This is a genomic window from Pseudomonas sp. GW101-3H06, from assembly GCF_059424605.1.
This window is the reverse complement of sequence record NZ_JBWKZO010000001.1, coordinates 5854402-5910380: the sequence shown is the minus strand read 5'-3', so window position 1 is coordinate 5910380 and position 55979 is coordinate 5854402. Positions and strand designations below refer to the sequence as shown.

The following is a 55979-nucleotide window of genomic DNA, read 5'->3' as shown; positions in this document are numbered from 1 at the left end:
GAGCCTGCTCGCGAACGGGAGGACGCAATTTCCGCTTTGAGCACAGACCTCAGCCTTCAAGATCCATCACCCGCCGATAAAACAACCATTCCTGCTCCAGCGCATGGGCCTGGTTGCCGGCCTTGCGAAAGCCGTGGCGTTCGTCCGCGTAGTAATGAGCCTCGACCAGAATGCCGTTGTTTTGCAACGCCTCGACCATGTCGCGGGTTTGCTGTGGCACGACCACGGCATCCAGTTCCCCCTGAAAGAAGATCATCGGTACGCGGATGTTGCCCGCATGCAACAACGGCGTTCTTGCGGCGTAGCGCTCGGCGTCCTGCACGGGATCGCCGATCAGCCAATCCAGGTAGTCGCCCTCGAACTTGTGTGTCGCCCGACCCAAAGCGACGGGATCGCTGACCCCATAAAGACTGGCGCCGGCCCGGAACACGTCGTGGAAGGCCAGCGCGCAAAGTGTGGTGTAACCACCGGCGCTGCCGCCGCGAATGAACGCCTTGGCACCATCAATCAATCCGCGTTCGGCGAGATGTCTGACCACCGCGCAGGCGTCTTCAACATCGACGTCACCCCAACTCAAATGCAGGGCCTGGCGGTAGGCCCGACCATAGCCGCTGCTGCCACGGTAGTTGAGGTCGGCCACGGCGAAACCGCGCTGGGCCCAGTACTGAATGCGCGGATCGAGCATCGGGTAGCACGCGGATGTCGGTCCGCCGTGGATGAACACCACCAGTGGCGGTTTTGCTTCGCCATTCATCGCCGGGTAGAAGAAACCGTGGGCCTCGCCCGATCCGCTTGGATAGCGCAAGGTTTGCGGGTGGCTGATCTGCTCGGCGGGCAAAGGTGCGATGCCGCCGGCCAGCACCTTGACCTGGCGGGTCTGGCGCTCGATGGCAATCACCGCCGAGGAGCTGACCGGCGAGGCCGCGATGCAATAAATGAATTGCTCATCCAGGGCGAGACTGCGAAAGCGGCTGTAGTCGCCCGTGAACGCTTCACAGCTGACCCCGCAAACGCCCAATCGACCAAAACCGCCTTCGGTCCAACTCGCCAGATAATGGTCCTTGCCCAGCGGTAACCAAGTGCAGCCGCCAAGTTGCCAAGGGGCAGGGCCATGATCGGCCGCAGCGCTCGGCAATGGGATCAGACCGTTTGCCGACTCGCCCCAAGGCTGCCAGTAACCGCCACGATCCGTCAGGCACAGCAATCGGCCGCTGCTATCAAACCGAGGTTGTTGCAGGGATTCTTCAGCTTCATCACCGGCCACGCAGCGGGCCGGTCCAAATTCACCATCGCCCTGGCGTTCGGCAACCATCAAACGGGTCGCGGTCCAGGGCTGATCCGGGCGACTCCACTCGATCCACGCCAGACGCCGCGCATCAGGACTGAGGGTCGGGGCGGCGTAGAAGTCGGCGCCTTCGGCCAGCAAATGGCGCTGGCGGTCGACCAGATCGATTGCCACCAGGCGGTGTCGGTCGCGGTTTTCTTCAACTGCCAGCACCTGACCCTTGGCGTACTGCAAGTCGCCGTAGCGGCAGATGCCGGATGTCAGCACCTCGGGTGCCTCGCCCTTTAGCGATTGGTGATACAGCTGCTGGTCGGCCTCGTTGACGAAAACCACCCCATCGTCCGTCAGACAAAACGCACCACCACCGTATTCGTACACCCGACTGCGCACGCTGAAACCCGGTGGCGTCAGGCAGTTCGCTGCGCCATTGCGCCAATGCCAGATGCGGCAGGCGGCGTCCTCCGGGCGGTATTCGTTCCAGAACAAGCCCTGTTGACCGACCAGCAATTCGGCAAAATCGATGCCCGCTGCAACGGCTTTGGCGGCGCTGAAGGGTTCAGCTTTTGGCGATGAGGCGTGAGTTTCGTTCATTGCGAAAGGCCAGTTGTTCAATGGTCTGGGTCGCGTGCTCAGCCTCTTCGCGGGCCCTGAGGATCACGCCGTGATGATGCGATTTGCTGCACACCGGGTCGGCATTGCTCGCGTCACCCGTGAGCATGAACGCCTGGCAGCGACAGCCACCGAAGTCTTTTTCCTTCTCGTCGCAGGAGCGGCACGGCTCGGGCATCCAGTCGTAACCGCGAAAACGGTTGAAGCCGAACGAGTCGTACCAGATGTGCTGCATGCTGTGGTCGCGCACGTTGGGAAATTGCACCGGCATCTGTCGGGCACCGTGACACGGCAGCGCCGTTCCGTCCGGCGTGACGGTCAGGAAAATACTGCCCCAGCCATTCATGCAGGCTTTGGGGCGTTCTTCATAATAGTCCGGCGTGACAAAAATCAGCTTGCACGGATGCCCTTCGGCTTCCAGTCTGGCGCGGTATTGATTGGTGATGCGTTCGGCACGGACCAGTTGTTCCCGGGTCGGCAACAGCCCCACGCGATTGAGCTGCGCCCAACCGTAGAACTGGCAGGTCGCAAGTTCGACGAAGTCCGCCTCCAAGGCAATGCACAGCTCGATGATGCGGTCGATTTTGTCGATGTTGTGCCGATGGGTAACGAAATTCAGCACCATCGGATAGCCGTGGGCCTTTACCGCGCGGGCCATTTCCAGCTTCTGCGCGAAGGCCTTTTTCGAACCGGCGAGCAGGTTGTTCACTTGCTCGTCGCTGGCCTGGAAACTGATCTGGATGTGATCGAGGCCTGCCTTCTTGAAGTCGCTGATTTTCTGCTCGGTCAGGCCGATGCCGGAGGTGATCAGGTTGGTATAGAACCCCAGCTTGCGTGCCTCGGCGATCAGCTCGTCGAGGTCCTGGCGCACCAGCGGTTCCCCCCCGGAAAAGCCCAACTGCGCCGCACCCATTTCCCTCGCTTCGCGGAACACTTTGATCCACTGTTCAGTGGTCAGCTCTTTGCCTTGTTCGGCGAAATCCAGCGGGTTGGAACAGTATGGGCATTGCAGCGGGCAGCGGTAGGTCAGCTCGGCCAGCAGCCATAGCGGCAGGCCGATTTCCGGTTTGGGCGGTAACTTGTCTGACGCGTTATCAGGCAAGTTCGATCCAGTGCTGAGCACGGGCGACCTCCATGAATTGCTCGATATCGTCACCGAGCTCGGGCACGCCGGGGAACTGTTTGTCGAGTTCGGCGATGATCGCTGCAACGTCCCGCTCGCCATCAATCAGGCCACCGATCAACGCGGCGCTTTCATTGAGTTTAATCATGCCTTCCGGGTACAGCAGCACATGGCCTTTTTGCGCCGGTTCGTACTGGAAGCGGTAGCCGGGACGCCAGGTTGGAGTCTTGCTGCGATCGAAACTCATAAGGTGATTCCTTTGTGCCAGACCCGTTGCCCGGTCACGCTGTGATAGGGCGGGCGATTGAGTTCGTAGGCCATGCTCATGGCATCGAGCATGCTCCAAAGAATGTCCAGTTTGAACTGGAGAATTTCCAGCATGCGCTCCTGGCCTTCCCGCGTTGTGTAGTGCTGCAAAGTGATCGCCAGGCCGTGTTCGACATCACGGCGCGCCTGGCCCAGGCGCGTGCGGAAATACTCGTAGCCGGCCGGGTCGATCCACGGGTAATGCTGCGGCCAGCTGTCCAGACGCGACTGGTGGATCTGCGGTGCGAACAGTTCGGTCAGCGAGCTGCTGGCCGCTTCCTGCCAGCTGGCGCGGCGGGCGAAGTTGACGTAGGCGTCAACAGCGAAACGCACGCCGGGTAGCACCAGTTCCTGGGAGCGCAGCTGATCGGGGTCGAGGCCGACTGCCTGGCCCAGACGCAGCCAGGCTTCGATGCCGCCGTCTTCGCCGGGGGCGCCGTCGTGGTCGAGCAGACGCTGAATCCACTCGCGGCGGATCTCGCGGTCCGGGCAGTTGGCCAGGATCGCGGCATCTTTGAGCGGGATGTTCACCTGATAGTAAAAGCGGTTGGCGACCCAGCCCTGGATCTGCTCGCGGGTTGCCCGGCCTTCGTACATCGCCACGTGGTAGGGGTGGTGAATGTGGTAATAGGCGCCTTTGGCGCGCAGGGCGGCTTCGAATTCGGCGGGGGACAATGGGGTGTCGGTCATTGCGGGTCTCCGGGGAACAACCGTGAAAATCTTTGGTGTCTGGACTGGCCTCTTCGCGAGCAGTCTCGCTCCCACAGTTGATCGCATTCTCCTGTGGGAGCGAGCCTGCTCGCGAATGACCGCGCAGCGGTCTTAATTCCTACAGCACAAGACTCATGCCGTCATACGCCACTTCAACATTGCGTCGATCCAGCTCCGCGCGTTCCGGCGAATCCTCATCAAGAATCGGGTTGGTGTTGTTGATGTGGATGAGCACCTTGCGCTGATCGGGCAGTTGCTCCAGCACTTCGAGCATGCCGCCCGGGCCGTTCTGCGCCAGGTGGCCCATTTCCCGACCGGTGCGGGTGCCGACGCCGCGTCGCTGCATTTCGTCGTCGTCCCACAGCGTACCGTCCACCAGCAGGCAATCGCTGCCGGCCATGATCTCCAGCAACGACGCATCGACCTTGCCCAAGCCTGGCGCGTAGAACAGTTTACCGCCGGTGTTCAGGTCTTCGACGATCAGGCCGATGTTGTCGCCCGGATGGGGGTCGAAGCGGTGCGGCGAGTAGGGTGGTGCGGCACTACGCAGTGGCAGCGGAGTGAAAAGCAGGTTAGGGCAGGCCGGGATGTTGAAGCTCTGGTCCAGTTCGATGCGGTTCCAGCTCAGACCGCCGTTCCAGTGAGTCAGCATATTGAACAGCGGGAACCCGGTGCTCAGGTCTTCGTGGACCATGTCGGTGCACCAGACCTGATGCGGGCAACCTTCACGCAGCATGAGCAGGCCGGTAGTGTGGTCGATCTGGCTGTCCATCAGGATGATTGCGCCGATGCCGGTGTCGCGCAGCGCGCGGCCCGGTTGCATCGGGGCGAAGCTCTGGAGTTGGGCGCGGATGTCCGGTGAGGTATTGCACAGCACCCAATTCACGCCGTCATCGGAGATCGCGATAGACGACTGGGTTCGCGCCTTGGCCTGCAGGCTGCCGTTGCGAAAACCGGCGCAGTTCACGCAGTTGCAGTTCCACTGGGGGAAACCGCCGCCGGCGGCGGAACCTAGAATCTGGACAAGCATGGATGCTCCATCATTGCAACGCGGAAATTAAAAGTAACGCTGAAAATAAAACGCCTCGGCATAACCGAGGCGTCGTGCTGCATGTCTGCCAAGGCAGAGATTAGCGGCTGGCGAAGTACATGGTGACTTCAAAGCCGATACGCAGGTCGGTGTAAGCAGGTTTTGTCCAAGACATGGTGGCGTTCCTTCAAGTGATGGGACTGGTGGCATTCATACATATAGACCACCTCCGGCAAGAGGGGGCAGATAGTTAGGCAGCTATGTTACTTAAAATTTCAAAAGAATTGGCTGCAAATGTTCGAGAAAGTTAATTGCAGCCTCGGTAATGATCATTTTGCCACTTGCCAAGGCGAGTCAGGGCACGGCCCGCTGGACAAGCAGCGCCAACCGCCTTCGGCTTGAATCAGGCGTCGTGTGGCGGCGATCAGCGCAGGTTGATCCAACAGCCGAATCGCTTCGGTCAGTTGCACCAAATATTCCGACGAACGGTTGGCCACCTTGCCCTGCCAGAGCAGTTCGGCGGCTTGGGCATTGGGTAATGCGTCAGCGCAGAATTGATCGATCAGCGCTTGGCGCAGCGTGACGAAACGAGCGTCATCGATGCCGTGAATCATTTCTGGCAATTCATTCAGGAACTGCTCGATGTGTTGCAACAGATCCGACGGTGCGATGCTGGGTGACTGCACGCCGAACAGCAGTCCGGTTTGTCCGTGCATCTGGCGCAGTGCACTGAACACCGCGTAGCCGAGCTGCAACTCCACGCGCAGGCGCTGGTAAAAGGGCGTCTGAGTGAGGTGAGCAAGCAAGCGCCAGGCTGCGTCGTCGGCGATGTCCGTGGATGCGGTCGGGCAAAACAGCAATAACGCGTGTTCGCTGGAGCCGGTGTCGATCTGGCTCCAGAGGTATTGCGAGCGAATCGTTGGCGGTGGTGTCAGCCGATTGTCCGGTGTGCCGGGTATTCGGCTCAGTGGCAGGCCCATTGCCGCTTGGGCCTGGGCGCCGAAGCCCATCGCCAGACCGTCCCAACGGGCACTCGACCAGAGTTGCTGCATGTCATTCGATTGCGCGGTGGGCTCAAGGCAGTGAGCGGGCAACGCCTTGAGCAGTTGTCGAATCGGCATCAACGCAACGGTCGCCGGTTCGTCCTGTGGGAAAACCTCATCAGGGTTTGCCAGCGTTTTCAGTACATGTTCCAGGACAGTGGGCATCGGCTCCTGAAGTCCGATCATCTTCAGCAGCCATTCATTGCCCGATGCGCTGAACGAAAAGTCCACACCCGCCTGCCGGGCTTCTTCGCGTAACGGTTGCAGATTATTTTCCAGGCGGGACTGGAGACTGCTGCAAGGTGCCGCGTCCAGGCGCCAACGCAGATACAGCGCACCTTCAGCACTGTTATCCGGCAACGCCTGGCTGAATTGCATCGGCGAACGTTCGCGGCGGCTGCGTGAGCGATCCTGGGCAAACGTGCGCAGGCCACGGTGGGCGCTGGTCTGGCCGCGAATCAACCCGGCGTTGGGCGTTGGCGTTTCGGAGCGCAAAAACGGGTTGGGCGCCGGCAGTTGCCATTGGCCGGTGAAGTTATCCACAGCACCGATTTGTCGGAGGATTTCCTTGAGCGCCGTCACGCCGTTTTCGGATAACCCGGCTTCACGCTGTTCGCTGTCCAGTCGCGCCAGTTGCAAGGCGCCGCTGACTTGCTGCTGGCGCAGGAGCAGAACGGAGTATTCGTTGCGCAACTCACTCCAGTCTTGCCGGGCGAAAAAGCCCAGCCAATCCAATAGCTGTTCGCGGATCGCTGTTGGCTGCGCATTGCTGTTTAGCGTGAGTTCGATGTGCAGCAGGGCTTGCCCGGCGAATTGATACAGCGGAGCTGCTTTCAACTGTTGGGCCAGCCCGCGTATTTGCAGTTCAGCCAGCAGCCCACCGGGTTTCGCTACGTTCAGCCAATGACACAGGAACGCCAGGGCTTCAGGGGATGACGCGGGCAGCGCTTCGAACGTGAACAGCAGGTCCAGGCGCCGTTCGTTCATCTGTTGATAACTTCTGTTCGTAGCATTCATCAGCGGTGCAGGTGCGTGTTGCGGCGCTCTTTTGCCCTCGGGAATGGCATCGGCGAACCCTTGGGCCAGCGCCTTCAGTTCTTCGAGTGGTTGAGGGCCCGCCAGGCTCAACGTCATCTGCCCGGTCTGATAAAACCGTTGATAAAAATCCTTCAGCGCTTGTTGAAACTCAGGTTGCTCAACCGGCAGGCTGTCGCGATTGCCAGCGTGAAACCCCCGCAGAGGATGAATGTCAGAAAGCCCATCGAACAGCGAAAACTGCTGTTGGGCCGTCGCATCCTGGGACCAGGCAACATACTCCGCCTGCAGAACTTCCCGTTCCCGTTGCTGATCATCCGTATTCATACGTGGATGGGCGAGCATGTCTGACAGACGCTCCAGCCCGCCGCTGAAAGCCTGAGGCGGTAATTCGAAAAAGTAATCGGTGGTGCGCTCGCAGGTGCGTGCATTCACCTGCCCGCCATGACCCTGGACGTAGGCCATCAGCCCTTGGCCTGCAGGAAAACGTTGGGTCCCCAAAAACAGCAGATGCTCCAGAAAGTGCGCCAGGCCAGGCCACGCCAACGGAACATCATGACTGCCGACGGCGACCCGCAACGCAGCAGCGGCGCGCTTCAGATCAGGCACATGACGCAGCGTTACCCGCAGACCGTTGGCCAGGGTTTCAGTGTGGGGGCGAGGGGGATTCAGCGCAGGCATGGGCACTTCCAGAACAGTGAAGTGCCAATGCTAGCGGATTAGCGCTTGTTGAGCGCGCCGTAAAGCTCGGGACGGCGATCAATGAGGTAGCGATTGGCGGCGCGGGAGTCGACCATCAACTGACGATCCAGCTCGCCGACAATCAAGGCTTCATCAAGGCCGGCCTGGGCGATGCGACTGCCATCCGGCGCGGCGATGCTGCTCTGGCCGCAATAGTGGATATCGCCTTCTTGTCCGCAGTAGTTGGCGTAGGCCACGTAGCACTGGTTTTCGAAGGCGCGGGAGCGGACGGTGACGTCAGCTACGAAATCAAAGGGAATCATGTTGGCCGTCGGTGCCAGAATCAGCTCGGCGCCCTCGAGGGCCAGGCGTCGGGCATTCTCCGGAAACTCCAGGTCGTAGCAGATCAGGAAGCCGAGTTTCCAGCCGTTGAGTTCAACCACCGGGAACTCGTCGGTGCCGGGGCTGAACATCGAACGGTCAAGATCACCGAACAGGTGGGTCTTGCGGTAGTTGCAGACGCGTTCGCCCTGGGCGTCAATCAACTGCACGGCGTTGTAGATTTGGCCGTCCTCGGTGCGTTCGGGATAGCCATACAAAATGGCGATCCCGGCGGATCGGGCGATGCGCGCAACCTGCTGTGCCGACTCACCGTTGTGCACCTCCGCCAGCACACTGACGGCATCGACGCCGATGTTGTAACCGGTCAGGAACATCTCCGGCAGCACGAGCAAATCGGCGCCTTTGGCTTCCTGTGCCAGCTGCTGCAGACGTTGCAGGTTGCCGGCGACATCCAGAGGCAGCGGTGGACATTGGTAAAGGGCTACACGCATCGGGGGTTCCTCTTACTCGGGAAGGGCGATAGGGCCTATCTCTTTGAACACATCACCCGGGCCCGGGTTCTCTTTATGTGTGGCACCACCGAAATGTTTCATGATGCCCCACACCGCGTTGAGCGACGTTTGCACCGCACCCTCGACCCAGGCGGGTGTCCACGAAACGTCGTCGCCGGCAATGAAAATCCCGCGTTGTTCCGCTGGCATCTCGTCCTGCATGAAGTGCGCGTACATGCGCTGGTTGTAGCGATAGTGGCCGGGCAGGGCACCTTTGAAGGCACCGAGGAAATGCGGGTCGGCTTCCCATGAAACGGTGATCGGATCGCCGATGATCCGCGCAGCGATGTCGACTTTCGGGTAGATCTTCTTCAGCGCATCCAGCGCCAGTTTCACGCGTTTCTCCACCGGGTGCGGGAGCATCTTCAACGCATCGCTCATCCAGGAGTAAGACAGGCAGATCACCCCAGGCTTGTCGTCGCCGTTATCGAACAGGTAAGTGCCACGGGTCAGGCGATCGGTGAGGGTCATGCTCATCAGGTCACGGCCGGTTTCCGGATCCTTGTCCTTCCAGAACGGACGGTCGACCATCACGAAAGTTTTCGACGACTGCATGTAGCGGGTGCGGTCCAGGGCCATCCACATCTTTTGCGAGAACAGGGTTTCTTCACATTCGATCTGCGTGGTCAGCAGCCAGCTCTGGCAAGTGGTCAGCACCGCAGCGTATTCGCGGGTATCACCGTTGTTGTCGGTGACCGCAAAGCGGCCACCCGGTGCGTGGGCGATTTTTTTCACGCCGGAGCGTGGAGCGCCGCTGTGTAACGACTTGAGGCTGGTGCCTTGTGGCCAATGTACGCAACGTTCCGGTGCATGGCGCCAGATGCCTTGCGGGACTTGTTCCACGCCACCGACCACCAGGTGCTGGTGATCGTCGCAGTTGGTCATCACCACGCGGAAAATTTCCAGCATCGAATTGGGGAAGTCGGAGTCCCAGCCACCGGTGCCGAAACCGACCTGGCCGAACACTTCGCGGTGATGGAACGACAATTTGGCGAAGGCTTTGGAGGTGGCGACGAAGTCGTAGAAGGTGCGGTCGTCCCACAGTGGCACGAGGGTGTTCCACAATTCCTTGAGGCGCGGTACGTCGCGGTCCCGGATCGCTTGCTGGATATCGGAGAACTGCGAGCCGGCTTCCAGGGCGTCGGCCCAGGCGTCAGCCACTTCCTGGAACAATGCAGGAAGATCCGCCAGTTTCTGCGCGTAATGGGTTTTACCTTCCAGATCGATGACGGTGCTGCCGGAGGCTGGCGTCAGCGGGTTGGGGAAGGGCTTGGTCTCAAGACCCAGCTTGTCGACGTAGTGATAGAACGCGGTGGAGGACACCGGAAAACGCATGCCGCCCAACTCGGCGACGATGCCATCGGTGCCGTTGAACGCCTGGGAGCGAAGACGACCGCCCAGCTTCGAAGCTTCATAGACCACCGGCTTGAGGCCGAGCTTCATCAGTTCGTATGCGGCCACCAGCCCAGCGATACCGGCGCCGACAATCGCCACTTCGGCACCGTGATTGTGCTCGGGAATGCTGCCCAGGCCGGCCGGGTGCTCGATCCAGTCGTCGAAGGCGAAAGGAAAGTCCGGACCAAAAATGGTGATTGGTTTTTTACCGTCTGCGGGATGGCGATTGTTCTTGTTCATGGCTGACCTTGCTGGCGACCCGACGGGGAGTGCGCGTCTGAGTATAGGAAAAGATGGCAGCCATTCTAGAGAGCGTGGAACACGTTAATAAGACGCAAAGTGTCGTCGTTTTGCTAATTGTTTAATCAATATGACGAGGTAAAGATGCACAATGCTCAAATGTGGGAGCGAGCAAGCCCGCTCCCACACTGACCACGTCTAAACCGGCTGCCCCCGATCAATCTTGCTACTCAAAATGATCGACGTCGTCGTCTTCTCCACCCCATCCACACTGCCTATCTGATCCAGCAACTGATCCAGCTGTTCCGGCGAGTCCGTGCGCAACCACGCCACATAATCAAATTCGCCACTCACAGCACATAACTGCTGCACCTGGGCCATGGCACTGAGTCGGCGCAACACCTCCTTGCCGGAGCGTGGCTGCACCGTGATCCCGACGTATGCCTGTAATCCACCATCCACCACTCGCTGGCCAAGTCGAACGCCATAGCCGGTGATCACTTTGGCTTTCTCCAACCGCGCCAAGCGCGATGTCACCGTGGTGCGGGCGATGCCCAGTTGCCGGGCGAGCATGGCCACGCTTTCGCGGGCATTGATCTGCAGGGCGGCAATCAACTGGCGGTCGATTTCGTCAAGAACGGGCGGGCGAGTGTCAGGCAATGGAGCATCTCCAGCGGTATGGATCGGTGGATGAGCATGTTACAGGCTCATCCCGCGCAACGGATGCGTGATCTGGTTTCACGACCGTTCGTGCCATTTTTGCCTGCGACAAATTGCCATAAGTAACTAGGTAGTACATTATTCCGCCCCTTGTCACAAATGGGGAAAAATTCCGACATGAATAATTCTGGGGCTGCCGCCGGCAGCAAATGGTTGCTGGCGGGGCTGGGTGTCCTGATCGCACTGATCGGGCTCGGCCTGGTCGGTGGCGGTGGTTATCTGATCGTGTTGGGCGGCAGCTGGTATTTCCTGCTGATGGGCCTGGCGATGCTGGTTTCCGGGCTGATGATCGCCCGCCGCAAACCACAGGGCGCCTGGCTGTATGGCCTGGCACTGATTCTGACGGCGATCTGGGCGGTATGGGATGCCGGTTTCGAATACTGGCCGCTGGTTTCGCGTGTGCTGACGTTCGCCGTGATCGGTCTGGTCGTCGCATTGATCTACCCGACACTGGTCCGCGCTTCGGGCGCGACGGCGGGCCGTGGCGCCTATGGTCTCGCAGGCATTCTGGGTGTCGGTGTCGTCGCAACGATGGCCTACATGTTCGTGCCAACTCACGTGGTCAAGGCCACCACTGAACCCACGGTAACGCCGGTTGCACCGGGGACCGAGCAAAAAGACTGGGCGCACTGGGGCAACACCACCGCCGGCAATCGCTTTGCCGCGCTGGACCAGATCAACAAGGGCAACATCGACAAATTGCAGGTGGCCTGGACCTTCCGTACTGGCGACATCCCGCAAAGCACCGGTGCCGGTGCCGAAGACCAGAACACCCCGCTGCAAATCGGCGACACGGTCTACACCTGCACCGCCTACGGCAAAGTCTTCGCCCTGGACGCCGACACCGGCGCCCAGCGCTGGAAGTTCGACCCGCAAGGCACCGCGCCTAATTGGCAGCGTTGCCGCGGTCTGGGTTATTCCGAAACCCCGGTTTCTTCGGACAATCAGCCCGCAGCCTGTACGAAACGTCTGTTTCTGCCGACCGGCGATGCGCGTTTGATCGCCATCAATACCGAAACCGGCAAACCGTGTGAAGAGTTCGGCAACAAAGGCACTGTTGATCTGACCACCGACATGGGCGAAGTGAAGCCCGGTTACTACCAGCAAACCTCGACTCCGCTGGTCGCAGGGGATGTGGTGGTCGTCGGTGGCCGCGTGGCCGATAACTACTCCACCGGCGAACCGCCAGGTGTGGTGCGTGCCTACGACGTGCGTAGCGGTGAACTGGTGTGGGCGTGGGATCCGGGCAACCCGAACACCACCAAACGCCCTCCGGCGGGCGAGACGTATACCCGTGGTACGCCGAACGTATGGTCGGCCATGTCCTACGACGCCAAGCTCGGTCTGGTCTACTTGCCGACCGGCAACGCCACACCGGATTTCTTCGGCGGTCAGCGCACCGAGTTCGATGACAAATGGAGTTCGTCCATCGTCGCCCTCGATGTGAAGACCGGTCAGGTGCGCTGGCACTTCCAGACCACTCACCACGACCTGTGGGACTTCGACCTGCCAGCCCAACCGCTGCTGTACGACGTGCCGGACGACAAGGGCGTCATGCAGCCGGCCCTGGCGCAAGTCACCAAGCAAGGCGAGATTTTCCTGCTCAACCGCGAAACCGGCGTGCCCATCGCCCGTGTCGAAGAGCGTCCGGTGCCGCAAGGCCATGTGCCCGGCGAACGCTACGCGCCAACCCAGCCGTTCTCGGTGGACATGCCGTCAATCGGCAATAAAACCCTGACCGAAGCCGACATGTGGGGCGCCACGCCATTCGACCAGTTAATGTGCCGCATCCAGTTCAAGGGCATGCGTCACGAAGGCGTCTACACCCCACCGGGCATGGACCGCGCTCTGCAATTCCCGGGCTCCCTGGGGGGCATGAACTGGGGCAGCGTCTCGGTTGATCCGAACACGAATTACATGTTCGTCAACGACATGCGCCTGGGCCTGGCCAACTACATGATCCCGCGCGACAAGATCGGTGCCGGTGCCAGCGGTATCGAAATGGGCGTGGTGCCGCAGGAAGGCACGCCGTTCGGCGCCATGCGCGAGCGCTTCCTCTCGGCGGTCGGCATTCCGTGCCAGAAACCACCGTTCGGCACCATGTCCGCCATCGACCTCAAGACCCACAAACTGATGTGGCAAGTCCCAGTCGGTACGGTACAGGACACCGGCCCGCTGGGCATCCGCATGCACCTGCCGATCCCGATCGGCATGCCGACCCTCGGCGCCTCCCTGGCCACCCAGTCCGGCCTGCTGTTCTTCGCCGGCACCCAGGACTTCTATCTGCGCGCCTTTGATACCGGCAACGGCAACGAAATCTGGAAGTCGCGTTTGCCGGTGGGAAGCCAGTCCGGGCCGATGACCTACGTATCGCCGGAAACCGGCAAGCAGTACATCCTGCTGACAGTGGGCGGTGCGCGTCAGTCGTCGGATCGCGGGGACTATGTGATTGCCTACGCTTTGCCCAATTAAGGGCTGAGATGCAGGTATGAAAAAGCCGCGCGATTGCGCGGCTTTTTTCTGTGTGAAACTTCAGCGAAGCTACAGTCACGCGTAGTCGAACGGGAGAGCCGACGCGATGGCAATGAAGAAGATGCCGGCAGCAGTGCGCGAACATGCCTTGCAGATCGCCCATCACGAAATGGGCCATTACGTCGTGGCCAGGACGCTTGGATTCGATACGAGCGGCGTGACCCTGACAGTGACCATGGACCTGAGGCACAAGGGCGGCGCCTCCATCAGCCTGGTGCGACCCATTTCGTCAATGGAAGCCATGAGGGAATACCTGCAAGCCCGGATGATGATCCTCTTCGCGGGCGCCATGGCGCAGACATTGCCTTCGGCACATGTGCGCGCGAAACGTGTTGATAAGTCGCAAGCGGTCGCCATCCTCAATGGTGCATTCGGCGCGGAACGGGATGACGCAAAGATCAGGGAATTGCGGCAACTGCTGCGCAACATCACCTATCCCGATACTGATCCGGCGGCGTGCGAGCGCGTTACGGCCGAACTGAAGGCGATCAACGATCGTCTGTGGCTGCGCACCCAAAGTATCGTCGAGTCATTGGCTGAGACGATTGCCGGACTCGGAGAAGCACTGGTCGACCGCATGGTACTCGTGGAGCAGTGGGGCAGGCCCGCGGATACCTATGAGGTCGTGTTAACGCGGGAAATGCTTGAGCGGTTGGCCCCTCTGTAGGAACGAGCTCGCTCGCGAAGGTCGTGAACGAAAACGCGTAAACCAGATTCTAGCGGTGCCCTTGGTTTTTTTTCGCGAGCAAGCTCGCTCCTACAAGTTCTTCACCTGATTGGCCGACGCGTCAGCACCTTCACCACATCATCAACCACCGCTTTGCTCATCGTCGTCAGATAGTGTGCTGCCCACGCGTGCCGGTCGGAGTCTTGGGCGTAGGCGGCATCCACGGTCAGGGATTTGGCGAGGAACAGCAGGTCAGAGGCTTGGGCCAGGGCATCGGCGATGGGGACGTCGCGGCAGACGTGGAACAAAGGTTGGTCAGAGAGATACAGGAAGGGTGTGAAGCCGACGGTCTTGAGTTCTGAAATTGCGGATGTATCTATTTTAGTCATGGTGGCACTCCAAGGTTCGAGGAGCTGCCACGTTCGTTTCCAAGCGAATAGGTGGCAGCTGTACGCAGGTTGGAAAACCGGGAACCGAGGAACCGGCACGCCCTAAGGCGTCCCACGCACAGCTGCCATGACACAAGATTGCAGTTGCGTTACGGTTCGACGGGTTTCCAAGCCCGTTCGCTGAATGGTCAGCGACGTCCGGAGACTATCCCGTCGAAGAAAAGCGCAACAAGGCGGCAAAGTGCCCAAAAGCAAGATTCGGAATTTGCCTACAAGACCCTACGGCGTCATCCGATATTGCGACACCTAAAGTAAACAATGTTTAAGCGGAAAACACGCAAAAAGCTTGTGATTGACGCTTCCTGACAACATTTCAAACGCCTCAATGATCTCCCATGAACCATCAATCAAGTGGGGGCCAAGGCTCAACGATCAGGTGCTGGAAACGGTCATTAACAATTTTGGGAAGTACCAAGCGTGGTCGGGTAGCCGCTCAAGCTCATAAAGTTATTCCCTTGAGATCATATTCCTTGGGTGGCATATTGTATGGGCTGGGATATTGAGTACACCGACCAGTTTGGAGTCTGGTGGGAGGGGCTGGATGCGCAAGAACAGGCCTCGGTTTCGGCCAGCGTCGATTTGCTGGAGTTCTTCGGGCCAGGGCTACGTTTTCCCCACAGCAGTGACATCAAATGCTCTCGATTTGGCAATCTCCGAGAGCTTAGGGTCCAGCATGCGGGGCGACCTTATCGTGTGCTGTATGCATTTGATCCACGTCGATGCGCTCTACTTTTGATCGGAGGGAACAAAACCGGTCAGGGCCGTTGGTATGACGAGCATGTCCCGCTGGCGGACAAGTTGTATGGCGAACATTTGGAAACACTGCGTAAAGAGGGCCGCAACGATGGCTAAGAAATTTTCTGAACTTCAAGCTCGCATGACGCCGGAATCTCGAGCTAACGCAGAGCGGCTATTCCAACAGCACCTGAAAGAAATGCCCTTGCATGAGTTGCGTAAGGCGCAGGAACTGAGTCAGGCCACGCTGGCCAAGACATTGCATGTAAACCAGGCGGCAATCTCCAAGATGGAGCGGCGTACCGACATGTACATCAGCACGTTGCGCAATTACATCCGTGCCATGGGCGGCGAACTGGAAATCATCGCGACCTTTCCCGAGGGACAGGTAAAGATCGAGAATTTTGCCAACTGAGCAGTCAGACACGAAAAAGCCGCGCATTGCGCGGCTTTCTTGTTTGGTGGGCCCACACGGACTTGAACCGTGGACCAAAGGATTATGAGCCCAAAAAAGCAACGCGTGTTTACAGGGTGTTGCTAGCATCAAGGCAGCTTTCTAAGTATATGTTCCCATATTTCCTAAGTGTTCTCAGTGACGGTGGACACTTTTTGGACACTTTTCAGCGCATCTATGAGGCCTCGCTTGAGCATTGGCCTTTGCTGCCGCTCCATCATTCTGATTGTTTTCTCTGTCCGCCTATCTACTGCTTTTTCCTCTCCGAGCGATAGGAGCAACAGTGGGTGCCTACCACGGCCGCGCTGAATCATCAGCCGCCCAAGGAAAGCTGCCGCCCTCAAATTATCCTTAAATCCGTGTCTGAGGCAGCGCCTTAATCCCGCGGATAGAAGGTCAGCCAACTGAATTCCGAAGTCGTCTTTTGAGTCAACAAACTGAATATCGTCCCTTATCAGTTTCTGGATATTAAGCGAGCTGTCCAAGTCGACGTCGATGCCGTATTCCTCTTTGAGGTAGGTGGGTCTATCGTCAGCTGCAAACTCGTACTTGGCCATATAGCTATAGTCAACGCCCATGATCTTCGGCATGGGGTCCTTCAAAGACAGGGTCTGCAAGTAACCCGGGCTGAGGCTTTCAAAAACCTTTTCGTATTCCGTTTTCCTCGCTGGGTCTTTCTGATCCACCCGCCAAACAAATGAGGACAGGGTCTCTGGGGTACGTTGCGCGTAGTAGTTGATCGCCTGCCAAACAACAAAGTGCATGAGCCTTATCTGGCAAATGAACTGAACATGAAGCTGGTCTGGCAGCTTTTGCACCAGATCGGCGGCGTTCTGAACGCTCTCCCGCCCGGATTGATGAACCATCTTGTCGATGTGCTGGAGAAGCATCTGAGCGCTAGTATTTTTGTGGGCGTTGACTGCCTCGGGGGTGTTCAGATATGCATCGGACGCAAGGCCGAATAGCGTGCAGTTCAACCTCTCCAAACGATTAAGTAGCCGGAAGAAGCTCATCTCATCCGTGCCTTTTCCAAGCTTCAATTCGTCTGTTGGAGCGCGCCCGTTCTCTTGTTTGAAAATATGCAGGGCTTCCTCGGCAGCCCCGATCGCATCATCTGGGATGGCAATGGCGCAGATTGAGCTCCACGAATCGGGGTCTGGCGTGTAGGTAAAGGTTCCGGATTCATCGATGAAAATGTACATGTGTTCGCCTTCGTGTGTCGGAAGCTGTGTCAATTTTTGAGAAAACGGCCCCTGAAAACACTGGTTGGAGGTTCTTAAATTTTTGACGTGGGGGGAAGTGATCAGAAACCGAAAACCCACAAAAATACGAACTTTTCTTCCAGAACCCCTTGTGAATCGCGGACTTCGGCATCCGGACACTTGGGTGGTGTCTTTTGAGAGTAGCGTAGGGTTTCTTCATTTCATTACAAAATCTAGCAATTTATGAAATTGCTCGTGCACCCTGGTGGCCCGCTATGGGCAAGGGCTGTAGCACCGATTGCACCACCCGTATGTTTTGCACAAAAAATTACACAGAGCCCGTCGGCGGGAGGGGGAAAAGTGCGTTCCGTTGGGGCGTTTTGTTATTTGGGGGATTTTCTGGTGCGCGAGTAGGTTGCGGGGCTGTGCTGTGGTGGTCCAACATGTCTCCAGCAGAGCTTTTGATAAAAATAGGTTCATCTACGGCGTGGTGCCCCAAGGCATACGAAAAGGATTTTCTCATGCCCTACGTCCTATCCTTCGAAGTGAACAGGCGCTACGAAATTCGCGTTGATTCGGTCAGTGAGGCCATTGCTCGCTACGACGAAACCTATCTGTTGATCGGCGCCTGGCTAGAAAGAACGGGTGCCAGCGGAGAGTTTGCAGTTGTACAGAGGCTCCGCGCTATTGACGCTGCACGTGAGCTGGGGGAGATTTTTCGATGGAAATCTGATGGTAATGCGTAGGTTCGATCTTTGATTACTTCACATCTTGGAAATTGCCCATAACTTGTGCTTGTAAATAGACAGTGAAGTGGAGCTGTCCTGGAATCTGCATTGCGCATGGAATCCAGATAAGACTGAGTGACCTCTCGATATGAAAGGTCACACAGAAGATATTGCTTGGCTTCGCTATCAATGGAATTCTGGCCAACAGAGTTACATTGATAGCGACATAGGCAAGCCTGCGCTTATCTGTGCAGGCGAATCAAGTGTTGACGCTACGAGGCTGCAATAGCCTTCAGGATCACTTTGATTCCGATCAGCATTGGCGTGCTTTGATTCGCATCAGGCTCGTCAATGATCTTAAACCCAAGCTCCTCATAAAATGAGACGGCATTGGGGGCAGCATCCAAGTAGATCCCCTTGATCGGGATTTCCTGGTGAACCCGAGCCGCTTGCTTGAACGCTTCCATCAGGAGTTTTTGGCCTATGCCCCAACCCTGATACATCCCGTCAACCCCGATCATCACCAACCGTATAACGGGGATACGCAAAGGCAAATTGGTGTCATCAATGCCGTTCTGGGCCAGTGCCCTTTCGATATCAGACACGGTCAGTGTGCAGAACCCTACGACTTCCAAGGCAGGGTTGATGGCACCAATGGCACTGACGTTCTCGTGTTTCAGAGCACGCTTGAGGCTGCTCTTATAGTACGAATCGATTACGCTAACCCCGCAACTAAATGTTTTGAGGTACTTGTATTTATCGCAATTGACAAGCAGGTTGCGGTCAATTTCACATGTTGGCGTCTCTTCGGTTTTCATGTTTTCCTCTCATTAGTCTAAGCAGCGCTTCTGAAGGCGCAGCGGTTTCATCCTCTAGGAGGATCTTTTGTATACGAGCAAATGCTCGTTCTGAAGCTTCAATTCTTTTGTGGCTTTCTATAACTGCTTCTGCTTTTTCAAAAGCTGATGCAATTATAAAAGACGTCATGTCTAATCCTTGAAGTGTTGCGGCTCTTTTTATAAGTTCCTTGGCGAAGTCAGTTGTTTTAATTTCAAGTCGTGCGCTTTTCGTAGATTTAAGTGTTTCTTCTAAAGTAGTCATTTGGTTAGCACCGTTGGTTTTCTTGCAGGTTTATTTCCTTTTAAGTTTAGTTGATCTCACTTTCTATTTATGGCCCGGTTGGGCCTTTTAATCGCCATGCATACCCCTCTCATTGATGTGGAATCTAATTCTCGTGCTTTCGTTTGATTATATTCTTGCTAGCTGTACGGATGATACCCGTACGCCAAGTGTTTTGTCAAGCTCCGTACGGACATCATCCGTACGGAGCGCGATTCAGATCGCGTCGATCAACCCCCGCCCAACCCACTCCGCCACCTGCGTAACAACGGCGTTTCCGGCAGCGAAAGCCTCCGCAAGGTTGGCCGCATCCAGTCCGAGGCAAAACCCATCATCCTCAGACGCTCGCTGCCGCTCAGCCATCTGATCCCATCCGTGCGGGTGAGCGACGAAAGTGGTACAGCCCATAGTGATTTGGGAGCCGGCTTTGTTTGCCAATAGAGTATTGGCAGCCCAGGCATCCGCGGCGCGTGGCCAGCTGATCGAGCGAGACGCTGGAGGTATTGCGTCCACTGGCGCGGCGTCAGCCAGGAACTCGAAGGGGGGCATTCGTCGATAACCTGCGACCAGGAATACGCGACGACGCTGCTGGGGGACTCCGAAATATTGAGCATTAAGCACTCGCCAAAATCCCACATACCCGCAGTCCGCAAGGGCCCGGATGACTGTTTCAAAGTCACAGCTATCGTTGACAGCGAGCAGGTTAACGACGTTCTCAAGGACCACCCAGCGAGGTTGAATCTCTTTGAGGATTCGTATGACCTCCCAGAAAAGGCCGCTGCGTTCGCCGCGCAGTCCGCGGCTGTCTCGGTTGCTTTCCCGGCAGCCGGCGACGCTGATGTCCTGGCAGGGGAATCCGGCGGTGAGGACATCGACGGGGCTGAGGTTGTGAGCGCCGCACTGGCGCACGTCTTCAAACTGCTGTGCATGGGGAAATCGATCGGCAAGCACAGCCCGGTTGACCGGGTTGAGTTCAACTTGCCAGGCGCTGCGGTGCCCTGGTAGTTGTCGAACAGCTCGGCGGGCAGTTGCAGCGGCTGTTTGCTGCCCCAGAAACTGTCGGCCCAACTGCCGACATACACTTCGCCGTCGCCCTGTTGGTGCCAGATGAAATCGGCAATCCCAAACACTTGGGCCAGGCTGTCCATGGTCTGGATGCCGGCGGCCAGTGAGTAAAAGTAAGGGGTTTTCACTTTGGCGTAAGGGGTATCGGGCAGTCGGCGGCAATCAACAGCTCAGTGACGACTGCTGCATCACGCTCGCTCAGATCGCCCATGTTGTGGGCCATGTTGACCAGGTTTTCCAGATGCGACCGTGCATCCGGGGTTTTGTGAACCAGGTATCCGATCAGTGCGGTACCGATCACGGCAGTGGCCAGCAGTGGTCGAGACGGTTTGAAACCGCTGGTCCCACCCTTCATCAGCAGGGTGATATCCTTGCTGTCGCTGCTGCTGCGGTGTTCTGCTTTCATCAGTTTTGCTCCTTGGTGGTAGTGGGTGTCGGGGAGGTGCGAACTCCTCGACACCGTCTCTTTCAGGCTTGCCGCAATGGGCTTGCCGTGAATACCGGGCGTTGTTCACAACGCACTTCAAACAATCCCAGGTCGTGACCGTCCACGTCGTGCAGGTGCACCACGGTGATGAGTGCCGGGATGTCGTTCGGGTGATCTCGCCAGTGATCGGCCGCGGCCAGCTCGGCGAGGTCTTCTGAGCTGCAACGATCGACGTACTGCGTTGGTAGGCAGAATTCCCCGGGTAAGGTGTTCGCGCAGTAGTAGAGATTCATGGCGCTTCTCCTTGCTGGGGCTTAAGCCTGGCGCACCAGGTGTGCAATGAAAGTGATGGGCAATCTGGCGTTCCTGCCTTGCGCGACCAGATCCTGGACGGCCTTGATTTGGAACTGAGTGCAATCGTCGGCCAGAAAATGAGTTGCCCCGGCCAACACCTGGTCGCTGATCAGGTTGAGGAAGTACGGCGTGGTGAAGCGTTCGCCAATGATGATCGGCACTTCGATCCCTTGGGCTTTCAGCTCCTCTTGGATGGCTTGTAACTGGGTGGTTTTGCCGGTGCATCGGTCGCCTTTGATGACGTTTACTCGCATGGTGAAACTCCTTTTCATTGAGGTTTGATGGTGTGTCGCTGGGTGTTCAGTCGCTCGCGCATGTCTTCGCGAAAGCGGTCGGTTTTCTTCGGGTCGTTGAGCCAATCGACGATTTCTTGTCGGGACCAGCGGTGAAGTAAATGGCGGGCGAGGCAGTCCCGCCGGTGGACTTCCTGGGGTGAAAGTTCGGGCATGGGTTGTCTCGCGTTAGATGTGTTGCGCGTAGGGCTTTCTGTGTCTGGAATTTTTGAACTATTGCTGTATTTGCAGGGCTGAAGTCCTTGTTTTTACGGGGTTTAGCTGGCCGAAAAAGTAGTTCAGTGCTAGTGGAATGCGCTGAACTATTGAGCTGTGGGCATATCGCTGTAGCCCTTGTATTTAAAGGCTTGCAGCGGATTTCGGTTAGAAGGCTGAAAATGGAATGTTGCTGGAATGAAAAATAGTTCAGCGTCTTCCACTGACATTCCAGTGATGAATTTTTATAAGTTGCTGTTTTCACTTATTAATTACCTAATAGTTCAAAAATTACAGATGACTTATGGGGCAACGCGCAAACTCTTAGGTAAAACGCAGGCGACACTCATCCAAGGATCAAACTCGTTGTAAATCAGTTGGATTTCAGACTTTTTTGAAAAGCCAGCAGTTGATGGTTCGACGCTCAATCCGGGAGTAGGCCTTTCGGGTTTCCAGGAACTTGTAAGTGGTGCTTTGGGGAAGGGCGCGTTGCAGTTGTGCCCGAGTGAGAACTTCCTGACTGGCTTTTCGACAGGCCTCCTGAAAGTGCTCGATGTTGATGGCGACTACGCCTCGCTCGGCGCTGTGGTTCAGGGTTTCGTGAATCTCCTCCCGGTCACCCTCGCTGTCACTGATCTTCACCACCCGCTCATTGAGGTAGTGGTAGATCTGCCAGAACGTGGCCGCGTCGGGGTGCTCCGATCGGCAGCGTTGCTGGCGAGCGATTGCCCGCTGCTCCAGATGCTTGGCCAGGTTTTCCATGTCGGCGTCCGTCCAGTCCGGGAACAGCGCCTGAGTGGCGTAGGCGGCTGCCAAGACCTGGGCGTGGCAAGTGACGATGCGTGCCTCAGTAATCGCGGCAACGGCTTGCAGACGCTGTTCAAAACGCGGGAAGGCATCGAAGTAGCGGGTCAGCCACTCCTGTTCGAATGCCAGGCAACGGCGCAGGTAGCCGCCCAGGGCTCTGGCATCCATGCTTTTCAGTCGGTCGGCGAGTGGCTTCAGGGCCGGTGTGTGATGGTCCTTCGTGGCGTGCAGCTCCACGATGCGTGAGAGGGTTGCTTCCGAACTGTCCACGCTGTTGTTTTGCGAAATGCCCAAGGCGCCTCGCCAGAATGTACTGCGTGTTTCGTTACCGGTAGTTTTGGCGCCGGTAACCCTGAGGGTCGCGTGGTAGTCAAAGAGCCTTTTCAGTTCGTCCCAGTTGAACTGCACTGTGACTTTGCGCCCCTGGCTATCGGTGGATTCCTTGTCCGACTCGATCAGGATTACGGGTAGGTTGCTGACATCGGCGAAGGATCGTGACAAGCCGATTGCACTGGCACCCGCACCGCTGGGTTGTATCCCTTCGTAATTTTCACGACCGGTAAGCCGCCACAGGAAACGCAGCAAGGTGGACTTGCCGGCCCCGGGTTTTCCAGTGAACTCCAAAAAGGGAAAGGACGCCTGCTTTGCGCCGATCTGCTGAACAAAATAGGTCGCGGTCCACCAGCTCAGGATGGCCAAACCGTTCAGCCCGTTGACGGCGAGGAAGTCTTTAAACCATTCCGGATCAAAGTCCTGACCGCGTTCCAGCGTGAAGTTGGAAAGGGTGGTTTTGACGCCATTGCCGTTGATTTCAATAAAGCCGTGGCTGTTGACCGGAAGCTCCTTGCCCTGGTGAAAGCCGAAGGTGGGATAGCAGTAGAGGCCACAGCTTTCGTCGTAACCCACAAAGGGCAGGCTGCGCACGGTTCGCACCGCCCGATTTTCGTCGTTGAGCCATTTTGCCTTGAGCATGGCCAGCACCGCTTCACCGCCTTCGAAGTTTCCTCCTGGTGTGTGCTCGAGCAGAGAGCGGGCGAACCCTCGTGGGTCGGTGATGGCATTGGGGGCGAGCGGTGCCTTGCAGCTGCGGCTCTTGTCCGGAAACTTGAAGTCGAAGAAGTAGCGCTGCTCGCTGGTGACGATGTCCTTTTCCAAGTACTCCAGATTGGGAATGCAGTTGGCCACCTGTTTGATTTTTACGTGTTTGCTGAAGGTCTCGCGGTTGCCGTCGAGCTTTTCCTCGCCCAGGTCGGTGGTGAGTTCGCTCTGGTTGACCTTGGCCGAGAACAACCGATTGCGAAACTCCATCAGGAAAAATGCTGCAGGCCGACGCAAGTACATCAGGTAAGCCAATTTGGTGGTGTTTTCAGCCGTGAACAGCCGGCCCTGGTATTCGGCCTCGGCCATGAACACCGGGTCCAATTGACCGTCGCGGTAGACGTCGTCCCAGTCGCGCTCACCGGCGAGGGCGACCCAGCCGATTTCTTTTTGTTCGCGGATCTGGCGCAGGTATTTGGGGATGTATTTGCGGCCGGCCTCATCGTCATCCAGGGCGATGACCCAGGTGATGGACTTGCCTTTGTGGGCCTCCAGTATGCTCCACGGGAAGTTCACGCAGCTGATTGAGGCGATCGCCTTGAAGCCGGCCTGGTGCAGCGCAATAGCGTGAAAGATACCTTCGACGATGTAGATGCGATCATTCCTGTCGATCGTCATGCCGGGCGGAATCCAGCCGTTGCCCTTGTAGCTCATGCCGTACTTGATGCCTGCTTTGTCATCGTCGTTCGCGGCGACTGCCGTGGCGTCGATCAGGCGTTCCCAGTAGCCGTCGCAAAGCGGAAACCGCACGGTGTCGGCCCATTCTTTGTTCTTGAGCTTGCGCCGGCCTTGGGTATACCAGCCCTTCATTTGGCTGATGTCGAATCCACGGTTGCGCTGCAGGTAGGCGTCGGCCGTGGCGTTGGGGTTCTCCGGAGTTTTGGGAAAGCGCTCGCTGAGGTTTTCGAACAGGTGCCGGTAGCGCTCGCGGGTTTTCTCCTCAAATTTGCACTCGTTTTCGCGGTTGCATTTAAGGACGTAGGGCTTGATCACGCTGATGAACAGCCTGCGTTGACCGCAGTTGGGGCATTTGCCTTTTTGCATGGACTTGTCATTGATGCTTTCGAAGCCCAGTTCAGGGTCTGTTTTCAGGGCTTCGACGACTTCGTTCAGGTAGATGTCGTCGAAGACTTTTTGGTCGAGTTTTCTTCGCGCCTGCATTAACGGGCTCCGACTTTCTTTTTGTCGCTGGAACGAATCCGCTCAGCTTGTTCCGCGGCCTCGACGGCGAGGTGGATCATATTTACTAGAACGGCGGACTTTGACCCTTCCGCTTTTGGACGGATCAAGAAGTTGCCCAGCTCTATTTCTCTCCTGATGGCTGAATCGGACTGCCCGGAGCGCCTGACAAGCTCGCTGATGGTCACGTATGGCGTGTCGATGGTGATCTGCATTCTGATAACCTCTCTAGGTATATTGCGGAAGAAAGTACACGTTCGGGTACTATGCTAGGTACCCGTATGGAACCTTGTCAAGGGGATATCGGGTGGAACTTGCGGAAAAATTAAAGGTGATGCGATTCAAGGAGGGAATGACTCAGATGGAGCTGTGCGAATCGACAGGGCTGAGCCTAAGCAGTTACAAAAAATACGAATTGGGATTGCGTACCGAAGTCAGTTTTCTGGCTATGCAAAAAATTGCCAGTCACCCGAACTTCAAGAAGTACGCGCTGTGGCTGCTGATTGATGAGACCGCCCCTGATGCTGGTCAGATCAGCCCGGAGTAGCCATGTCGATCAAGCAAACCGCAGACGGTCGCTACAAGGTGGACTGTCGACCGGAAGGAAGCGATGGCGGTCGGATCCGCAAAATGTTTCGCACCAAGAACGAAGCCTTGGCGTTCGAGCGCCGAATAATGGGTGACGGGGTCAGGGGCGAGTTCGAAAAGAAGGGCAAAGCAGACACTCGCAGGTTGAAAGACCTGGTGGAGCTCTGGCATACGTTGCATGGCCAAACCTTGAAGACCGGAGATCAGCGTAAAGAGCTGCTGCTGAATATGGTCGAGCGGATGGGAAATCCGAAGGCGGTAGCGTTCAATTCTTCCCATTTTGCCCAGTACCGTGCGGAACGTGCCGAAGGGAAACATTCCAGGTACACAAAGGAAGGCAAGCCAGGGCGCCCTGTGAGCGCGAATATGTTGAACCATGAGCTGGCCTATTTGCGTGCGGTGTTCAACGAGCTGGAGAGGTTGAGTGAGTGGAGTTTGCCAAACCCATTGGCCAATGTTCGGGGGTTAAAGTTCGACGAAGCGGAGATGGCTTATCTGCTGGATGAGCAAATCGATGTTCTGTTGACATACCTTGCCTCACTCGACGGCAATGCCTTGCTGATCGCCGAAGTATGTTTAGCAACCGGAGCACGATGGGGGGAGGCGGAAAGTCTGCAACCACGGCAAGTGCGTAACAAGCTGATCCATTACAGCAAGACCAAGTCCAGCAAGAACAGAACGATTCCAATCTCTGAGGAGTTGTACAAGCGCCTACAGAAAGCACTACCGTTTCAACCTTCTTACGAAGTCTTCCGACGGGCAGTTGATGCAATCGATTTAGTGTTGCCGGCGGGGCAATTGACACACGTTCTGCGCCACACATTTGCTAGCCACTACATGATGAACGGCGGCGATATCATCACGCTCCAAAAGGTACTGGGGCATGCGACCTTGGCTATGACCCAAAAGTATGCACATTTTAGCCCGGGGCACATGGCCAATGTGGTGCACTTGAACCCTCTGGTAAGCGTTACAGCTAGGAAAGCAAAAGGAGATGGAACTTGATAGTGCCTTCATATACAAGAGAGCTGACTAGTATTAAAACGGAGTTGTCCCGATACTCCCATTTTTCTGTCTTTAACTGTGGGCTGAACTATCTTGATCAGGGTCGCAGTCTGAACCATATGCCGTGGATTGTGATGTTTCTCTTGAAGCTTTCGCTCCTAGAGAAAGACGGTCCTCTTGAAATGAATAAAGATGATTTTTTAAGGGTTGCGAATAGAATTTATAGCTTGTCAACAAAGTTATTGGATATTTCGCCTGAAGTTTTCATGTTGATGATGCGGGCAATGGTTATACAGCAATTATGGTATCAAGTTCCAGTTATAGATACCTGGCGTCATGTGGTCCTACAGCGCGTGCTACTTGAAAGGTCTTTCGATTTCAATAATAAGCTTTTTGTTGAAAAGGTTGGTATTACGCTCATAGATTACTACAAGGTTGCAAATTATCTTTTAGCGGTAGTCGGTAATAAAGACGCAAATAGTGTAGTTAAGTGGAGTATGTCGACGTTCTATTCACATCTGTCTCCTGCAATAAGTGACCAGGTACTGGTCGGTTTTTTAAAGCTTGTGTCAGTACCCTTTAATCAGCTTCCGGAGTATCTGCAAGAGTATGCGGTCAAAGACTGCAATTCAGCGGAGTTGTATCAGGAAACTCCGTTTAAAAATAAACCGATCATTGTCGAAAATGATGGGCTAGTGATTTTCAATGCTGGTTTATGCGTCTCTGGACTCAGAAGTATAGCCATGGACGTTCTGAAGGGGTGTCCGGAGTTTTATTCGAAATTTGGTCTTGATGTAGAGGCGTACATTGGTGAGCGGTTGAGGGTGACATCTATGGACGTGTATTCAATACCTGAGTTGAATAAAGTCATTCCGATAAAAATAGGGAAGATTGCAGATTACGTAGTTGTTGATAAAGATGATGTGTTTGTCTTTGAGTCGAAAGCTATAACTCCGTCCGTTTTGATGAGGTGCGCTTACGATCCGAGTTTGTTGTCCGAGCTTTTGAAAGAAAGCTTTATTAAAGGTATTGAGCAAGGGCAAGAGACTGCCTTTAAGTTGGCTGCGACAGAAAAGTTTAAGTCTAAGAAGGCGCGTATTGTAGTTGTGACTTTGGATGAATTTCATATATACGGTGGTGAGTACGTCGCTCATTATATAAAGGAAGGCTTTGAGCGAGCGCTTAACGAAAAATATGGGTGCCTTCCAGTACAGCTGCAGGATGTTATTTATATGACATTAAAAGACTTGCTAACACTTACTGAGTGGTTGAAAGGTAAGCCCGCGGGATCTTTGGCTGAACTGTTCAATGAGATTGAAGAGGACAGTAAAAAGACAGGAGGGGGGCGGTTCAGCATTTCCCACCATATCAGCGAAAAAATTGGTCCAGAGGTCATGGGGCCGATTGGAGTAGGAGATGCTTTGAACAGAACTCAAGCAGAGATGCAGCATCTGTTGTCGTCGAACCAGAGCTTTCGGAAAGGGCAGCATCCTGCATCTTTCATAACTGCATTCGAGCGATTTAGGCAACAACTACGGCAGAGTTTCGCATAAGTGGTGGACAGTTTTTGGACACTTTGCCAGCCGCTGGGCTTCGGCTCCATTCGTATTATTATGCTTCAGACAGAGCAAAGCCGCGCAATGCGCGGCTTTGGAGTTGGTGGGCCCACACGGACTTGAACCGTGGACCAAAGGATTATGAGTCCTCTGCTCTAACCAACTGAGCTATAGGCCCCAGTAGGTCGCGGATTATAGCGACGGTTTCGCGGCTGTGCTATCCGAAAAATCCAATACGGCTGTACGAAGAAACGTCGCGGCGAATTCGTCGGGGGGCAAGGGCAGGCTGACGATGTAACCCTGGATCTGCTCACAACCCTCGAAGGCCAGAAATTTTTGCTGTGCCTGGGTTTCGACGCCTTCGGCAATCACGGTGAATTGCATGCTGCGGCCGAGCGCGATGATGGCGCGCACGATGGCGGCGTCGTGGGGATCATCCGGCAATCCGCGAACGAACGATTGGTCGATCTTGAGAATGTCCAAGGGCAGGCGCTTGAGGTAGCTCAAAGACGAATAGCCCGTGCCGAAGTCGTCGATAGCCAGTTGTACACCCAGCTGCTTGAGTTGATGCAACACGGCCAGCGCTTCTTCCGCCTGGCTCATGATGAAGTTTTCAGTGATTTCCAGCTGCAAGAGCCCGGGTTTGAGGCGGTAGTCCTTGAGCAATTGTTCGATGCGCCCGAGCAGGTTCGGTTGACGCAGCTGAGCGCCCGCGAGGTTGACCGACAGCGGGCCGAGGCCCACGTAGGTTTTGTTCCACTCGTGTAGTTGCCGGCAGGCGGTCTCAAGCACCCAGTCACCGATTTGCAGGATCATGCCGTTTTCTTCGGCCAGGGAAATGAAGTGCTCCGGTGGTACGTCGCCAAAGGTCGGGTGGCGCCAGCGAATCAGTGCCTCGGCACCGACCAGGCGATAGTCGTCGAGGCTGATCTTCGGTTGGTAGCACAGGTAGAGTTCATTGCGCTCGATGGCGCGTCGCAGTTCATGCTCCAGTGCTATGCGTTCACTGGCTTGCGCGGTGAGGTCGCAGGTGTAGCTTTCGACCCGGTTACGGCCTTTGGCTTTGGAGCGATACATTGCCGCATCGGCGTTCTTGATCAGCGTGGCCACATCGCAACCATCCTGCGGATAAAGGCTGGTGCCGATGCTGGAACTGATAAAGAACTCATGCTCCCCAGCCTGGAAAGGTGCGGTGAAGCAATTGAGCAGCTTGGTGGCGATGTTGTCGGCATCGCTGGGTTGCTGCAGGCCGGGCAACAGGATGATGAACTCGTCGCCGCCCAGGCGTGCCACGGTGTCGATGTCGCGCAACTGCTCCTTGAGGCGCACGGCAATTCCCTTGAGCAACAGGTCGCCGACCGGGTGGCCGAGGCTGTCGTTGATGTGTTTGAACCGGTCCAGGTCCAGGAACAGCACTGCGCCCTGGCCACCGACTTCTCTCTGGGTATTGAGTGCGGTCTGCAAGCGACTTTCGAACAGCGTGCGGTTGGGCAGGCCGGTCAGTGGGTCGTGGTGAGCCTGGTAGTCGAGTTTGGCCTGGGCGTGTTTGAGGCTGGAAATGTCGGCGAACACTGCCACGAAGTGGGTGATGAATTTGTCCCGGTTACGCACTGCGCTGATGGTCAGCCAACTCGGGTAAAGCTCGCCATTTTTGCGCCGGTTGGAGATCTCGCCTTGCCAGTGCCCTTCGGCGGTCAATTGATGCCACATGGCGGCGTAGAACGCGCTGTCATGCAGGCCCGAGGCAAGTAAACGCGGGGTATGGCCCAGTGCTTCGCTTTCGCTGTACCCGGTGATTTCGGTAAATGCGCGGTTGACGGCGCTGATGTGCTGCTGGGTGTCGGTGATCAATACGCCTTCGGCGGTGCTCTCGAACACAGTGGCGGCCTGTTGCAGTTTTTCCTGCATCAGATGGCGCTCGGTGATATCCCGGGCGATGGTCAGCATGCAGTCCTCGTCGCCGATCGGCAGTGGGCGACTGGATACCTCACAGAGGCGGATCTGCCCGTCGCTGCGGCGGATATGGCAACTGAAGTCGCGGACAAAGCCGTCGCGATGCAACAGGTCAAGCATCTGCTTGCGTTCGTTGAGGTTGACCCAGATCCCCAGATCCAGAGCCGAGCGATCCACGGACATCGCACTGTTGAAACCAGTGATACGGCTGAAACCTTCGTTGACTTCCAACAGCAAGCCATCACTTTGCCGTGACAGCAGCAAGCCATCCGGGGAGGCGTGGAAGGCTTTGGCGAATTTCTCTTCGGAGGTTTGCAGCTGCTGTTGGGTTTCCTTGAGCTGGGTGATGTCGCGTACGACCACCACCAGTGCCGGGGTTGTATCGAGGTCGAAGGGTTCGGCCGAGATCAGGCCGGTAAACACCTGACCATTGCTGCGGCGAAAGGGCATCTCGAGGTTGCGGATGCTGCCGGCCTGCAAGCGTTGCAACAAGCCGGGCCCCACGCCGGGAATGCCCCAGATGTTGAGGTCGGTGGCGGTCTGGCCGATAACGTCCTCGGCCTTGAGGCCGATCTGTTCTTCGAATGCTTCGTTAACCTCCAGCAGGCAACCGTCGGAGAGCCGCGCAATGACCAGAATGTCCGGGCATTGCTGGAATACCGAAGCAAATTTCTGTTCCGACAGACGAAGTGCTTCTTCGGTGCGCTTGGTTTCACTGATATCGATCATCAGCCCGCGCATCACCGGTTCATGGCCGTGTTCGATCAGGCTGACGATATCGCGGACCCACAAGCAGCGCCCGTCAGCAGTGATAACCCGATAATCGAGGCTGTGGTCGCGTCCGGCCAGCACTTCGTGATCGCAAAAGCTCTGTGCGCGGGTGAGGTCGGCGGGGTGAATGATGTTGCGCCAGAAGCCTGGAATCAGCCAGTGGGACAGGGGGTAACCGAGCAGATCCTCGGCGTGGGGTGACACGTAGCTGTAAGTGAAGTCGCTAATCCGCGCTTCCCAGGCGATGGCCGAGAGGCTTTCTACCAGCCCGCGGTAGTGATATTCGCTACTGCGCAGCTCCTGCTCCAGATCAACCCGGCGGGCAATTTCCGAACTCAGCCGGCGGTTGATGCGGATCACTGCTGCCAGCACCGTGATCAGCAGCAGCAATCCTGGAAGGCCATAGACCAGCAGATCGGACCAGAAAGTCCGGTGGTCGAGGACGTTACCGACCCATTGTTCCTGGATTGTGCTGATTTCGGTCGGGGTCATGTCCGCCAGGACTTTGTCCAGGATGCCGGCCAGCATCTTGTTGTCTCGCGGCACGCCCATGGCCAATTGATAGCGATACGGCGTTTCGCCGCTGACATATAGCCCATCCAGCTTGAGCTGGCGCAAACTCCAGACGCTGGAAGCCAGATCACCCACCACGGCATCCACTTCATCTGTTGCCAGCGCCTGCAGGGCCGAGCTGACGTTGGGCATGGCCACCAGATTCAGGTCGGGATGGTGGGTGCGCAGCAGTTCATGGGGCGCATAATTTTCCACCACGGCGATTTTCAGCCCGTAAAGGTCTTGGAGCTTGCGCGGTTGAGGGCCGCCGACATGAGCCAGGATGACAATCGGGAAGTCCAGATAGGGGCGGGTAAACGACAGATAAGCCTGTCGTTCAGGTGTCGACATGATGCCAGGCAGCAAGTCCAGCTTGCCTTGCTTGGCCTGCTCCAGCACAACCGACCAACTGACGGGTTCGATGGGCGTGAGTTTGACCGCCAATCGCTGGCGAATCAGGTCGATATAGTCTGCAGCAAGTCCCTGGTAACGGCCCTGATCGTCACGAAACTCAAAGGGGGGCCAGGACGCATCGACACCCAGGCGCAAGTCCGGGTGGGCCGCAAGCCAGCTACGTTCTTCGTCGGTCAGAGTCAGCGCGCCAGCCGTTGCGGTCCAGGTCATCAGCGACAGCAAAAAAAACACGGTCGGCAGTCTGGGCATAACGGTCTCGTTATGGCTCGGGGAATGATTCGAGTGTAGACGGGCAAATCGACGGGAGGGGTATGGCGGGGGATTAAAATCTGCATAAAACAAAACCCCCGGCCTGGGCCGGGGGTTTTGTGATCACTCGTCCAGGAAGGAGCGCAAATGCTCGCTTCTCGTCGGGTGGCGCAGCTTGCGCAGCGCCTTGGCTTCGATCTGACGAATCCGCTCACGGGTCACGTCGAACTGCTTACCAACCTCCTCAAGGGTGTGGTCAGTATTCATGTCGATACCGAAGCGCATGCGCAGTACCTTGGCTTCACGGGCAGTGAGGCCGGACAGCACTTCGCGAGTCGCTTCTTTAAGGCTCTCAACGGTAGCAACATCGATTGGCGACTGCATGGTCGAGTCTTCGATGAAGTCACCCAGATGGGAGTCTTCGTCATCACCGATCGGGGTTTCCATGGAGATCGGCTCTTTAGCGATCTTCAATACCTTGCGGATCTTGTCCTCAGGCATTTCCATGCGTTCGCCCAGCTCTTCCGGCGTCGGTTCGCGACCCATTTCCTGCAACATCTGACGGGAAATACGGTTGAGCTTGTTGATCGTCTCGATCATGTGCACCGGAATACGGATGGTGCGGGCCTGGTCGGCGATCGAGCGAGTGATCGCCTGACGGATCCACCAGGTGGCATAAGTCGAGAATTTGTAGCCGCGGCGGTATTCGAACTTGTCTACCGCTTTCATCAAACCAATGTTGCCTTCCTGGATCAGGTCGAGGAATTGCAGGCCACGGTTGGTGTACTTCTTGGCGATGGAGATCACCAGACGCAAGTTCGCTTCAACCATCTCCTTCTTCGCGCGGCGGGCCTTGGCCTCACCGATCGACATGCGACGGTTGATGTCCTTGATCTCGGCGATGGTCAAACCGGTTTCGGTTTCCAGCGCGGTCAGCTTCTGCTGGCAACGAATGATGTCCGGTTGCAGGCGACCAATGGCTTCAGCGTATTTGGTCTTGCCCTTGGCCAGTGCGTCGCTCCAGCTTTCGTCGATTTCATTGCCCGGGAACTGGCGCAGGAAGTCGGCACGCGGCATGCGTGCATCACGAACGCAGAGCTGCATGATTGCACGCTCTTGTTGACGCAGACGGTCCAAAGCACTGCGAACACGCTCGACCAGGCCTTCGAATTGCTTCGGCACCAGTTTGATCGGCATGAACAGCTCGGCCAGTGCCAACAACTCGGCAATCGCTGCCTTGTTGTGACGACCGTGCTTCTTCAGGGCCTTGCGGGTGATTTCCATCTGATCGGCCACAGCGCCAAAACGCTGTGCGGCGATGATCGGATCCGGACCGCTTTCGGCTTCTTCTTCGTCATCCGAGGCTTCGGCGTCTTCGTCGTCGGAGTCGTCATCCGCTTTCGCGGCCTTCGCATCGATCGGCGGCGGCACTTCTGCCGCAGGCGGCGCAATGCCATCGTCCGGGTCGATATAACCGCTCAGGACGTCGGACAGGCGACCACCTTCGGTGGTGACGCGAGTGTACTCGGAGAGAATATGGTCAACCGTGCCAGGGAAGTGCGCAATGGCGCTCATCACTTCACGGATGCCTTCTTCGATACGCTTGGCGATTTCGATTTCGCCTTCACGAGTCAGAAGCTCGACCGTACCCATTTCGCGCATGTACATGCGCACCGGGTCAGTGGTGCGACCGATATCGGTCTCCACCGCCGCCAACGCAGCGGCTGCTTCTTCCGCAGCGGCCTCGTCGGTATCGGCGTCGGCCAGCATAAGGGCGTCCGCATCCGGAGCACTCTCGTGTACGGGGATCCCCATGTCGTTAATCATGCGGATGATGTCTTCCACCTGCTCTGGATCTGAAATATCCTCGGGCAGGTGGTCGTTGACCTCGGCGTAAGTCAGATACTTCTGCTCACGGCCCAGTTTGATCAACTCAATAATACGAGACTGCTGTTGCGCTTTTCCGGACATAACACCCTATCCACTGAAGGTCTTGGCGGGCAAAAAACAAGCCGAGGATTATACCTGAGCTATGACCTCACGCGCCAGTTGAGGTCGGGTTTGATGCGGAAACATTCTGTTTTAAGAGGTCGCGCATCTGTTTTGCTATCTGAATTTGCTCTTCAGCCGACAATCCCGGCTGCCTTGCTTTCTTGATGAGTTCGTCGAGGGTCTGCGTGTGCTGACCCGCGGATAATCTAGTAATGGTGTCTAAAAACTGTTGTTCAAGGTTGTCGCCGTCAATTAGCCACTCCTTTTCTGCGAGTGCTCTCAATAGGCGACCTTGCTCTGTGCCGTGCCAACGGGCCATCAACTGAATAGAGTTTAGCTTAGGATTTTTCTGCACGGCCTCGATCAAGGCGATTAGTACCTGAGCGTACGTGTTGCTCTCGTTGGCAAAATGATCGGCACTCTCAACCTTGCCGGCCAGTTGTGGGTGGTGGATAAGCGTTCGCAACGCGATAAGCGTCGGGGCTTCTACCGCCACTGGCGTGCGTGGAGCATAGGATTCATCGCGATCACCGCGCTTGCCGTTTTTGCTCCACGGTTTCTTGTCCCATTTTTTGCCGCCGGCACCGGGCTTCTTCGGCGTCCATTCCTGCTGGGGCGCGTAGGCCTCCTGGGGTTGATGGAAGTCTGAATAGTCCGGCATGGCGTCGTAATCCATACCCGGGTCATAGGCTGGCGGCGCGTCTTGAGGCGCGCTGTGAACCAATTGGCTGACCGCCTCGCCGCTCAAGCCGGTGATTTCCAGCAAGCGTTGACGCATCAGGGTGCGCAGATTGGCGCCTGGGACCTTGTCGATCAGCGGTGCCGCGAGGGTGGCCATATGGGCCTTGCCTTCGAGGGAGCGCGGATCGGCTTCTTCGGTCAGTTGCTGGAAGAAGTAGTCCGCCAATGGCTGAGCGTGCTGGTTGATGCGTGCTCGGAAAGCGTCGGTACCTTCGGAGCGGATCAGGGTGTCCGGGTCTTCACCTTCGGGCAGGAACAGAAAGCGTGCCCGACGGCCATCCTGCAAGCTCGACAGCGTTGCTTCCAGGGCTCTCCAGGCGGCATTGCGGCCAGCCTGGTCACCATCAAAGCAGAATAAGACGCTGGGCACCACGCGGAACAGGCGCTTCAAGTGTTCTTCGCTGGTGGCGGTGCCGAGGGTGGCCACGGCGTTGCGCAGGCCCTGTTGAGCAAGGGCGATCACGTCCATATAGCCTTCAACCACGATGATTTCATCGAGGTTGCGGTTGTTCTTGCGGGCTTCGAACAGGCCGTAGAGTTCCTGGCCCTTATGGAATACCGGGGTTTCCGGAGAGTTCAGGTATTTGGGCTTATCGTCACCCAATACCCGGCCGCCGAAGGCGATGATCCGGCCGCGGCTGTCGCGGATCGGGAACATCACGCGGTCACGGAAGCGGTCATAGCGCTTGCCGGTCTCGGCATTTTCCACCAATAGGCCGGCGTCGATCATGGCTTTCTGTTGAAGGGTGTCGCTGCTCAGGTGCTTGTACAGGTTGTCCCAGCCTGGTGGCGCAAAGCCGAGGCCGAAATCACGGGCGATTTCACCGGTTAAGCCGCGACCCTTGAGGTAATCGACGGCGGCCTTGCGCTGGGGATGGCTTTTGAGCGCCTGGCGGTAGAAGTCGGCGGCGGCCGTGAGCAGCGGGTACAGCGGTGAGTCAGTCGGCTGTCGGGGTTTGTGCGATCGGCCGCTTTCTTCCCGGGGAATTTCCATGCCGGCGGCCTTGGCCAGTTCTTCGACAGCCTGGGGAAAGTCCAGGTTGTCGTGATCCATGATGAAGCCGAGGGCATTGCCGCCAGCGCCGCAGCCGAAGCAGTAGTAGAACTGTTTGTCAGGGCTGACGCTGAAGGACGGGGTTTTCTCTTTGTGAAACGGGCAGCAGGCGGTGTGGTTCTTGCCGGCTTTTTTCAGTTGCAGGCGAGAGCTGACCACATCGACGATGTCGGTGCGGTTCAGAAGGTCGTCAATGAAGCTCTGGGGAATTAGCCCGGCCATGGCGTTCTCGTCATCTGCGCTGAAAGTAACCCGAAACGAGGTGCTGCCGAGCGCGGGTCGTTGTGTGAGGCGCGCAAGGTGTGCGGCTCGACCAGTGTCGTGTGCGTAATCGCTGTCGGGAAGTGTATCTGCCGAAAATCCACTGACGTTAATAACATTCAGTATTCGACACTTTGAAAGTGTTGCGCTGAGTCCGTCTGCGACCAGTCATTGGTCTCGGATAGCTCATAATTTGGCACGCTAGAGGTGCCTCGGGCTGATCGTCGTGAGAGGAATCAGTGGGTGTGCTCGTCAGTAGCCTTGAAAGGCTCGTCAGAAAAGACGTGCACCGCTGGCAAAAGAGCCAGGTCTGACGCGGTGAAGCAGATTCGTCTCTGTCGCGTCTGCGGCTTCGACGGTGAAGCATCAAGCGTTTTACGCAAATGCCATAAGCCCGGCTGAGGGCCGGGCTTGGCAGAAGCTTGCTACGAACGTCTGTGTATTAGTACAGACGAACGGCGCGGCGCTGTTCGCGCTGAACTTTCTTAGCGTGACGCTTAACAGCGGCTGCTGCTTTGCGCTTACGCTCAGAAGTTGGCTTCTCGTAAAATTCGCGGCTACGAACTTCAGCCAGTACACCGGCTTTTTCGCAGGAGCGCTTGAAACGACGCAGAGCTACGTCGAAGGGTTCGTTCTCTTTTACTTTGACGGCTGGCATCCAGAGCTACCTTCATTCATTACCGGGGTCAACATCCTCGCGGCAAAAGAGCACTTGAAGACGTCGGTTTTTAAGGGTTGCGGATGTTAACCCCTCAACGCTCGGAATGCAAAGCCTCTGATCGAAAACCGCTGGTCGGGGCATCGCGCGGCGACTATTATGCGCGCCTTCGAATTCAGCCTAAACAAGGCGCAAACCCATGCTAGTACTGGGATTAGAAACCTCCTGCGACGAAACCGGCGTCGCACTATACGACAGTGAGCGGGGCCTGCTGGCCGACGCGCTGTTCAGTCAGATCGACCTGCACCGCGCCTACGGCGGTGTGGTGCCGGAGCTGGCCTCGCGTGACCACGTCAAGCGCATGCTGCCCTTGATTCGTCAGGTGTTGGCCGAAGCCGACTGTGTGCCAACCGAGATCGACGCCATCGCTTACACCGCCGGTCCCGGCCTGGTAGGGGCATTGCTGGTGGGCGCTTCCTGTGCGCAGGCGCTGGCCTTTGCCTGGGGCATTCCAGCGCTGGGCGTGCATCATATGGAAGGTCACCTGCTGGCACCCATGCTGGAGTCGCAACCACCGGAATTTCCGTTCGTCGCTTTGTTGGTGTCCGGCGGTCATACGCAGTTGGTGCAGGTCGACGGAATCGGTCAATACACGCTTCTGGGTGAGACTCTGGACGACGCCGCGGGCGAGGCCTTCGACAAGACCGCCAAGATGATGGGGCTCAATTATCCGGGTGGCCCGGAAATCGCTCGCCTGGCGGAACAAGGGGTTGCAGGGCGCTTCGTTTTCCCGCGTCCGATGTGTGACCGTCCTGGACTGGATTTCAGCTTCAGCGGTTTGAAAACCTTCGCCTTGAATACCTGGCAGCAGTGCGTGAGCGCCGGGGACGACAGCGAGCAAGCCCGTTGCGACATCTCGCTGGCGTTCCAGCAGGCCGTGGTGGAGACTTTGACCATCAAGTGCAAGCGTGCCCTCAAGGCTGCAGGCATGAAGCGGCTGGTGATTGCTGGCGGCGTGAGCGCCAATAAGGCATTGCGCGCTTCTTTGGAAAAAATGCTCGGCGACATGAAGGGCGATGTTTTTTATGCCCGCCCGCAATTCTGTACCGATAACGGTGCAATGATTGCCTTCGCTGGTTGCCAGCGCTTGCAGGCTGGTCAGCAGGAAAGCCTGGCGATCAGTGTGCAGGCACGCTGGCCGATGGAGCAGCTCTCGGCGTTGTGATGAGTGTTGCTCATGGCCGGCATCTAAAAATGCCGTTCGCGCCCGGCAAACAGGTCGCGTAGATTGCCGCGATGGCGCCAGACGATCAATGCCGTGAGCATACTCATGGGTAGCAGCGCAGCCGGTTCTTGCCAAGCCAGCAGCGGCAGGGTCAATGGCGTGGCGATGAGCGCGGCCAGCGAGCTGGTTCGGGTCAGGTAGAACGTCAGCAACCAGGCGCATACCGCCAGCAGCGCTGCGGGCGGATACAGGCCCAATAACATTCCGGCAGCGGTGGCGACACCTTTGCCTCCGCGAAAGCGAAAGTACAATGGGAACAGGTGTCCGATGACGGCGCAGACGCCGATCCAGGCCTGATCTTGTAGCGAAAGGCCTGCAACGCCGGCGATCAGCACAGGCAGCAGGCCTTTGCAGAGGTCGCCGAGCAAGGTCAGGATGGCAAGTTTCTTGCCCGCCAGACGCAACATGTTGGTGGCGCCGGCATTGCCCGAGCCACTCATTCGCGGATCGGGGTTACCGGTCAGGCGGCTGAGCAAAATGGCAAAGGACAGAGAGCCGAGCAGGTAGGCGAGGATCGCCAATAACCAAAACATGCTAACTATTCCGGGGCGAGGACGCCCTGATTCTAACGGCGCAATGCGCCCTTGTCGTGTAGCGGAGAAAAGTGCTTGGACAGAGTGTTTATCGAGGGCCTGGAAGTCGACACCGTGATCGGTGCCTACGACTGGGAGCGAGGCATCCGACAATGCTTGCGTCTTGATCTGAGTTTCGCTTGGGATAACCGTCCGGCGGCAGCCGGCGACGACCTGACCCTGGCACTCGATTACGCGAGCGTTTCGTCGCGTATCCAGGCCTTTGCCGAACAGGCACAGTTCCAGTTGGTCGAGACGTTCGCCGAGCGACTGGTTGAAGTACTGATGAGCGAGTTCAAGATCACCTGGATGCGCCTCAAGCTGACCAAGCCGGGTGCTGTTCCTGCCGCTACCGGCGGCGTGGGCGTGGAGATCGAGCGCGGATGTCGCTGACTCAGGTGTATCTCGGACTCGGTAGCAATATCGAGCGCGAATCCCATTTGCGGGCCGGTCTGGACGCCTTGGCGGGTTTTCTCGTGGATATCCATTGTTCGCCGGTCTTCGAAAGCCAGGCGGTAGGGATCAAGAGCGGACCGTTTTTCAATTTCGTGGTGTCGGCCTTCACCGATTTGCCATTGATGGAACTGGATCGCCGGCTGAAATTCATCGAAGCCGACAATGGTCGCTATGCGCCAGACCGCAAGGGTTTGCCGCTGGACATCGATGTGTTGTTGTTCGGTGATCTGGTGGGCAGCTTTGATGGCTTGATTCTGCCGCGAGCCGAAATTCTGAAAAATGCCTTCGTGTTGTGGCCGCTGTCGCTGATCGCGCCGGATCGGGTGCATCCAGGTGTGGGCAAAAGCTTTGCGACACTGTGGAGTGAAGCGCAGATTGATCAGGTGTTGGCGCCGGTGGCGTTTGAGTGGCGTGGTCAGCAACTGACGCCTTCGAATTTGTTGTGACCTGACTGAGGTCTTCGCGAGCAGGCTCCCACAGATTTACGCTAACCCTGTGGGAGCGAGCCTGCTCGCGAAGTCTTTCAAATCGACGCCGCTTCCTTGTAAGCCTTCAACGCTCTGAGTCTTTCACGCTTGATCGCCTCGCCCAGCTCCGGACCTTTGAGTCCCTTCTCCAGCAATGGCTGAACCGCAACGCTACGAGCCGCCGTCGCCGCTCCGCGCAGGTAATCCGCCTGTGGATAACTTCTGTGTTCCAGGCCTTTGCGTCCACGGGCGTCCATCTCGCACGCCGCAATGAACTCCTCGAACCGTTGGGGGCGACGGTAAACGTCGAAGCTTTGCAACAATTCCAGCAGAGTCGATGGCTTCAGTTCCAGGGCTCGGTGGCCGTGGGTGTGATATTCGCCCACCAGCAGCGCCAGTTCCTGGCAATCCCTGGGTACCTTGAAGCGCTCATTGACCGCTTTGATCAGCTTGAGACCCTTGAACTCGTGGGCAATGTGCCGTGGCCACTCTTCCTCCGGCGTCAGTCCTTTGCCCAGGTCATGCAGCAGGCAAGCCCAGCGCACCGTCAGCGGCTGATTGTGCTTTGCAGCCTGCTCCAGGACGCTGAGAGTGTGTGCGCCGGTGTCGATTTCCGGATGGTGAGTCTCGGGTTGAGGAACCCCAAACAACGCGTCGATTTCCGGCATCAACACCTTGAGCGCCCCGCACGCGCGCAACACTTCGATGAAAACCTGTGGCTGGCTTTCCATCAGTGCGCGGGAAATTTCTTTCCAGCTGCGTTCCGCCGTCAGGGCTTCAAGCTCGCCTGATTCGCTGAGTTGGCGCATCAGGTCCAGTGTTTCCGGGGCGACAGTGAAGCCCAGTTCGGCATAACGCGCCGCAAAGCGGGCAACGCGCAGAACCCTGAGCGGATCTTCGGCGAATGCAGGGGAAACATGACGAAGTATGCGCGCTTCAAGGTCGCGCTGGCCGTGATAAGGGTCGGTCAGGTTCTGATGATCGTCCTCGGCCATGGCGTTGATCGTCAGGTCGCGGCGGATCAGGTCTTCTTCAAGCGTCACTTCGGGGCTGGCGTGAAAAGTGAAGCCGCCATACCCGCGTCCGCTTTTGCGTTCAGTCCGGGCAAGGGCGTATTCCTCACCGGTCTTTGGGTGAAGAAACACCGGGAAGTCTGCGCCAACCGGGCGAAAGCCCCGGGAGAGCATTTCTTCAGTGGTGGCGCCGACCACGACCCGGTCAATGTCAGTGACTGGAATGCCCAGCAGGCGATCACGTACCGCACCGCCAACTTTATAGATCCGCATAAAATACCTCCGTTAGCTCGACAGGATAACCGTTGCGTCGGGCTTTCGGAGGCACAAGCAGGCTCAAAGATGGATGACGGCCAAGTCCAGCCGCCCGTAATCACCTTCGCTGTGTTCGCTCCTGGGGGGGACATGGTGGGTTTTCATCACCTGATCCCCTTGCAGGGTCTCCAGATGAATGTCGAAGCCCCACAGGCGGTGCAGGTGTTTGAGTACTTCCTCGGTGGAATCCCCCAGCGGTTTGCGGTCGTGTTGCTGATGGCGCAGAGTCAGGGAGCGGTCGCCACGGCGGTCGATGCTGTAGATCTGTATGTTGGGTTCGCGATTGCCCAGGTTGTACTGGGCGGCCAGGGTTTCACGGATGATCCGGTAGCCGCCCTCGTCATGAATCGCCGGAACCAGTAGATCATCCTTTTGGTCGTCGTCGAGAATGCTGAACAACTTCAGGTCGCGGATCACTTTAGGTGACAGGTACTGCAGGATGAAGCTCTCATCCTTGAAGCTGCTCATGGCGAACTTGATGGTCGACAGCCAGTCGGTACCGGCAATTTCCGGGAACCAGCGACGATCTTCTTCCGTAGGTTCTTCGCACATGCGACGTATGTCGCGGTACATGGCAAACCCCAAAGTGTAAGGGTTGATTCCACTGTAATAGGGGCTGTCGAACCCAGGCTGAAAGACAACGCTGGTATGGGAGGTCAGAAACTCCATCATGAAGCCATCGGTGACGAGGCCTTCGTCATACAGGTCGTTCATCAGCGTGTAATGCCAGAACGTTGCCCAGCCTTCGTTCATGACCTGGGTCTGGCGCTGTGGATAAAAATACTGGGCGATCTTGCGCACGATCCGCACGATTTCCCTCTGCCACGGCTCCAGCAGCGGCGCGTGTTTTTCGATGAAATAGAGGATGTTTTCCTGCGGTTCGGCGGGGAAGCGCGCATTGTCCTTGTCGCTGTACTTGTCCGCGCCTTTTGGAATGGTCCGCCACAAATCGTTGATCTGTTTCTGCAGGTGTTCTTCCCGGTCCTTCTGCCGGCGACGTTCCTCTTCGGCGGAAATCGGATAAGGCCGTTTGTAACGGTCGACCCCGTAGTTCATCAGGGCGTGGCATGAATCGAGAAGGTCCTCGACCGCGTCGATGCCATGGCGCTCTTCACATTGCATGATGTACTGCTTGGCGAACACCAGGTAATCGATGATCGAGCTGGCATCGGTCCAGGTTCGGAACAGGTAATTGCCCTTGAAAAAGCTGTTGTGCCCATAGCAGGCATGCGCCACGACCAGCGCCTGCATGCAGATGGTGTTTTCCTCCATCAGATAGGCGATGCACGGGTCTGAGTTGATGACGATCTCGTAGGCCAGCCCCATCTGGCCGCGGGTGTAGGATTTCTCCGTGCTGAGGAAGTGTTTGCCATAGGACCAATGGTGATAACCCAGCGGCATGCCGACGGAGGCGTAAGCGTCCATCATCTGTTCAGCGGTGATCACTTCAATCTGGTTGGGGTAAGTGTCGAGCGCATAGCGGGCCGCGAGACGACTGATTTCGCGGTCGTAGGCCTGGATCAGCTCGAAAGTCCATTCGGAGCCGGTGGAAATGGGTTGGCGCTTCTGCTCTTTGGCGGTCATGTCACTAACCTGCGCTGGAAGAGTTCACGGAAGACCGGGTAGATATCTCCGGCCGAGACCAGTTGTTGCTGGGCAAAAGTGTCAGAAAAGGCTTCGGCGATGCGCTCGTACTCGAACCACAGGGCCTGATGTTCGCGTGGGGTTATCTCAACGTAAGTGTAGTACTGCACAAACGGCATGATCTGGTTGATCAGAATGTCGCGGCAAATCGGCGAGTCATCGTTCCAGTTATCGCCGTCGGAGGCCTGGGCGGCGTAGATGTTCCATTCGTTGGCTGGATAGCGCTCGGCCATGATCTCCTGCATCAGCTTCAAGGCGCTGGACACGATGGTTCCGCCGGTTTCGCGGGAATAGAAGAATTCTTCCTCGTCTACTTCGCGGGCGCTGGTGTGGTGGCGGATGAACACAACGTCGATCTTGTCGTAGTTACGCTTGAGAAACAGGTACAACAGGATGAAAAAGCGCTTGGCGATATCCTTGGTTGCCTGGGTCATGGAGCCGGATACGTCCATCAGGCAGAACATCACCGCCTTCGAACTGGGGTTGGGCTGCTTGATGAGCAGGTTGTATTTGAGATCGAAGGTATCAAGAAACGGTACACGATGAATGCGCGCGCTGAGTTTTTCGATTTCCGCTTCGAGTTCCTGGATATCGCCGAAATTGTCCGGTTCTTCCTGCTTCAATCGCAGAAGTTCTTCCTTGGCGTCCCGCAGTTTAGCCCGACTGCTGCCTGACAGGGCGATCCGCCGTGCATGGGCTGAACGCAGGGTGCGGATGATATTGATCCGCGACGGGTTGCCCTCGTTGCTGATCCCCGCGCGTACAGTCTTGAAGGTATCGGTGCCGGTCAGGTTGCGCTTGACCAGGTTTGGCAGCTCAAGATCTTCGAACATGAATTCGAGGAATTCTTCCTGAGTGATCTGGAAGACGAATTCATCCATCCCTTCGCCCGAATTACCGGCCTTGCCAGGCCCACGGCCACCGCCGCCTCCCGGTGGGCGGGCTATGTGTTCGCCGCTGGTGAACTCCTTGTTGCCGGGGTGCACCACGGTTTGCTTGCCTCCGCGGCCATGGTGAAGCACCGGCTCGTCGATGTCGCGGCCGGGAATGCTGATTTGCTCGCCGTGTTCCATATCGGTTATGGAACGCCGGCTGACCGCCTCTTCGACAGCCTTTTTGATGTGATCACGGTAACGCCGCAGAAACCGCTGACGGTTTACCGTGCTCTTGTTCTTGCCATTGAGACGTCGGTCGATCACATAGCTCATGACTGCTCCTTAGAAGCTGTCCTGAAAGGGGCAAGCCATCAAGCAGCACGCCGAGTGCCAAGGGATGTACACGCTCCCCCAAGCGCCGTGGTTACTGCCTGAACCTCGCTACCGACTTTCGAACACCTTCCTGAGGCCTGTGTAGCAGAAAAAGTGCAAACAGGCCTCGGGCTGACGACAACCGGTCTTGCCGGTGGCGGGTTACTGCGATTTTCTGACCCGCAGATACCACTCGGACAGCAGTCGTACCTGTTTGTCGGTGTAGCCCCGCTCGACCATCCGTGTGACGAAGTCGTTGTGTTTTTGCTGGTCTTCTTTGCTGGCCTTGGCATTGAAGCTGATGACCGGCAGCAGGTCCTCGGTGTTGGAGAACATTTTCTTCTCGATAACCACCCGCAGTTTTTCGTAGCTGAGCCAGGTCGGGTTCTTGCCGTTGTTGTTGGCGCGGGCACGCAATACGAAGTTGACGATTTCGTTGCGGAAGTCCTTCGGATTGCTGATGCCGGCCGGTTTTTCGATTTTTTCCAGTTCCTCGTTCAGTGCCACACGGTTGAGGATTTCGCCGGTTTCCGGGTCGCGATATTCCTGGTCCTGGATCCAGAAGTCCGCATACAGCACATAGCGGTCGAAGATGTTCTGGCCATACTCGCTGTAAGACTCGAGGTAGGCAGTCTGGATTTCCTTGCCGATGAATTCGATATAACGCGGCGCCAGGTACTCCTTGAGGAAGCGCAAGTAGCGCTCGCGGGTTTCAGCCTGGAATTGTTCCTGTTCGATCTGCTGTTCCAGCACGTAGAGCAAGTGCACCGGGTTAGCGGCGATTTCGTGCGGATCGAAGTTGAAGACCTTCGACAGGATCTTGAACGCGAAGCGTGTCGACAGGCCGTTCATGCCTTCGTCGACCCCGGCATTGTCGCGGTATTCCTGGATCGACTTGGCCTTCGGATCGGTGTCCTTGAGATTTTCGCCGTCGTACACGCGCATCTTGGAATAGATATTGGAGTTTTCCGGTTCCTTCAGGCGAGAAAGCACGGTGAACTGAGCGAGCATCTTCAAGGTGTCGGGTGCGCAATGGGCTTTTGCCAGCGAACTGTTGAACAGCAGTTTGTCGTAGATCTTCACTTCGTCGCTGACCCGCAGGCAGTAAGGCACCTTGACGATGTAGATCCGGTCGATGAACGCTTCGTTGTTCTTGTTGTTACGGAAGGTATGCCATTCCGATTCGTTGGAGTGGGCCAGCAGGATCCCGGTAAACGGAATCGCACCCAGGCCTTCGGTACTGTTGTAGTTGCCTTCCTGGGTGGCGGTCAGCAATGGGTGCAGCACCTTGATCGGCGCCTTGAACATTTCGACGAATTCCATCAGGCCCTGGTTGGCCCGGCACAGTGCACCCGAGTAGCTGTAGGCGTCGGCGTCGTTCTGCGGGAATTCTTCCAGTTTGCGGATATCGACCTTGCCCACCAGTGCCGAGATGTCCTGGTTGTTTTCATCTCCCGGCTCGGTTTTGGCCACGGCGATCTGGTTGAGGATCGACGGATACAGTTTGACCACGCGGAACTGACTGATGTCGCCACCGAATTCAGCCAGACGCTTGGTTGCCCAGGGCGACATGATGGTATTGAGGTAACGCCTTGGAATGCCGAAGTCTTCCTCGAGGATTGCGCCATCTTCAGTGGCGTTGAACAGCCCCAGAGGCGATTCGAAAACCGGCGATCCCTTGATCGCATAGAAGGGCACTTTTTCCATCAGTTGCTTGAGCTTTTCGGCCAGGGACGATTTACCACCACCGACGGGGCCAAGCAGATAGAGGATCTGTTTCTTCTCTTCCAGACCCTGGGCGGCGTGGCGGAAATACGACACGATCTGGTCGATGCATTCTTCCATCCCGTGGAAGTCTTCAAAGGCCGGATAACGGCGGATCACCTTGTTGGAAAAGATTCGCGACAGCCTCGAGTTGGTCGAGGTGTCGAGTAGCTCCGGTTCACCGATGGCCAGGAGCAGACGCTCTGCGGCGGAAACGTAGGCGCTACGGTCCTGTTTGCACAGTTCCAGATACTCTTGCAGCGTGAGTTCTTCCTGGCGTGTGGACTCGAAACGTTGTTGGAAGTGGCTAAAGATACTCATGACGTCACCTCGCTCGATACGTGGAGCCGACGCCGGATCACTCAGTCGATGCTGGCAGCAACCGAACAGGCAGTTGCTGTTTACCCCCCAGAACTCTCTCGGAGCTGACGACTCCGAAAGCTACTCCCGATGATCCGCGCGCCGGTGTACCGGCTCTCCCCTGTTTTGGATGGCCTGCGCTTAAGGATAGTTGGGAATTTGGCAGGTAAAGGCGAGATACGTAATTAGTTGTGGCAGACCGTTCGTCTGCCACCGCGCTAGCCCGCGCATGCCGGGGGCTTGCGCGTTACAAAAAAATTATTCGGAAGAGCTTTTCGCCGTTTCCGAAGGAAAAGTCGTACGCCACAGCTCAAAACCGCCATCCATGCTGTAGACGTCGGAGAAGCCTTGGCTGATCAGGTAAGCGGCAGCGCTCTGGCTGGAGTTACCGTGGTAGCAGACCACAACGGTCGGTGCGTCCAGGTCGGCAGCGCGGATGAAATCCGAGATCGAATGATTGTCCAGATGCTTCGAGCCACTGATGTGCAGGGCGGCATAGGTGGCAGGATCACGGATATCGACCACTACCGCGCCTTGTTCGCGCAGGGCATGGGCCTGTTCAGGGGGGATACGTTTGAATTCGCTCATGGCGGGCTCCTGTGGCTCGGCTGAAAGCGCAGTCTAGCGCGGGGCGCTGGCTGACGATGGTTCGGAGTTGAGTAGAGGGGCTGGAGGTTTGGTGGCATGGCCATGCTCGTCGCATTTGCAGGACAGGCGCTCGCCGTTGTCGACATTCATCAGGGTCAAGGCACCCCCCCAGACGCAGCCGGTATCGAGGGCCGAAATACCTGGTTCAAGGACTTTGCCTTCCAGTGCGGCCCAGTGGCCAAAGATGATTTTCAGGTCCTTGGTCTTGCGTTCCTTATGCAGGAACCAGGGCTTGTATCCCGGCGGCGCGCTGTCGAGACCTTCCTTGCTCTTGAGGTCAAGCTTGCCTTCGGCCGTACAGAAACGCATCCGGGTGAAATAGTTGGTGATCACCCGCAGTCGCGTCACGCCTTTAAGGTCATTGTCCCACTTTGCCGGATCGTTGCCGTACATGCCGTCAAGGTAGGGCGCAAACAGGTTGTCGTCGCGCAGGGCGGTCTCAACCTCGGCGGCGCACTTCAGGGCTTTTCGCAGTGACCACTGCGGCGGGATCCCGGCATGCACCAGCGCGACATTGCGCTGCTCATCGTAATGCATGAGCTTTTGCTGGCGCAGCCATTCCAATAACTCCGCGCGATCCGGTGCTTCGATGATTTCGCGCAGGGTGTCGGCTTTCTTCAGGCGTTCGATGTTCTTCCCGGCGGCCAATAGGTGCAGGTCGTGGTTGCCGAGTACGCAAACCAGCGATTCGCGGATGCTATAGAGGAAGCGCAAGGTATCGAGCGATTGCGGACCGCGGTTGACCAGATCGCCGACCAGCCACAGGCGATCTTTTGCGGGATCGAACGCCACTCGTTTGAGCAGGCATTGCAGGGCCTCCAGGCAGCCCTGCAGATCGCCGACGGCATACGTCGCCATCAGTGCAAGGCTCCCGGTACCGCGAGACGGAATGGCGCAATGATGGCGTCGAATTGCTGGCCGTCGTCGGCAATCATTTGATAGCTGCCTTGCATGGTGCCCACCTTGGTGGTCATGACCGTGCCGCTGCTGTAGGTGTGGCTCTTGCCTGCCTCGATCAGCGGTTGCTGGCCAACCACGCCCGCACCGCGAACCTCTTCGACATGTCCGTCGCCATCGGTGATCACCCAGTGCCGTGACAACAGTTTGGCCGGTATCAGGCCATTGTTTTGTACGGTGATGGTGTAGGCGAAGGCAAAGCGGTCGTGTTCGGGTTGCGATTGTTCTGCCAGATAGCGGGTGACGACGCTGACGTCGACCTGATAACGAGGATCGGACATGCAAGAGGCCTTAAAAACGAAGCGGGACGCGGGGCGTAGCTGATGAAGTTCAGTCTAGGCCAAGTATCGGGTAGTAAACCAGACATGGGCGCTGGTGTCCTACCCGATAACGCTTGGATTCTCTCAGGCGTCAGCAGGCTTGTGCAGGGGGTGTTCGCTGAGTTTGTCTGCCAGGCGCACAAAGGCGGCCAGATCGAGTTGCTCGGGACGCAAACTGCCGTCGACGCCGGCGGCTTCGATTTCGGCGTTGCTCAGCAGCAGCTTGAGGGTATTGCGCAAGGTCTTGCGGCGCTGGTTGAAGGCTTCGCGTACGACGCGCTCCAGCAGGCGGTGGTCCTTGGCCGGGTGCGGCAACACGGCGTGAGGCACCAGGCGCACGATGGCCGAATCGACTTTCGGCGGAGGGTTGAACGCGCCCGGGCCGACGTTGAACAGATGCTCAACCCGGCAATGGTACTGGACCATGATCGACAATCGGCCCCAGTCACCGCCGCCAGGCCCTGCCGCCAGACGCTCGACCACTTCCTTTTGCAGCATGAAGTGCATGTCGCGAATCAGGTGGGCGTTGTGCAGCAGGTGAAAAATCAGCGGTGTAGAGATGTTGTACGGCAGGTTGCCGACCACGCGCAGGCTGTTCGGCGCGGCGTTCAGGCTATTGAAGTCGAACTTCAGCGCATCACCCTGATGCAGGTTGAAGTTGTCCCTGCCGGCAAATTGCTGATTGAGGATCGGGACCAGGTCCTTGTCGAGCTCCACTACGTCGAGCTGGGCGCCGCTATTGAGCAGGCCTTTAGTTAACGCACCCTGGCCCGGGCCGATCTCCAGCATCCGGTCGTCGGGTTTGGCATGGATGGAGCGCAGGATGCGATCGATAACGCCGGCATCGTGCAGAAAGTTCTGGCCGAAGCGCTTGCGCGCACGGTGTTGGTATTGCTCAGTCATAAACGGGTCTCGGCCATCTGGTAGGCGGTTTCCAGGGCGACTTTCAGGCTGCCGGTGTCGATTTTGCCGCTGCCGGCCAGATCGAGAGCGGTGCCGTGGTCGACCGAAGTGCGGATGATCGGCAAGCCAAGGGTCACGTTGACTGCTGCGCCGAAGCCTTTGTACTTCAGCACGGGCAGGCCCTGGTCGTGGTACATCGCCAGCACTGCATCGCAGTGCTCCAGATATTTGGGGGTAAACAGAGTGTCAGCGGGCAGGGGACCACGCAGGTCCATGCCTTCGCCGCGCAGGCGCTCTAATGTGGGTTCGATGATATCGATTTCTTCATGGCCCAGGTGTCCGCCTTCGCCGGCATGGGGGTTGAGTCCGCACACCAGGATGCGTGGCTGGGCGATGCCGAATTTTTCCTGCAGGTCGGTGTGCAGGATTCGCGTGACCCGCTCCAGGCGCTCTGGCGTAATCGCATCGGCAATTTCGCGCAGGGGCAAGTGGGTGGTAACCAGTGCTACGCGCAATCCATGAGTGGCCAGCATCATCACGACTTGCGCGGTATGGGTCAGGTCGGCGAGAAATTCCGTGTGCCCGGAGAAGGCGATACCGGATTCATTGATCACACCCTTATGCACCGGGGCAGTGATCATCCCGGCAAAGTCTCCGTCCAGGCAGCCTTGGCCGGCGCGAGTCAGGGTTTCCAGAACGAAAGCAGCATTGGCTTTGTCCAGTTGCCCGGCGACTACGGTGGCGTTCAGCGGTGTATCCCAGACATACAGGCTGTTGGCGGGTGCGGGTACGTCCGGCCAGTTGTCCGGTGTAACCGGCAGCAAGTCGACCGCCACACCCAGCTGCACAGCCCGCTCAAGGAGCAGGTCGCAGCTGGTAATGGCGATCAGGGGATGTGGCTGGGCTTGCGAGGCGAGCAGCAGGCACAGGTCGGGACCTATGCCGGCCGGTTCGCCGGGTGTCAGCGCGAAACGTTGGGGTTTCACTGCGCTGCCTGGTCGGCGCCAGGGAGTTTGATTTCTACGTACGCTTCGTCACGGATCTGACGCAGCCAGGTTTGCAGCTCTTCGTCGTATTTGCGGTTGCGCAGTACGGTCATCGCTTGTTGCTCGCGAGCCTGGTTGGTGCTGTCGGTGGCGCGACGGCCAAGGACTTCCAGAACGTGCCAGCCATATTGCGTCTGGAACGGTTTGGACAGCTGACCTTGCGGGGTATTGGCCATCACTTCGCGGAACTCCGGAACCAATGCGTTCGGATCGATCCAGTTCAGGTCGCCGCCGTTGAGGGCAGAACCGGGATCTTCCGAGAAGCTTTTCGCCAGCTCACCGAAGTCTTCGCCCGCTTCGATACGGGTGTAGAGCGATTCAGCCAGCGCCTTGGTCTTTGCTTCGTCGCGGATCGGGCTCGGCTTGACCAGGATATGCCGTACATGCACTTCGTCACGTACCTGGGCTTGACCACCACGCTTGTCGGTGAGCTTCAGGATGATGAAACCACCTGGCGTACGCATTGGCTGGGTGATATCACCGATGGCCATGGTGCTCAGCAGGCGATCGAACGGCGGTGGCAGCTGAGCGGCTTTACGCCAGCCCATGTCACCACCTTCCAGTGCCGTTTCGCTGGCGGACCTGGCGATGGCCAACTGACCGAAGTCGGCGCCTTGCTTGAGCTGCTGGTAAACCGCGTCAGCCTGTTTGGCGGCATTCTGAATGGCGTCGGAGTTGGCGCTTTCCGGCGTAGGAATCAGGATGTTGGCCAGGCGGAACTCTTCGGACAGTTGCATCTTGCCAAGGTCGGACGCCAGGAAGTTTTTCACCTCCTGCTCGGACACCTGGATGCGCTCGGCCACTCGGCGCTGGCGCACACGGCTGATAACCATCTCGCGACGGATCTGGTCACGTGCGTCGTCATAAGACAGGCCGTCACGAGTCAGGGCCTGGCGGAACTGATCGACCGTCATGTTGTTGCGCTGGGCGATGGTGCCGACAGCCTGGTTCAGTTCTTCATCGGTAATGCGGATGCCGGAGCGTTCGCCGATCTGCAGTTGCAGGTTCTCGACGATCAGGCGTTCAAGCACCTGTTGCTCCAGTACGCTGGCCGGCGGCACGGCAGTACCGCGCTTGGCGATGGTTTGCTGAACTTCATGAACGCGCTGGTCCAGTTGGCTCTGCATGACCACGTCGTTGTCGACGATGGCCACCACTTTATCGATGGACTGTACCGCGGCGTTGGCCGCGGTACCCAGGAACAGCGCGCCCAGCAACAGCGGGCGCAGACAATCAGAAAGCTTGGTCTTCACGTTCACGATAACCTTGGATGCCTTTGTCGAGGAAGCTCTCTACCTTGGCGCCGGTGAGGCCGCCGAGTCCCTTCAGAACAATTTGGAGGAAGACGCCATGGTCGCCTTTTTCGTTTTGCGGTGCTTCCTGACTGAATTCGTCATAGGAAACCCAGTAACGGTTGATCAGGCGCAGTTTCCAGCAGCAGCTGTCGTACTCGAAACCACCGAAGGCTTCCAGCGTACGGTTGCGGTTGTAGTCGTACTGCCAACGGCTGATGGCGTTCCATTGCGGCACGATCGGCCAGATTACCGAGAAGTCGTGCTGTTGGATCTTGTAGTAATCCTTCACGTAGCCAGGCTGGCCGGGAACGCCGTAGTCACCGCCGCCCACTTGCCATTGACCGGTGTTCTGGTCGTAGCGGATCTGGTCATTACGATAGCGATAGCCGGCGTTGATGACCTTGTTCGGATTGTCTTCAGGCTGGTAGTGGAACATCGCGCTGCCCGAGCGAGGGCTGCGGCTGTCCGGGTCCCAGTTGTAATCGGCGGTCGCGCGCCAATCGCGGTTCCAGCGGTATTCGTATTCCAGCGCATAAGGGGATACGTCGGAGTGCGCGTCTTCGCGGGTCTTGGCATCGATACCCGGCAGTTGGACTTCGCGATCCTTGAAGTACAAAGCCTGGCCGACGCTGATGCGTTGACGCTCGAAACCGTTGTCTTCGATCCAGCGGCTGGTCACGCCCAGCGACAGTTTGTTCTCGTCGCCGACACGGTCGGAGCCGGAGAAGCGGTTATCGCGGAACAGCGACGCATAGTTGAAGGTGTATTCGCTGGTGTCGAACACCGGAATGTCTTCCTGATCCTTCTCGGGCACATAGAGATAGAACAGGCGTGGCTCAAGGGTCTGGCGATAGTTCTTGCCAAACCATTGGGTGTTGCGGTCGAAATACAGGCCGCTGTCGATGCTGGCGATCGGCACGCCACGGCTCTGGCTGCTGCCAAAGTCGCCATTGAGCTTTCTCTGTTCAGGAGTCATCGCGTCAATCTGAGCTTTGCCAATGCTGTCCAGGTCCAGGTCATACTGCGTGTACTGGTACTTGAGTTTTGGCTTCAGGAAGCCATAAGTCCACTCCAGCGGCAGGGCGACGGCCGGTGCAAGGTTGAGGCGATCACCGTTGGCGCGCGCCAGGCCTTGAACGTTGGTATCCAGGCGCGGCTCGACGTTACCGTCTTCATCGGTAAAGCTGCCGTTTCTCAGGTCGCGGTCGAATCGTACGATTTCAGTGTTGTACGTGAAGTCCAGGCCGCTTGGATGATATGGCAGGGCACCATCGAAAGTGATCTGCGGCAAGCGGTCATACGGTGTGATGTTCGACACGGTCGCCAGTTGATAAGCCTGGGCGTTGATGCGAGCGGTGTAGCTGTCGCCGCGATAGCTGACAGAACCTTGCTGGTTCACGTAGTCGGAGCTTGTCACACCGATCTGGTCGGTCTGCAGGTCCTGGAAGTAGTAAGGATCGCTGATCTTGGTGTAGTCGACTTGCGTGAAGACGCGCGAATCGAGGCCGCCCTTGTGTTGCCAGTTGTACATGTAGCGCGTTTTGTCGTAGTCGCTCTGCAGTTCGCGCTCGTTGTCTTCGTCGTTGAGGTAAGCGGCGCCGAACTGACCCTCGGTGGATTTGGTCAGGTAGCGGAATTCGCCTTCCATCAACAGGCCGCGCTTGCTCATGTAGCGCGGATACAACGTGGCATCGTAGTTCGGTGCCAGGTTGAAGTAGTACGGCGTGACGAGCAGGAAGCCAGTATCGCTGCCGCTGCCGATGGTCGGCGGCAGGAAACCGGACTGACGGCGGTCGTCGATCGGGAAGTAAATGTACGGCGTGTACAGGACCGGGAAATCCTTGACCCGCAGGGTCACGTTGGTCGCGGTACCGAAGCCGGTGGCCGGGTTCAGGGTGATGTTATTACCCTTGAGCTGCCAGGCGTTGCTGTTCGGTTCGCATGTGGTGTACGTACCGTCCTTGAGGCGGATGATCGCGTTCTCGGCGCGTTTGGCGTACAGCGCGTTACCGCGGATACGGGATTTGTGCATCACGTATTCAGCGTTATCGACCTTGGCTTCACCGGTGTCGAGCTGCACGTCGGCATGGTCGCCGACGATCAGCGCACCGTTGTCACGGATGCGCACGTTGCCGGCCAGTTCGCCACGGCTCTCGGCCTGGTAAAGGTTGGCTTCGTCGGCTTCGACCTGCATGCTGCCCTGGCGCATGACCACGTCACCGGCCAGGGTAGCGACTTGCTCATCCTGCTTATAGCGAGAGGCTTTTGCGCCGATAAAGGTGGGCGCGTCACTTTTGCTCGTCTTGTCATTCATGCCAGGACGAATCGGTTCGATATAGGAACCGGAGCAGTAGGGACCGGTTTCGGCCAGCTGTGCTGCAGTGAGTTGTTCGCGGGGAACCCAGTCGAGGTGGCTGTAGTCTTCGCTACGGGACTTCAGACCGCGACCCTTGGACTCGGTAACCAGCACGGGCTTGGCGCCAGTGGCTTCACTGGAACCATCCTGTGCCGCAGCCTCGCCGGTAGCGCTGACTGCGCTACCGTCATGGACGGGACGCGGAGGCAAGGCTGCCGCCGGTTTTTTAGGCGCACAGTCCCAGGCACCCGAAGCAGAGACTGAGCAGTCATACTGTTCCGCGGCGACCACGAAGGAAGTGGCGAGTGGTTGCAAGGCCAGCAGACTGCCGGTTACCAACAACGGAAATTTTTTACGAAACGCGGGGGATTTCAATGCCATCTTATTAGTCCGGGCTTCCTGCGTGCCATCTGCCCGCGGTGTGGGCCGCACGCCTCTCGATGGTCTGAAAAAGATGCTGGATAATAAAGCATGACCCGCTTGACGGCTAGCGCCGTCGGAGACCCTTGCAATGCCTGACCAAGATGTACGTTTGCAACACCTGAAAGTTTGGCTCGATGAACAATTGGCGATCCTTTTTGCAGAACAGGGTTGGGGTGCCATACCCCCGGCCACATTGACTGCGGCCAGTAGCGACGCGAGTTTTCGGCGCTATTTTCGGTGGGAGGGCGCAGATAAAAGTTTCATCGTCATGGATGCACCGCCCCCGCAGGAAAACTGCAAACCTTTCGTGGATATCGCTTTTTTACTGGCGAAATCCGGAATAAATGTGCCGAAAATTTATGCCGAAGATCTCGAGCGTGGTTTTCTTTTGCTCAATGACCTGGGCAACAAGACGTATCTGGACGTGATCGACAGCGAAAACGCCGATGATTTGTTCAACGATGCCCTGCAAGCGCTATTGGCTTTTCAGCAGTTGCCGATGGTTGCACCGCTGCCGAGCTATGACGTGGCACTGCTGCGCCGGGAACTGGAACTGTTTCCCGAGTGGTATGTGAAGCGTGAGCTGGGCATCGAGTTTGATGCGGCGCAGCAAGTGCTCTGGCAACAGGTCAGCGATCTGCTGATCGACAGTGCCCTGGCCCAACCGAAGGTCCTGGTACACCGCGACTACATGCCGCGCAACCTGATGCTCAGCCAGCCGAATCCCGGTGTGCTGGATTTCCAGGATGCGGTGTATGGCCCGGTGACCTACGACGTGACCTGCCTGTTCAAGGATGCATTCCTCAGCTGGCCAGAAGAACGCGTACGCGGCTGGCTGGAAAGTTATTGGCAGCAGGCCGCGGCGCTGGATATTCCGGTGCAGCCGGATTTCGAAGACTTTCTGCGCGCCAGTGACCTGATGGGCGTGCAGCGTCACCTGAAAGTGATCGGCATTTTCGCCCGCATCTGCCATCGCGATGGCAAGCCGCGCTATCTGAGCGATGTGCCACGCTTCTTTGCTTACATAGAAGCCGTGATCGCACGCCGTCCTGAACTGGCGGAACTGGATGTGTTACTGGCCAGCCTGCGGGCCGGGGTGAAGGCATGAAGGCGATGATTCTGGCGGCGGGCAAAGGCGAGCGCATGCGCCCGCTGACGCTGACCACGCCAAAACCGCTGGTACGTGCCGGCGGGGTCCCGCTGATCGAATACCACCTGCGCGCGCTGGCCGATGCCGGGTTTACCGAGATCGTGATCAACCATGCCTGGCTCGGTCAGCAGATCGAGGACTATCTGGGTGATGGTTCGCGCTATGGCGTAAGCATCCGGTATTCGCCGGAAGGGGAGCCACTGGAAACCGGCGGCGGGATTTTCCGTGCGTTGCCGTTGCTGGGCGATGAGGCTTTTGTCGTGGTCAATGGCGACATCTGGACCGATTACGATTTCAGTGTGCTGCATCAGCCGATTGTCGGCCTTGCTCATCTGGTGCTGGCCAGCAACCCGGCCCATCACCCGACCGGGGATTTCCAGTTGATCGACGGCCAGGTCACTGACGGTGCCCCCGGCGCCGCCAACCTGACGTACAGCGGCATCGCCGTGCTGCATCCTCAGCTGTTCGAAGGGTGCTCTGCCGGGGCTTTCAAGCTGGCACCGTTGCTGCGCACTGCAATGGCGAACGGACAGGTGTCCGGTGAGCGCTTGAACGGGCAGTGGGTCGACGTCGGCACTCACGAGCGCCTGGCTGAAGCGCAAGCCCTGATCGAAGCGAGACGCTGACATGTTGTGGCCAGGGACTCTGATCGGAGCCGGAGCGGGTTTTGCCATTGCCAGCATTCCGGGGGCCATGCTCGGTGCCTTGTTGGGACAGGCGCTGGATCGACGCCTGCACTTGCAAAGCTGGGCGCATCTGCGTGAAAAACTCGGTGGTCGCCCTGTACTGCGCAACGATGAATTGCTGTTCGTCTTGCTGGGGCGTTTGGCCAAGTGCGACGGGCGAGTGGTTGATGGTCATATCCAGCAGGCGCGTCAGGAAATGCGCGCGTTGGAGATGAACGAGCCGGCTCAGCGTCGGGCGATTGCCGCGTTCAATCGCGGCAAGTCGGGCAACGACCGGTTACGCGGCTACTTGCGTCGCCTGAGTGCCCAGCCCCATGCGGCCGAAGGGGTGTTGCGTGCCTGTTGGCGGATGGTTTGGGCCGATGGCCGGGCAGGCACCAGTGAGCGAGAACTGATCGCTCAGTGGGGCAAATGGCTGGGCTGGACGCCGCATCAGGTGCAGGCGTTGGCGACGGACTATGAGCCGCATAAGCGTCCACAGGTCAGCAATGCCGTGACTTATCAGGACGCACTGCGCCTGTTGGGTGTGTCCGCAACCAGTGAGCCGTCGCAGATCAAGCGCGCCTATCGGCGTCTGCTCAGTCGTCATCATCCGGACAAAATTGCCGGCAGTGGGGCGACGGCGTCCCAGGTGCGGGAGGCAACCGAGAAGACCCGGGAATTGCATAGTGCCTATACGTTGATTCGTCAGCGGCGGGACTTTCGTTAGCAGGATAGATTTGTGTCATCTGTGATATCGCTTTCGCGAGCAAGCCCGCTCCCACATTTGATCTCCAGTGTCAGAAGATCGAATGTGGGAGCGAGCCTGCTCGCGAATGGGGCGACCCGGTCTATCAGTCCGCCGTACCCTGCGGATTCAGCCAACCCCGCACCCGGCGAACCAACTGCTCCTGCTGTGCCTTG

The 55979-nt window shown here is 57.6% G+C and carries 52 protein-coding genes, 1 tRNA gene and 1 pseudogene (1 of these 54 running past the window's edge); 14 read left to right on the top strand and 40 right to left on the bottom strand.

Features of this window, described 5'->3' with window-relative positions; genetic code table 11:
* Positions 1–49 precede the first annotated feature (49 nt).
* From AC07ZE_RS27270 to AC07ZE_RS27225, 10 genes are all read right to left on the bottom strand, one after another.
* Positions 50–1876, bottom strand: a complete 1827-nt coding sequence (locus tag AC07ZE_RS27270; protein WP_207267471.1) for a S9 family peptidase — start codon at positions 1874–1876, stop codon at positions 50–52.
* Positions 1842–2996 carry a pyrroloquinoline quinone biosynthesis protein PqqE gene (gene pqqE, locus AC07ZE_RS27265; RefSeq protein WP_207267899.1) on the bottom strand — a complete coding sequence of 385 codons (1155 nt, stop codon included), beginning with the start codon at positions 2994–2996 and terminating at the stop codon, positions 1842–1844. The genes AC07ZE_RS27270 and pqqE overlap by 35 nt, the downstream gene beginning before the upstream one ends.
* Entirely contained in the window at positions 2989–3264 is a 276-nt protein-coding gene (pqqD, locus tag AC07ZE_RS27260) for a pyrroloquinoline quinone biosynthesis peptide chaperone PqqD (RefSeq protein WP_095195887.1), read from the bottom strand. Before pqqD ends, pqqE begins: the two co-directional genes overlap by 8 nt.
* Positions 3261–4013, bottom strand: coding sequence for a pyrroloquinoline-quinone synthase PqqC (pqqC, locus tag AC07ZE_RS27255; RefSeq protein ID WP_207267470.1), 753 nt, complete (start codon positions 4011–4013; stop codon positions 3261–3263). The genes pqqD and pqqC overlap by 4 nt, the downstream gene beginning before the upstream one ends.
* A gap of 139 nt (positions 4014–4152) precedes the next feature.
* Entirely contained in the window at positions 4153–5064 is a 912-nt protein-coding gene (pqqB, locus tag AC07ZE_RS27250) for a pyrroloquinoline quinone biosynthesis protein PqqB (protein ID WP_207267469.1), read from the bottom strand.
* 100 nt (positions 5065–5164) lie between these two features.
* Entirely contained in the window at positions 5165–5239 is a 75-nt protein-coding gene (gene pqqA, locus AC07ZE_RS27245; RefSeq protein WP_003422658.1) for a pyrroloquinoline quinone precursor peptide PqqA, read from the bottom strand.
* Positions 5240–5393: 154 nt separating this feature from the next.
* A complete protein-coding gene (pqqF, locus tag AC07ZE_RS27240) occupies positions 5394–7823 on the bottom strand; it encodes a pyrroloquinoline quinone biosynthesis protein PqqF (RefSeq protein ID WP_207267468.1) in 2430 nt (809 codons plus the stop codon).
* A gap of 38 nt (positions 7824–7861) precedes the next feature.
* Positions 7862–8656: a carbon-nitrogen hydrolase family protein gene (locus tag AC07ZE_RS27235; RefSeq protein WP_207267467.1), complete on the bottom strand. Its 795-nt coding sequence runs from the start codon at positions 8654–8656 to the stop codon at positions 7862–7864.
* 12 nt (positions 8657–8668) lie between these two features.
* The gene (locus AC07ZE_RS27230) at positions 8669–10351 is read right to left on the bottom strand and encodes a flavin monoamine oxidase family protein (protein WP_207267466.1); all 1683 of its coding nucleotides are present in this window, start codon (positions 10349–10351) and stop codon (positions 8669–8671) included.
* A gap of 198 nt (positions 10352–10549) precedes the next feature.
* On the bottom strand, positions 10550–11011 hold the full coding sequence (locus AC07ZE_RS27225; protein ID WP_007980298.1) for an Lrp/AsnC family transcriptional regulator: 462 nt from the start codon (positions 11009–11011) through the stop codon (positions 10550–10552).
* Positions 11012–11188: 177 nt separating this feature from the next.
* Here AC07ZE_RS27225 and AC07ZE_RS27220 point away from each other — a divergent pair, with 177 nt between their 5' ends.
* Both AC07ZE_RS27220 and AC07ZE_RS27215 read left to right on the top strand, forming a co-directional pair.
* Positions 11189–13543 (top strand): glucose/quinate/shikimate family membrane-bound PQQ-dependent dehydrogenase, encoded by a 2355-nt coding sequence (locus AC07ZE_RS27220; protein WP_207267465.1) that lies wholly within the window; start codon positions 11189–11191, stop codon positions 13541–13543.
* 112 nt (positions 13544–13655) lie between these two features.
* Entirely contained in the window at positions 13656–14270 is a 615-nt protein-coding gene (locus tag AC07ZE_RS27215; RefSeq protein WP_207267898.1) for a peptidase M41, read from the top strand.
* A 101-nt stretch (positions 14271–14371) separates the two neighbouring features.
* Here AC07ZE_RS27215 and AC07ZE_RS27210 read toward each other — a convergent pair whose 3' ends face one another.
* Entirely contained in the window at positions 14372–14659 is a 288-nt protein-coding gene (locus AC07ZE_RS27210; protein ID WP_207267464.1) for a DUF3077 domain-containing protein, read from the bottom strand.
* Positions 14660–15205: 546 nt separating this feature from the next.
* Here AC07ZE_RS27210 and AC07ZE_RS27205 point away from each other — a divergent pair.
* A complete protein-coding gene (locus tag AC07ZE_RS27205; RefSeq protein WP_207267463.1) occupies positions 15206–15571 on the top strand; it encodes a type II toxin-antitoxin system RelE/ParE family toxin in 366 nt (121 codons plus the stop codon).
* Entirely contained in the window at positions 15564–15869 is a 306-nt protein-coding gene (locus AC07ZE_RS27200; protein WP_207267462.1) for a helix-turn-helix domain-containing protein, read from the top strand. The genes AC07ZE_RS27205 and AC07ZE_RS27200 overlap by 8 nt, the downstream gene beginning before the upstream one ends.
* A gap of 164 nt (positions 15870–16033) precedes the next feature.
* Here the strand turns inward: AC07ZE_RS27200 and AC07ZE_RS27195 are convergent, their stop codons facing one another.
* Positions 16034–17110, bottom strand: a complete 1077-nt coding sequence (locus tag AC07ZE_RS27195; RefSeq protein ID WP_207267460.1) for a DUF3800 domain-containing protein — start codon at positions 17108–17110, stop codon at positions 16034–16036.
* 443 nt (positions 17111–17553) lie between these two features.
* Here AC07ZE_RS27195 and AC07ZE_RS27190 point away from each other — a divergent pair, with 443 nt between their 5' ends.
* The gene (locus tag AC07ZE_RS27190; protein WP_207267459.1) at positions 17554–17856 is read left to right on the top strand and encodes a hypothetical protein; all 303 of its coding nucleotides are present in this window, start codon (positions 17554–17556) and stop codon (positions 17854–17856) included.
* Positions 17857–18110: 254 nt separating this feature from the next.
* On the opposite strand, the gene AC07ZE_RS27185 is transcribed toward AC07ZE_RS27190, so the two are convergent.
* The 10 genes and pseudogenes from AC07ZE_RS27185 to AC07ZE_RS27140 form a co-directional block, all read right to left on the bottom strand.
* Positions 18111–18656 (bottom strand): GNAT family N-acetyltransferase, encoded by a 546-nt coding sequence (locus AC07ZE_RS27185; protein WP_207267458.1) that lies wholly within the window; start codon positions 18654–18656, stop codon positions 18111–18113.
* Complete coding sequence (locus tag AC07ZE_RS27180; RefSeq protein WP_081504796.1) at positions 18628–18939, bottom strand: type II toxin-antitoxin system TacA family antitoxin; 312 nt, start codon at positions 18937–18939, stop codon at positions 18628–18630. Before AC07ZE_RS27180 ends, AC07ZE_RS27185 begins: the two co-directional genes overlap by 29 nt.
* Before the next feature lie 234 nt (positions 18940–19173).
* Positions 19174–20025 (bottom strand): DNA cytosine methyltransferase, encoded by an 852-nt coding sequence (locus AC07ZE_RS27175; protein WP_207267456.1) that lies wholly within the window; start codon positions 20023–20025, stop codon positions 19174–19176.
* Positions 19950–20177 (bottom strand): annotated as a pseudogene (locus AC07ZE_RS27170) (hypothetical protein); the annotation flags it as partial. The gene AC07ZE_RS27175 and the pseudogene AC07ZE_RS27170, both read right to left, overlap by 76 nt.
* Positions 20147–20428 carry a hypothetical protein gene (locus AC07ZE_RS27165; protein ID WP_207267454.1) on the bottom strand — a complete coding sequence of 94 codons (282 nt, stop codon included), beginning with the start codon at positions 20426–20428 and terminating at the stop codon, positions 20147–20149. The gene AC07ZE_RS27165 and the pseudogene AC07ZE_RS27170, both read right to left, overlap by 31 nt.
* A 62-nt stretch (positions 20429–20490) precedes the next feature.
* Positions 20491–20742 (bottom strand): hypothetical protein, encoded by a 252-nt coding sequence (locus tag AC07ZE_RS27160; protein WP_207267453.1) that lies wholly within the window; start codon positions 20740–20742, stop codon positions 20491–20493.
* A 21-nt stretch (positions 20743–20763) separates the two neighbouring features.
* Complete coding sequence (locus AC07ZE_RS27155; protein WP_207267452.1) at positions 20764–21057, bottom strand: hypothetical protein; 294 nt, start codon at positions 21055–21057, stop codon at positions 20764–20766.
* Positions 21058–21071: 14 nt separating this feature from the next.
* Entirely contained in the window at positions 21072–21251 is a 180-nt protein-coding gene (locus AC07ZE_RS27150) for a hypothetical protein (protein WP_207267451.1), read from the bottom strand.
* Between the two features lie 424 nt (positions 21252–21675).
* A complete protein-coding gene (locus tag AC07ZE_RS27145) occupies positions 21676–24357 on the bottom strand; it encodes a toprim domain-containing protein (RefSeq protein WP_207267450.1) in 2682 nt (893 codons plus the stop codon).
* The gene (locus AC07ZE_RS27140) at positions 24357–24590 is read right to left on the bottom strand and encodes a hypothetical protein (RefSeq protein WP_207267449.1); all 234 of its coding nucleotides are present in this window, start codon (positions 24588–24590) and stop codon (positions 24357–24359) included. Before AC07ZE_RS27140 ends, AC07ZE_RS27145 begins: the two co-directional genes overlap by 1 nt.
* Before the next feature lie 92 nt (positions 24591–24682).
* Here AC07ZE_RS27140 and AC07ZE_RS27135 point away from each other — a divergent pair, with 92 nt between their 5' ends.
* The 3 genes from AC07ZE_RS27135 to AC07ZE_RS27125 are packed head-to-tail and all read left to right on the top strand — an operon-like array spanning position 24683 to position 27521.
* On the top strand, positions 24683–24922 hold the full coding sequence (locus AC07ZE_RS27135) for a helix-turn-helix domain-containing protein (protein WP_207267448.1): 240 nt from the start codon (positions 24683–24685) through the stop codon (positions 24920–24922).
* Between the two features lie 2 nt (positions 24923–24924).
* Positions 24925–25968, top strand: coding sequence for a phage integrase (locus AC07ZE_RS27130; RefSeq protein WP_207267447.1), 1044 nt, complete (start codon positions 24925–24927; stop codon positions 25966–25968).
* The gene (locus tag AC07ZE_RS27125; protein ID WP_207267440.1) at positions 25965–27521 is read left to right on the top strand and encodes a hypothetical protein; all 1557 of its coding nucleotides are present in this window, start codon (positions 25965–25967) and stop codon (positions 27519–27521) included. Before AC07ZE_RS27130 ends, AC07ZE_RS27125 begins: the two co-directional genes overlap by 4 nt.
* Positions 27522–27625: 104 nt before the next feature.
* Here the strand turns inward: AC07ZE_RS27125 and AC07ZE_RS27120 are convergent.
* The 5 genes from AC07ZE_RS27120 to rpsU form a co-directional block, all read right to left on the bottom strand.
* Positions 27626–27702: transfer RNA gene (locus tag AC07ZE_RS27120), tRNA-Ile, on the bottom strand.
* Positions 27703–27716: 14 nt separating this feature from the next.
* Positions 27717–31463, bottom strand: a complete 3747-nt coding sequence (locus AC07ZE_RS27115; protein ID WP_207267439.1) for a bifunctional diguanylate cyclase/phosphodiesterase — start codon at positions 31461–31463, stop codon at positions 27717–27719.
* Between the two features lie 123 nt (positions 31464–31586).
* Positions 31587–33434, bottom strand: a complete 1848-nt coding sequence (gene rpoD / locus AC07ZE_RS27110; RefSeq protein ID WP_207267438.1) for an RNA polymerase sigma factor RpoD — start codon at positions 33432–33434, stop codon at positions 31587–31589.
* A 67-nt stretch (positions 33435–33501) separates the two neighbouring features.
* The gene (gene dnaG, locus AC07ZE_RS27105) at positions 33502–35472 is read right to left on the bottom strand and encodes a DNA primase (protein ID WP_207267437.1); all 1971 of its coding nucleotides are present in this window, start codon (positions 35470–35472) and stop codon (positions 33502–33504) included.
* Positions 35473–35953: 481 nt separating this feature from the next.
* Entirely contained in the window at positions 35954–36169 is a 216-nt protein-coding gene (rpsU, locus tag AC07ZE_RS27100) for a 30S ribosomal protein S21 (protein WP_002551877.1), read from the bottom strand.
* 199 nt (positions 36170–36368) lie between these two features.
* On the opposite strand from rpsU, the gene tsaD reads away from it, so the two are divergent.
* A complete protein-coding gene (gene tsaD, locus AC07ZE_RS27095) occupies positions 36369–37394 on the top strand; it encodes a tRNA (adenosine(37)-N6)-threonylcarbamoyltransferase complex transferase subunit TsaD (RefSeq protein WP_207267435.1) in 1026 nt (341 codons plus the stop codon).
* 23 nt (positions 37395–37417) lie between these two features.
* Here tsaD and plsY read toward each other — a convergent pair whose 3' ends face one another.
* Positions 37418–37987: a glycerol-3-phosphate 1-O-acyltransferase PlsY gene (gene plsY, locus AC07ZE_RS27090; RefSeq protein ID WP_207267427.1), complete on the bottom strand. Its 570-nt coding sequence runs from the start codon at positions 37985–37987 to the stop codon at positions 37418–37420.
* Positions 37988–38062: 75 nt separating this feature from the next.
* Here plsY and folB point away from each other — a divergent pair, with 75 nt between their 5' ends.
* Both folB and folK read left to right on the top strand, forming a co-directional pair.
* Entirely contained in the window at positions 38063–38419 is a 357-nt protein-coding gene (folB, locus tag AC07ZE_RS27085) for a dihydroneopterin aldolase (protein WP_008051601.1), read from the top strand.
* Positions 38410–38928: a 2-amino-4-hydroxy-6-hydroxymethyldihydropteridine diphosphokinase gene (gene folK, locus AC07ZE_RS27080; protein WP_207267425.1), complete on the top strand. Its 519-nt coding sequence runs from the start codon at positions 38410–38412 to the stop codon at positions 38926–38928. The genes folB and folK overlap by 10 nt, the downstream gene beginning before the upstream one ends.
* Before the next feature lie 77 nt (positions 38929–39005).
* Here folK and AC07ZE_RS27075 read toward each other — a convergent pair whose 3' ends face one another.
* The 11 genes from AC07ZE_RS27075 to AC07ZE_RS27025 form a co-directional block, all read right to left on the bottom strand.
* The gene (locus tag AC07ZE_RS27075; RefSeq protein WP_207267424.1) at positions 39006–40235 is read right to left on the bottom strand and encodes a multifunctional CCA addition/repair protein; all 1230 of its coding nucleotides are present in this window, start codon (positions 40233–40235) and stop codon (positions 39006–39008) included.
* Between the two features lie 63 nt (positions 40236–40298).
* On the bottom strand, positions 40299–41861 hold the full coding sequence (locus AC07ZE_RS27070) for a SpoVR family protein (protein ID WP_095195854.1): 1563 nt from the start codon (positions 41859–41861) through the stop codon (positions 40299–40301).
* On the bottom strand, positions 41858–43129 hold the full coding sequence (locus AC07ZE_RS27065) for a YeaH/YhbH family protein (protein WP_095195853.1): 1272 nt from the start codon (positions 43127–43129) through the stop codon (positions 41858–41860). Before AC07ZE_RS27065 ends, AC07ZE_RS27070 begins: the two co-directional genes overlap by 4 nt.
* A gap of 201 nt (positions 43130–43330) precedes the next feature.
* Positions 43331–45253: a PrkA family serine protein kinase gene (locus tag AC07ZE_RS27060; protein WP_095195852.1), complete on the bottom strand. Its 1923-nt coding sequence runs from the start codon at positions 45251–45253 to the stop codon at positions 43331–43333.
* Positions 45254–45550: 297 nt separating this feature from the next.
* Entirely contained in the window at positions 45551–45880 is a 330-nt protein-coding gene (gene glpE, locus AC07ZE_RS27055) for a thiosulfate sulfurtransferase GlpE (protein WP_207267421.1), read from the bottom strand.
* 33 nt (positions 45881–45913) lie between these two features.
* Complete coding sequence (locus AC07ZE_RS27050) at positions 45914–46798, bottom strand: symmetrical bis(5'-nucleosyl)-tetraphosphatase (protein ID WP_207267415.1); 885 nt, start codon at positions 46796–46798, stop codon at positions 45914–45916.
* On the bottom strand, positions 46798–47178 hold the full coding sequence (gene apaG / locus AC07ZE_RS27045; RefSeq protein WP_207267414.1) for a Co2+/Mg2+ efflux facilitator ApaG/CorD: 381 nt from the start codon (positions 47176–47178) through the stop codon (positions 46798–46800). Before apaG ends, AC07ZE_RS27050 begins: the two co-directional genes overlap by 1 nt.
* Positions 47179–47301: 123 nt before the next feature.
* Positions 47302–48120: a 16S rRNA (adenine(1518)-N(6)/adenine(1519)-N(6))-dimethyltransferase RsmA gene (rsmA, locus tag AC07ZE_RS27040; RefSeq protein ID WP_207267411.1), complete on the bottom strand. Its 819-nt coding sequence runs from the start codon at positions 48118–48120 to the stop codon at positions 47302–47304.
* Complete coding sequence (gene pdxA / locus AC07ZE_RS27035; protein WP_207267409.1) at positions 48117–49106, bottom strand: 4-hydroxythreonine-4-phosphate dehydrogenase PdxA; 990 nt, start codon at positions 49104–49106, stop codon at positions 48117–48119. Before pdxA ends, rsmA begins: the two co-directional genes overlap by 4 nt.
* Positions 49103–50419 carry a peptidylprolyl isomerase SurA gene (surA, locus tag AC07ZE_RS27030; protein ID WP_207267408.1) on the bottom strand — a complete coding sequence of 439 codons (1317 nt, stop codon included), beginning with the start codon at positions 50417–50419 and terminating at the stop codon, positions 49103–49105. The genes pdxA and surA overlap by 4 nt, the downstream gene beginning before the upstream one ends.
* The gene (locus AC07ZE_RS27025) at positions 50400–53198 is read right to left on the bottom strand and encodes an LPS-assembly protein LptD (protein ID WP_207267405.1); all 2799 of its coding nucleotides are present in this window, start codon (positions 53196–53198) and stop codon (positions 50400–50402) included. Before AC07ZE_RS27025 ends, surA begins: the two co-directional genes overlap by 20 nt.
* A gap of 130 nt (positions 53199–53328) precedes the next feature.
* Between AC07ZE_RS27025 and AC07ZE_RS27020 the strand changes: the two genes are divergently transcribed.
* Genes AC07ZE_RS27020 through AC07ZE_RS27010 form a run of 3 tightly spaced genes read left to right on the top strand, consistent with a single transcriptional unit; the run spans position 53329 to position 55785 of the window.
* Positions 53329–54348: an aminoglycoside phosphotransferase family protein gene (locus tag AC07ZE_RS27020; RefSeq protein ID WP_207267404.1), complete on the top strand. Its 1020-nt coding sequence runs from the start codon at positions 53329–53331 to the stop codon at positions 54346–54348.
* Positions 54345–55016, top strand: a complete 672-nt coding sequence (gene murU / locus AC07ZE_RS27015) for an N-acetylmuramate alpha-1-phosphate uridylyltransferase MurU (protein WP_207267398.1) — start codon at positions 54345–54347, stop codon at positions 55014–55016. Before AC07ZE_RS27020 ends, murU begins: the two co-directional genes overlap by 4 nt.
* 1 nt (position 55017) lies before the next feature.
* On the top strand, positions 55018–55785 hold the full coding sequence (locus tag AC07ZE_RS27010) for a TerB family tellurite resistance protein (RefSeq protein WP_137805059.1): 768 nt from the start codon (positions 55018–55020) through the stop codon (positions 55783–55785).
* A 124-nt stretch (positions 55786–55909) separates the two neighbouring features.
* Here the strand turns inward: AC07ZE_RS27010 and AC07ZE_RS27005 are convergent, their stop codons facing one another.
* A protein-coding gene (locus AC07ZE_RS27005; protein WP_207267396.1) for an alpha/beta hydrolase family protein crosses the window boundary here: on the bottom strand, positions 55910–55979 show its 3' end. 932 nt of this gene lie beyond the right edge of the window; the window shows 70 of its 1002 coding nt (coding positions 933–1002); its start codon lies off the right edge, out of view; it ends in the stop codon at positions 55910–55912.

Coding starts and splice junctions, on each gene's coding strand:
- AC07ZE_RS27130 (WP_207267447.1), top strand. CDS start 24,925: ATGTCGATCAAGCAAACCGCAGACGGTCGCTACAAGGTGGACTGTCGA.
- AC07ZE_RS27050 (WP_207267415.1), bottom strand. CDS start 46,798: ATGGCGACGTATGCCGTCGGCGATCTGCAGGGCTGCCTGGAGGCCCTG.
- AC07ZE_RS27010 (WP_137805059.1), top strand. CDS start 55,018: ATGTTGTGGCCAGGGACTCTGATCGGAGCCGGAGCGGGTTTTGCCATT.
- AC07ZE_RS27115 (WP_207267439.1), bottom strand. CDS start 31,463: ATGCCCAGACTGCCGACCGTGTTTTTTTTGCTGTCGCTGATGACCTGG.
- AC07ZE_RS27025 (WP_207267405.1), bottom strand. CDS start 53,198: ATGGCATTGAAATCCCCCGCGTTTCGTAAAAAATTTCCGTTGTTGGTA.
- AC07ZE_RS27195 (WP_207267460.1), bottom strand. CDS start 17,110: ATGTACATTTTCATCGATGAATCCGGAACCTTTACCTACACGCCAGAC.
- AC07ZE_RS27270 (WP_207267471.1), bottom strand. CDS start 1,876: ATGAACGAAACTCACGCCTCATCGCCAAAAGCTGAACCCTTCAGCGCC.
- AC07ZE_RS27165 (WP_207267454.1), bottom strand. CDS start 20,428: ATGAAAGCAGAACACCGCAGCAGCAGCGACAGCAAGGATATCACCCTG.
- rpsU (WP_002551877.1), bottom strand. CDS start 36,169: ATGCCAGCCGTCAAAGTAAAAGAGAACGAACCCTTCGACGTAGCTCTG.
- murU (WP_207267398.1), top strand. CDS start 54,345: ATGAAGGCGATGATTCTGGCGGCGGGCAAAGGCGAGCGCATGCGCCCG.
- folK (WP_207267425.1), top strand. CDS start 38,410: ATGTCGCTGACTCAGGTGTATCTCGGACTCGGTAGCAATATCGAGCGC.
- AC07ZE_RS27155 (WP_207267452.1), bottom strand. CDS start 21,057: ATGCGAGTAAACGTCATCAAAGGCGACCGATGCACCGGCAAAACCACC.
- AC07ZE_RS27140 (WP_207267449.1), bottom strand. CDS start 24,590: ATGCAGATCACCATCGACACGCCATACGTGACCATCAGCGAGCTTGTC.
- rsmA (WP_207267411.1), bottom strand. CDS start 48,120: ATGACTGAGCAATACCAACACCGTGCGCGCAAGCGCTTCGGCCAGAAC.
- tsaD (WP_207267435.1), top strand. CDS start 36,369: ATGCTAGTACTGGGATTAGAAACCTCCTGCGACGAAACCGGCGTCGCA.
- AC07ZE_RS27220 (WP_207267465.1), top strand. CDS start 11,189: ATGAATAATTCTGGGGCTGCCGCCGGCAGCAAATGGTTGCTGGCGGGG.
- pqqB (WP_207267469.1), bottom strand. CDS start 5,064: ATGCTTGTCCAGATTCTAGGTTCCGCCGCCGGCGGCGGTTTCCCCCAG.
- AC07ZE_RS27190 (WP_207267459.1), top strand. CDS start 17,554: ATGTCTCCAGCAGAGCTTTTGATAAAAATAGGTTCATCTACGGCGTGG.
- AC07ZE_RS27210 (WP_207267464.1), bottom strand. CDS start 14,659: ATGACTAAAATAGATACATCCGCAATTTCAGAACTCAAGACCGTCGGC.
- AC07ZE_RS27075 (WP_207267424.1), bottom strand. CDS start 40,235: ATGCGGATCTATAAAGTTGGCGGTGCGGTACGTGATCGCCTGCTGGGC.
- AC07ZE_RS27150 (WP_207267451.1), bottom strand. CDS start 21,251: ATGCCCGAACTTTCACCCCAGGAAGTCCACCGGCGGGACTGCCTCGCC.
- rpoD (WP_207267438.1), bottom strand. CDS start 33,434: ATGTCCGGAAAAGCGCAACAGCAGTCTCGTATTATTGAGTTGATCAAA.
- apaG (WP_207267414.1), bottom strand. CDS start 47,178: ATGTCCGATCCTCGTTATCAGGTCGACGTCAGCGTCGTCACCCGCTAT.
- glpE (WP_207267421.1), bottom strand. CDS start 45,880: ATGAGCGAATTCAAACGTATCCCCCCTGAACAGGCCCATGCCCTGCGC.
- AC07ZE_RS27185 (WP_207267458.1), bottom strand. CDS start 18,656: ATGAAAACCGAAGAGACGCCAACATGTGAAATTGACCGCAACCTGCTT.
- AC07ZE_RS27230 (WP_207267466.1), bottom strand. CDS start 10,351: ATGAACAAGAACAATCGCCATCCCGCAGACGGTAAAAAACCAATCACC.
- AC07ZE_RS27180 (WP_081504796.1), bottom strand. CDS start 18,939: ATGACTACTTTAGAAGAAACACTTAAATCTACGAAAAGCGCACGACTT.
- AC07ZE_RS27205 (WP_207267463.1), top strand. CDS start 15,206: ATGGGCTGGGATATTGAGTACACCGACCAGTTTGGAGTCTGGTGGGAG.
- pqqD (WP_095195887.1), bottom strand. CDS start 3,264: ATGAGTTTCGATCGCAGCAAGACTCCAACCTGGCGTCCCGGCTACCGC.
- AC07ZE_RS27070 (WP_095195854.1), bottom strand. CDS start 41,861: ATGACCGCCAAAGAGCAGAAGCGCCAACCCATTTCCACCGGCTCCGAA.
- pqqC (WP_207267470.1), bottom strand. CDS start 4,013: ATGACCGACACCCCATTGTCCCCCGCCGAATTCGAAGCCGCCCTGCGC.
- AC07ZE_RS27215 (WP_207267898.1), top strand. CDS start 13,656: ATGAAGAAGATGCCGGCAGCAGTGCGCGAACATGCCTTGCAGATCGCC.
- pqqF (WP_207267468.1), bottom strand. CDS start 7,823: ATGCCTGCGCTGAATCCCCCTCGCCCCCACACTGAAACCCTGGCCAAC.
- plsY (WP_207267427.1), bottom strand. CDS start 37,987: ATGTTTTGGTTATTGGCGATCCTCGCCTACCTGCTCGGCTCTCTGTCC.
- AC07ZE_RS27160 (WP_207267453.1), bottom strand. CDS start 20,742: ATGAATCTCTACTACTGCGCGAACACCTTACCCGGGGAATTCTGCCTA.
- AC07ZE_RS27065 (WP_095195853.1), bottom strand. CDS start 43,129: ATGAGCTATGTGATCGACCGACGTCTCAATGGCAAGAACAAGAGCACG.
- AC07ZE_RS27020 (WP_207267404.1), top strand. CDS start 53,329: ATGCCTGACCAAGATGTACGTTTGCAACACCTGAAAGTTTGGCTCGAT.
- AC07ZE_RS27200 (WP_207267462.1), top strand. CDS start 15,564: ATGGCTAAGAAATTTTCTGAACTTCAAGCTCGCATGACGCCGGAATCT.
- AC07ZE_RS27145 (WP_207267450.1), bottom strand. CDS start 24,357: ATGCAGGCGCGAAGAAAACTCGACCAAAAAGTCTTCGACGACATCTAC.
- AC07ZE_RS27235 (WP_207267467.1), bottom strand. CDS start 8,656: ATGCGTGTAGCCCTTTACCAATGTCCACCGCTGCCTCTGGATGTCGCC.
- AC07ZE_RS27060 (WP_095195852.1), bottom strand. CDS start 45,253: ATGAGTATCTTTAGCCACTTCCAACAACGTTTCGAGTCCACACGCCAG.
- dnaG (WP_207267437.1), bottom strand. CDS start 35,472: ATGGCCGGGCTAATTCCCCAGAGCTTCATTGACGACCTTCTGAACCGC.